This window comes from Psychrobacillus sp. FSL K6-1464, from assembly GCF_038003145.1.
In the GTDB taxonomy this organism is placed as follows: domain Bacteria; phylum Bacillota; class Bacilli; order Bacillales_A; family Planococcaceae; genus Psychrobacillus; species Psychrobacillus psychrotolerans.
In genome coordinates, this window is the sequence record NZ_JBBOOP010000001.1 from 1,786,408 (window position 1) to 1,844,078 (window position 57,671).

The window sequence follows — 57,671 nt, forward strand, 5'->3', positions numbered from 1 at the left end:
TTCGTCGTTTTCTATCGCTAAAACGCCTGAAAATCCAGGTGTTTGCTAAAAACTCAGTAAATATTTATTAGCCTTTGTAAATGTCCATTGATCATTCCAAGGCACATCATTGAATACTTCAATAAATGTTTCCGTACATTTAATTAAATCATTTTTTGCTAGTAGTTTAAATTCCAAGGCAAGTTCTCCTTATTGCTAAATATATAATCTCTAGACCCCAAGCTTCTTGCCCCTCCATTCACTTCAGAAAAGCAAACTTAGGAAAAATATGTCTTTATTGCTATTTTTCCAATGCTCGCCGGGAAAGACATAGGCACTTATGCTTTTGTTTTTTTAGAGGTTATATTCGATAATTCCAAATCCTTCTCTAGAAATACTGACATTAGACCCTTCTATTACTAACCCAGAACTATACAGTATGTTATATTTTTGGTCCCGATCCAGTGCATATTGCTGCTCATCGGAACTAGGATTAAGTAAGACGATAATTGTTTTGGTAGCGTTGTGCTTTTTATACCCAAATATACCATTTGCCTCCGTAGGATGTACGAATGTTATAGAGCCTTCATTGGCAAGTAGTTTTTCTTTAGTTCGTAGTGCTATCAGCGTTTGGATATGATTTTTTAACTTTAGCTGGTGATTATTTTCATCCCAGTCCATACACTCACGACAGCCAGGATCTTGGCCACCTGTAAGGCCTATTTCATCGCCATAATAGATGCATGGAGTTCCCATAAAGGTTAAAAGAATAGTAAATACTTGTTTCGTTATATTAATATTATCATTACATTCTGTAAGAATTCTAGCAGTATCATGGCTACCAACAAGATTAAAAGTGAAATCAAACACAGTTTTCGGGTAACTGTAGTATACCTTACTCATATTCTCTGCAAATTGTTTTGAATTAATGCTGTTTTTTGCCAGAAGATTTAATACATTTGTTTTAAAGGGATAATTCATCACCGCATCAAATTGATCTCCTCTAAGCCATGGCATTGAATCATGCCATATTTCTCCAAGAATATAAACATCCGGTTTTGCTTCTTTAACAGTTTTTCTAAACTCGCGCCAGAAAGGTTGGTCTACTTCGTTTGCAACATCAAGTCTCCAACCGTCAATATCAAATTCATTGATCCAATAGATACCTACTTCCAGTAAGTATTTTTTAACTTCTGGATTAGCAGTATTCAGCTTGGGCATAGAATCTACAAAACCAAAAGCCTCATAGTTTGGCTTTTCTCCTCCTAGAACGGGGAAGCTGTGGATGTGGAACCAATCTTTATAAGGTGAGCTTTCTCCGTTCTTTAGGACATCCTGGAAGGGAGGGAAGTAATAACCGCTATGATTAAATACGGCATCTAGCATTACCTTAATGCCGCGGCTATGGCATTGTGTTATTAGTTCTTTTAATGCATCTGCATCCCCAAATTGAGGATCTATCTCCATATAGTCAATCGTATCGTATTTATGATTGGAGGAGGCTTCGAATACTGGAGTAAAATAAATGCCATTTACCCCTATATCCGTGAGGTGGTCTAAATGTGCTGTTACGCCGGCGAAGTCACCACCAAAGAAGTTATTAACTGCAGGGGGTTCACTGCCCCAAGCTTTTGTGTTTTTGGGATTAATAGAAGGATTTCCGTTGCCAAAACGTTCTGGGAATATTTGATACCAAACAGTGTCTTTTACCCACTGGGGCGCTTGGAACAGTTCATTCTCATGTAAATACGGAAAACAAAAATAATAATCACTGTCAGTTGGTATACTGTCAAAAAAACCTTTTTCTGTATATATTGTTTCCTCCGTTAAAGAAGTTAACTGAAAGCCGTAGCGTAATCGTTTGGTTGCTGCAAATGCTTCAGTTTCCCAATAATCATGTAAACCATCGTTTCCAACTAAGTTCATAGGCATTTTAGAAAATTGCCATTCGCCATTTCTCCAAATATAAGGATCACCAAATATTAACGAAACAGAAGTAACATCATTTTTTTTTGTCTTAAGTCGTAATTGTAGTGTTCGATCATCTAGTAAAAAAGCAAAGCTATCGGTGGGACGGTGAAAAATAGCAGTTTTCTCCATTATACATCTCCTTTAAAACGAATTATTTTACTTCCAAGTAATTTAAATATGGACGCTCAATGTAGTGAGCATAGAAGGAGAAGAAGCGTTACATTAAAAATTTTAATATTTATAATATTTATAAAAAATAGATTGTTTCCTTCTCAAATAAATGTATAATAAAACTATGAGTTGTGCAATCGTTTTCATAGATTCATTACTAATATATTATTCTTTCAATCTTATATATAGACTTATAAGTAATTGAAAGAAATTATTTTTAGCAACTTATGATAGCGCTTTCTTTTGCTGAAATGTGCAAGCGTTTGTCCAACTTAGCGTAGGTTTAAACCAAAAAATAGGAGGGGTACAAATGAAAAAGTCATTAACTTTGTTGTTCATGCTCATTATTACATTGGCATTATTAGTTGCATGTGGACCGAAAAGGGAGGAAACAACTCCCGCGAAAACAGATGAAAAAGAAACAGAAACTGGGGCTGAATCTTCAGAAGAACCAGCAAAACCTGAAACACTTATAGTTTGGGAGGATACAGATAAATCTGTCGCTCTAAAACCTGCTATCGAATCTTTCGAAAAGGAATATGGTATTAAGGTTGAATTTAAAGAATTAGGTATGGCAGATAAAATGCGTGATCAGCTACGTTTAGATGGTCCTTCGGGAACTGGTGCAGACGTAGTTACTTTACCTCATGATCAAATTGGTCAAGTTGTGACAGAAGGGTTGCTTCAGGAAATTGAAGTAAGTGATGAAATCCTTTCTACTTTCAGTGAATCAGCTGTGACTGCACAGAAATATGATGGAAAATTATACGGGTTACCAAAAGCTACAGAGACACCAGTATTTATTTACAATAAGGCTTTAATGGAGGAAGCTCCAGAAACAATGGATGAAGTTTATGCTTTTGCAAATGAATTTACAGATGGTAAAAAGTTTGGATTCTTAGCAAAATGGGATGACTTCTACTTTGCACACGGAGTCTTTGGAGGTATGGGGGGATATGTATTCAAAGAGAATGATGGAGCCCTTGACCGAGATGATGTTGGTTTAAACAATGAAGGCGGTATAGCTGGTGCAGAATATATTCAAAAATGGTATGCAGAAGGTTTATTCCCTAAAGGAATTATAGGGGATAGCGGTGGCTCAGCGAAAGATGGTCTATTCAATGAAGGGAAAGTCGCATCTGTAATGGACGGTCCTTGGGCATTCCAAGGGATGAAAGACGCTGGGATTGATATTGGAGTAGCTGCAATGCCAACCTTACCAAATGGTGAGCATATGAAGACATTTATGGGAGTTAAAGGATGGCATGTATCCGCATTTACAGAACATCCATATTGGTCAACTAAATTAATAGAATGGTTAACAAATGAAGAGAATGCAAAAATTCGTTTTGAATTAACCCAAGAGATTCCACCAGTTACAACATTAATTGAAGATCCGATTATTGCGGACAATGAAGGGGCAAAAGCAGTAGCACTTCAATCCCAATACGCAATACCTATGCCTAATATTCCAGAAATGGCGGAAGTATGGGGACCTGCGGCATCTGCACTTCAAACCCTTGCAACTGGTAAGGCAGAACCAAAAGCTGCAATGGACGATGCAGTTAAAACGATCAAAACAAATATTGAAACTAACCATCCACAATAACTTAGAACAGCATAAGCGCTCGAGCTAGTTCAGCGAGTATTAGCGCAAACTTACTAATTCTCAAACAAGGCAAAGGCATGTTTCCTTTAAGGGGTCATATGCCTTTGCTTCTCTATTATGTATAAGTGTCAATGTTGTAAGGAAATCCATGTGAAAATAGGAGAGTATTCTCTTTCATAGGAAAGAAGGAGGCGACAACTACAATGAACAGTAATGTCACAACCAAACATAGAAAAAATGCTGGGTTACTATCCATCATCCCAGGTTTTGGACAATTTTATAATAAACAGTTTGTCAAAGGAATTATCTTTTTAGTATTAACAGTCGCATTCTTTAGTAGTTTTTCTCAAACGCTAAACTGGGGATTCTGGGGTCTTATTACGCTTGGAGAAATTCCAAAGCTTGATCATTCTATATTCTTATTAATCGATGGAATTATCGCCTTGTTGGTAGCAATCATAGGTCTTGGAATTTATGCTTTCAATATATATGATGCTTACCACAATGGAAAAAAACGAGATGAGGGTTTCCTATTAAATAGCGTGAGGGAGCAGTATCACAATCTTTTGGATAACGGTTTTCCTTATCTAATGATTTCCCCAGGATTTTTATTATTAATCTTCGTAGTTATTTTCCCAATAATCTTTGTAATTCTTCTCTCATTTACAAACTATGATTTATACCATTCACCACCAGCAAAACTGGTAGATTGGGTAGGAATTCAAAACTATATTGATATATTCAAATTAGACCTTTGGAGGTCTACATTCTTTGGTGTATTCGGTTGGACAATTGTTTGGACATTTGGAGCAACCACTTTGCAGGTTGTGATCGGGGTCTTTTTAGCCGTTGTTATCAATCAAAAGGATTTAAAAGGGAAAGCTTTTTTCCGCACAATATTAATCTTGCCGTGGGCAGTACCAGCATTTGTATCGATCCTAATTTTTTCAGGGATGTTCAACGAATCGTTCGGCGTTATTAATACGCAAATACTGAGTATGTTAGGAATTGATGCAATTCCATGGATGACAGAAGAATTATGGACTCGATTTGCACTGATTTTAATACAATCATGGCTTGGTTTCCCATTCATCTTCGCAATGACAACTGGAGTGCTACAATCTATTCCAAATGAGTTATATGAGGCCGCAAATGTAGATGGAGCTTCTATCTTCCAGAAATTCAGAGGTATTACTTTACCAATGGTACTGTATGCAACGGCGCCAATTCTGATCACGCAATATACATTTAACTTTAATAATTTCAATGTCATCTTCCTATTTAACGGTGGTGGTCCGGCTTTACCAGGTCAAAATGCCGGTGGATCAGATATCTTAATCTCTTGGATTTATCAATTGACGATGACTTCTGGACAATATGGGAAAGCAGCTGCAATAACGATGCTACTATCACTTATTGTTATTACGGTAGCGTTATGGCAATTCAAACGAACTAATTCATTCAAAGAGGAGGATATGATGTAATGACTAATAAAACTGAGAAAATAATCAGATTGTCAGTTTCTTATCTTATTCTTCTAGTTGCTGTAGTCATTGTTGTTTACCCTTTACTATGGGTACTGGGATCTTCCTTTAACCCAGGACAAAGTCTATCAGGTTCAACAATGTTTCCAGAAAATCCTACACTTAAGCACTATAAGAGCTTATTTGACATAGAAAACTCTAATTACGTTTTATGGTATTTAAATTCGATGAAGATAAGTTTAATAACGATGGTATTTGCGGTATTAAGTGTCGCTTTTACTGGATATGCTTTTTCACGCTACAGATTTATCGGAAGAAAAAATGGACTTCTTACCTTTTTAGTCCTACAGATGATTCCAAACTTCGCTGCCCTTATTGCTATCTTTGTACTTGCTCAGCGAACTGGACTGCTAGATACGCATGTTGGTTTAATACTTATTTATGTTGGTGGTCAAATACCAATGAATACTTGGTTAATGAAAGGATATTTGGATACGATTCCAAAAGAACTGGATGAATCTGCACGTATGGATGGAGCGGGTCATTTACGCATTTTTTGGCAAATTATCATGCCTTTATCAAAACCAATTTTAGCAGTAGTAGCATTATTTTCATTCATCGCTCCGTTTGGTGATTTCATACTTGCTCGTATTATGTTACGTAGTGAAGAGAAGTTCACAATGGGTGTAGGTCTATACGAACTAGTTTCCAAACAGTTTGGGAATGAGTTTACTACATTTGCAGCGGGGTCTGTTTTAATCGCAATCCCAATTACAATACTTTTCCTATCATTCCAAAAGTATTTTATCTCTGGTTTAACTGCTGGTGGTACGAAGGGTTAATGACTTCAAAGGAAAGAAGTTGCTTAAGATGACCATGACTAAAAGTAGAGTGCTATTCATTTTATTATTTTTTGTAATTGCCGTATCAAATCCGCAGCAATCTCTAGCAAGTGAGGAGAAACGGATGCAGGATGAGGTTATATACATGATTATGGTGGACCGATTTAACAATGGAAATACGAGTAATGACAAAGATGCTAATATTAACGATCCACTTGCTTATCATGGTGGGGATTTTCAAGGAATTACCGACAAGCTAGATTATATAAAAGAAATGGGTTATACAGCAATTTGGTTAACTCCCATATTTCAAAATATGAATAACGGTTATCATGGATACTGGATTAAAGATTTCTATCAAACGAATCCCTATTTTGGTTCCATGGAAGAGTTTAAAACACTTGTAACCGAAGCGCACAAACGCGATATAAAAGTTATTTTAGATTTTGTCGTTAACCATGTTGGACCAAATCATGATTGGCTTAATGATTCTACTAAAAATGATTGGTTTCATGAAAACAAGTCTATTTCTAATTGGAATGATCAAGAAGAAGTTGAAAACGGTTGGTTATATGATTTACCCGATTTAGATCAAGAAAATCCAGAGGTAAGTAAGTACCTAATAGATGCAGCAAAATGGTGGATTCAAGAAACAGATATCGATGGTTACAGACTCGACACAGTTAAACATGTTCCAAAGGAGTTTTGGAAGGACTTCTCTGCTGAACTTAAAACGGTGAAAGAATCATTCTTTCTTATAGGAGAGGTTTGGCATGATAACCCTAATATAGTAGCTGGATATGAGGAAACTGGGATTGATGGTTTCATGGATTTTTCGCAAAATGAAAGTCTCCGTGCAGCTTTTGAAAAACCAAATCAGTCTCTAGGATGGTTATTTTCAAATAATGAGCGAAATAACAAATTGTTTGATCGACCAGAACTGCTAGGACAATTTATAGATAATCATGATATGCAAAGGTTCGCTAATTTAGCAATCCAAAATAATCAAGACCCGGTTACTCAGGTAAAGCTAGCGCTAACTTATATGTATACTGCTCCTGGCATTCCTATCTTCTACTATGGGACAGAAATAGCATTAGACGGAGGAAACGATCCAGACAATCGTCGAATGATGAATTTTGGAGCAGATGAAGAATTGACAACGTTTGTAAAAAAACTCGGTGCTGTTAGACAGCAGCAGTTATCTCTTACAAGGGGAGAAATGAAACTTTTAGTGGATGATGCAGGACTTACTCTTTATAAGAGAACTTACGGGGATGAAACCGTAATAGTAGCCATCAATAATACGTCAGAAGCTAAAAAGATTGCTTTAAATAAGGGTATAGAAAAAGGGAAACAGCTAAAAGGGGTATTAGCTGGTGAATTAGTTAACTCAGGTAATAATGAGGATGGGTACACGTTCAAGTTGGAAAGTGGACAGTCCGAAATATATGAGTTCGTCAATGAAAAGTCAGATAATCGTTTAGTTTTGAGCATTGTGATAGGAATAATAGTAATATTATTAGTTTTTTTGGTCCTTCGCTTCAAACGGACAAAACAATAATTTGTTATTAAATTTAATCCAAAGGTAGTCATAACTTACGAAAGAATGTGCAGCACGAAAGGAGTACTATAGACATGAACGAAAAATGGTGGAAAGAGGCAGTAAGTTATCAGGTGTATCCTAGAAGTTTCATGGATAGCAATGGTGACGGAATAGGTGATTTACGTGGAATCATTACCAAATTAGATTACTTGAAGGACTTAGGAGTAGACGTTATTTGGGTCAGTCCCTTCTATAAGTCACCTAATGCAGATAATGGATATGATATTAGCGATTATCAGGGTATTTCAAAGCAGTATGGCAATATGGATGATTTCGATGAGTTATTAGAAGAAATTCATGCAAGAGGGATGAAACTAATTCTTGATCTAGTAATCAATCATACAAGTGATGAACATCCTTGGTTTATTGAATCTCGTTCTTCTAAAGATAACCCTAAAAGGGATTGGTATATTTGGAAGGATGGTAAGGGTGATCAAGAACCGAATAACTGGGAAAGTATTTTCTCTGGAAGCGCATGGCAGCATGATGAACTTACGAACCAATATTATCTCCATCTGTTTGCCACGAAACAGCCTGACTTAAATTGGGAAAATACAGAGATGCGTCATGAGCTATTTAATATGGTGAATTGGTGGCTCGACAAAGGTATCGATGGTTACCGTGTAGATGCGATCAGTCATATTAAGAAACGTGATGAGTTACCAGATATGCCAAATCCCAATGCTGAAAAATATGTTTCCTCTTTTGATATGCATACGAACCAACCAGGTATTCAAGAGTATTTAAAAGAGTTGAAAGAAGAAACTTTTGCTAAATACGATATTATGACTGTTGGTGAAGCAAATGGAGTAGGAATCGATGAGGCAGACGAGTGGGTTGGAGAAGTAAATGGAAAGTTTAATATGATCTTTCAGTTTGAACATCTCGGACTCTGGAATAAGGACCTAAATAACTCAGTAGATGTTATTGCTTTAAAGCAAGTTCTAACTAAATGGCAAAAAGGATTACACTCAAAAGGATGGAATGCTCTATTCCTTGAAAATCACGATCAGACACGTAGTGTTTCGAGCTGGGGAAATGACAAAGAGTACTGGAATGAAAGTGCCAAAATGCTAGCTGCCTGCTACTTCTTGATGCAAGGAACTCCATTTATCTATCAAGGCCAGGAAATTGGCATGACAAACGTTCAGTTTCCATCTATTCATGACTATGATGATATTGGCATGAAGAATTTTTATGATTTAGAAATAGCGAACGGTAAGTCGCATGAAGAGGTAATGGAGGTTATTTGGCGAAATGGCCGTGATAACTCAAGAACTCCGATGCAGTGGGATAGTACTTTAAATAGCGGATTTTCAGTAGGTGAGCCGTGGATGAAAGTCAATCCGAATTATTTAACGATTAATGTTGCAAATCAATTAGGAGATGAGAATTCTATTTATCATTTCTATAAGAAGATGATTCAAGTAAGGAAAGAAAATCCTCTATTTGTGTATGGAGAATATGATGTGATACAAGAAGAGCATCCCGATGTATACGTCTACTCACGAACAATAGGAGATCAGTTTGCGTTTGTGTTATGTAATTTTAGACAACAAATTACGGAACTTAAGTTAAAACATTTACCGAAACGTAACACAGATCTTATACTATATAATTATGAGAATGCACCGGAGCAGCTATCCGAGACTATAACTCTTAATCCATTTGAAGTAAGAGTATACTTATATAAGTAATATAACCGATGTAAGATTAGCGAAAGAGAGAGAGAGGAATTTCTAATGGCGATTACAATTAAAGATGTGGCGAAGCTGGCTAAAGTTGCTCCTTCGACTGTTTCCCGGGTGATTGCTAATAGTCCCCGGATAAGCGAAGACACGAAGACACGAGTAAGGGACGCGATGGATGAACTTAAATATCATCCGAATTTTATTGCCCGTAGCCTAGCCAGTCAGTCGACTAAAGTGATAGGTCTTGTTTTACCTCACTCATCTGGCGTGTTTTTTCAAAATCCATTCTTTTCAGAGGTTATACAGGGATTAAGCGAAGGTGTACATGATAATCACTATGCATTGCAAATGACCAGTGGTAAAACAGAATTCGATTCTTATGAAGGGGTCGTACAAATGGTTCAAGGTGGCAGAGTAGATGGAATAATCCTTCTGTATTCGATGATTGACGATAAAATTATGGAGTATTTAACTAAAAGGAAATTTCCGTTTGTCGTCATTGGAAAACCTTACGACCTCGTTGATAAGATTACTCATGTGGATAACGACAATTATATGGCTGCAAAAGAGGCTACCGATTATATAATAGGGCTCGGTCATCGTAAAATTGGCTTTATAGGTGGAAGTCCGAGTTTAACAGTTACATTAGATCGTCTAAATGGCTATAAAGAGGCACTTAGGGCATCTGACATGGATATAAATGAGGATTATATTATTCATGGGGACTTTCTTCGTGAAGGTGGGCAGGAAGCTGTAAAAGCACTGCTTAGAAGAACTATTCCACCAACAGCTTTACTTGTAACAGACGATTTAATGGCAGTCGGAGTAGTGAATACACTTACTGAAATGCAAATAGAAATCCCTACTGAAGTTTCTATTGTTAGCTTTAATAATGCGTTGTTTGCTGAGATGTCTAGGCCACCACTTACTTCTATTGATATTAATATAAAAGAACTTGGCTACCAGGCAGCAAGTAATTTAATCCAACTCTTAAAAAATGAAAATGATCCTGTTAAGCGAATTATAATTCCGCATACACTTGTTATCAGGCAGTCATGTGATGTTGCACCGGATGTAGAATAATCCATTTATATACAGTACATATTCAAAAGACAATTTATAATAATATTATGTAAACTAATTATGACTAAAGGCAATATAGGAAGGCTCTTTTTGAAAGCCCCGAATATACTACACTATAAACATACGGACTTAGTGGTATAAAAGGGGGTATATACACCGTGAAGATATCAGAAATTTATAAAAGGTATTTAAAGGGAGAAAAATTTAAGAGCATTAGTGAGTTAAATCTTAGAAGCTTGCCGATAAAACAGGCCGCTGATTTAGTTGGATCTTCGCCAATTATGCAAGAAATAGCAAAAAAACACTCGAAAAGTTTAAAACATAAAAAAAATTACCCGCTTTAAATAAAGTGGGTAATCATTAATTATTTCTTTGATAACATGTCATTCGTTTAACCAATGGCTCTGATTTACTAATGTGTATTGGTTTTACTATATCACCGGTTATAGCTTTAATATTTTTATTTTTTTGTCTTGCGCTAAATCGGCTTAAATTTCTTGTTGCACGTTTTTTAACTTCTTCGGTATTGATCGGAGTATTTACACTTACGATATTTATCAGTCCTTTCTCGATGATACATAATTTTGGTCAAGAGTTTACTACGCTCGTATCCTCATCATTATTTGTTAAGGCGACCATATACTCAATATTTTCTAGGTTTTTACTAATAGTTTTATGGAGCAGTTCAAATAAATATTTGTCTAAAATATCAAATGAATAGGAATAACTTTCTATTACAGTAATGTACTCAGTATGATTATAAGGGAAATACAAAACAAGATAGCTTTTCTTCCATAAATTATCCTCATCGATTTTGTTGTAAACCGCAGATTCCCCAGATTCTTTCGATTCTTCTACTAACACATGCAATTTTTCAGGTGCTGTACCATTGTATATTTTATACGTAAAGACACCATTAATCGGATGATTTTTGTATCCTAGTTGAGTTTCAGCTAGGAAATATTCTAGTACTTCCTTAAAATCTATAGTAGATTGAGATAAAAAATCTAGGGTCCGTCCTGATGCATCATCTCCAGTGAAGTAAGCCATAAGTCTTGCTTTAGTACCGCTGATTTCAACTGTTTCTATAGCAGCCTGTTCAATATTATCTACCTCAAATTCAAGATTTAAGAACTTAAATCTTTTTAAACGCTTAAAAGCAACGGGTATAGTGAGAAATAAAAGCAACCAAATGAAAAGAAGAAAGATTCCCCGAAAAATGATTTGATTAAAATTGGATTCCACAAAGGGCTGGACAATAATCGAAAACGCCGTTCCACTTGCATTTGTTGGGCTAGTATTTTCATTTTGAAGAAAAAAAGCTTTTGGATTTTCATTCAATATATTAAAACCAATCAGTATGGATGCAATAACCATCCACGATATTATAAGCGTAATTCCCGCTGTATAAAAGTATGGAATCAAAAAGTTAAGCCATTGAAAAAATGTCCTCTTTTCTTTGTTTGTATTTAGATGATTTATTTTTCTCACCTCATTGTCTCTATTAATATTAAATTATATGCAATTACATACAAAATAATAATTATATTTCAATAATAATTTAATATGAGACCATTCAGCAAAACGAAAACAGAGATGTAGTTCAATAGGAAATCTTGTTAGAAAAAATTCTGTGGTTTTGTTTGAAGAGAATATGTTATATTACAAACTAGATCTATATTTAGACAGAATATTTAGCGACTTACAAAAAAACACGTGTAAATGTTTACATAATAATATTATGTAAACTAAAAGATGTGAAAAAGGAGGAAATTCATGTTTTCATACGAAATTAATGACCAAACTTGCTTAAAAATGCTCGATTTACGGGACACTGAACATTTGTTCGCATTAACTGTTCAATCGAAGGATACGTTAAGAGAATGGTTACCATTTATTGATTTTACTCGTACTTCTGAAGACACGAAGATGTTCATCCAATCGACTATGAAGCAGTTTAGTGAGAATAACGGCTTTCAAGCGGGTATTTGGTATGACGGCAATCTTGCTGGAGTAATTGGTTTCCATAAAATTGATTGGAATAACAAATCAACGAGTATTGGGTATTGGTTAGGAAATGATTATGTGGGATTAGGGTTAATGACAAAATCAGTAGAGGCTTTTGTGGATTATGCATTAGTAGAATTACAATTAAATCGTGTAGAAATTCGCGCAGCTGTAGAAAACAAAAAAAGTAGGGCTATTCCAGGCAGATTAGGTTTTCAGGAAGAAGGCTGTGTAAGGCAGGCAGAGTGGCTATATGACCATTATGTGGATCATGTGGTTTATGGAATGCTCGCTAGCGATTGGAAAAAGTAAAATATAACCCTGATGTAACTATGTTAACGTTATATCAGGGTTTGAATTATTTGTATATGTAATAATCTTGTGCGTGGACTATTTGAAATCCAATAGATTCATATAAACTTAACGCATGCATATTTTCCGTTTCGACTTCTAAGTGGAGAGAATTACCTTGAGATGCATATTTCTTAACGATAGATTGTAATACTTTTCGTCCAATTCCTTTGCCACGGAAGTGGGGAAGTATACTAAAACCGTATATCCAAGCTTCCTCGTCTTCAACCTTAACTCTTATTTTACCTACAGATTGTTCATGTGTATCGATTATATACACGCTGTTATCCATTTCTAAGTCAACTCGATTTTCTATTTCTAAGGAACTTTCGTCATCTAATCCAAATGATTCAATATTTAACTGAACACGTAAGGGAAGGTCCTTTTGCTCAGCTTTCCGTGAGGTGAATCCAGATACTTCTTCCAGTTCTCTTGGTTCCCATTTCATTTGATGTTCTGAAAAGGAATACACTGCTTTATAGTGTTTCAAAAATGCTTTTGCTTCGTCAGAACCAGCAGGAGCGTTCAACAATATTTTATGAAAGCCCTGTATTTTTGCAACAGCCATAGCTTCTTCAAATAAATTGGAGAAATGATGTTTTCTGCGGTCCGTCGGTTTAACCATTCCGCAAACCTCAACTGTCGTACCAAAAGGATATAAACCTAGAAAAGCTATCAGTACATCGTTGTCATATAGGAAGAAGTCATAATGATTATCCGTACGTGTTTTCAGCATATCCCAATTTAACTTCAGCTGAAGTTTATCATGTAGTTCACATTCTTTTTGCAGTGCCTCGATATCTTCTAATTGTTTAGTAGTTAGCATAAGTGCTCCTTTTGTATCCATAGTATATTCTTGTCGATAGAAGTGCTGTCCAAGGGCAGTGGAAAGCGAAAATCAACTTAATCCAGATATTATTACTACTGTGAAATTAACTCACTTTATTAATATATAACGAATCAGCTTAAAATAATATGTTTTTTCTGAAAAATAAGAACCGTTCATTAGAAAATTATTCTAATGAACGGTTCTTTTATCGATAAATCGTAGCGCATCACTGGGGCAATTTTGAACGACTCTTTTGCCATCTTCTCTAAGTGCTCCGTTTGGATAAATCCATGGCTTATTGTTTACATCAAAAACAGAAGGGAGGTATTTAATGCAGTTTGCAGCATGTGTACATTTTATGGGATGAAAGTATATATCTAATTCATCTCCGTAATATTTTTTATAACCTAGTTTGATTAAATCTTCTTCTGTATCTGCCATCGGGTTACCTCCAATTTGTTTACAATTCGATAATTATAGGAAGTATCATAGGTTTTCTTTTAGTTCGACTATATAATAGCTTTTCTAGAGATTTTTTTATGTTTTGTTTTAGAACACGTTGGTTTTTGTTTGTATCCCTTGTTTTCGAAATAGTAGATCGTACATTTTGGTTCACATCTTTTATAAGCTCTTCGGACTCAGGACCATAGACAAATCCGCGAGAAATTGTATCCGGTCCTGAAATAATCTTGTTATTTGCTTTGCTTAGAGTGGTAACAATTACTAACATCCCATCCTCTGAAAGCAATTTTCGATCTCGTAATATAATTTCCCCGACGTCTCCAATACCAAACCCATCGACAAATACATTTCCAGCTTCTATATTTCTCGTTTGAACAGCTTTTTCATCTACAATGTCCACGACATCCCCGTTTTGAACGATAAATATATTATTTCGTTCCACACCAACAGATTCTGCTAACAGCTGATGGTGATGGAGCATACGATATTCGCCATGAATAGGAATAAAGTATTTTGGTTTCATCAAAGTAAGCATCAGTTTGAGCTCTTCTTGGCAAGCATGACCTGATACATGCATGCCAGTAACATTACCGGAGCCGTATATAACATGAGCACCTAAAGTATATAAGTTGTCTATAATTCTTGTAATACTCTTTTCATTGCCAGGAATAGGTCCAGCTGCGAAAATAATCGTGTCCTCCGGAAGTACCTCTACATTACGGTAGCTTGAACTTGCTAAGCGAGACAAGGCAGCCATCGGTTCTCCTTGGCTCCCTGTGCACAAGATCACAACATTCTCAGGATTCATCGTATTAATTTCGTTTTGATCGATTAGCATGTCTTCAGGAATAGTTAAATACCCTCGTTCCATCGCAACAGCTACTACATTAACCATACTTCTCCCTAATAATGCAATTTTCCTATTGGTCTTAATAGCAGCATTTACTATTGTCTGTACCCTGTGCACATTGGAGGCAAAGGTAGAGATGAAAATCTTCCGTGGTGCATTTCGAAACGCTTCTTCGACTTGTGCAGCAATTTTTTGTTCGGAAGCAGTAAATCCTGGTCTTTCGGCATTCGTACTTTCTGATAGGAGCAGTAACACGCCCTTGTTGCCAAGCTCGGCCATCTTATGAATATCCGGATATTGTTCATCTACAGGCGTTAAATCAAATTTAAAATCTCCTGTATGTACAATTGTTCCTTGTGAAGTATGAAATGCTACACCTAGGCAATCAGGTATGCTGTGACTAACTCGAAAGAAGGATGTCTTAATGGTTCCTAGTCTCAGTTTGGAGTCGGAGTCTATTAAAAATAGTTGTGTATTTCTTAATAACCCATGCTCCTTCAATTTAATTTCGATTAGGCCTACCGTTAAATTGGTTGCATAAATCGGTACATTAAGTTGTTTCAGAAAGTAGGGGATACCACCAATATGATCTTCATGACCATGTGTAATGATTAACCCTCTTACTTTATCCTCATTCTCCAATAAGTAGGAAATATCCTGAATGATTAAATCTATACCTAGCAGGGTTTCATCGGGAAACTTGGAACCACAGTCGATGACCACTATATCGTCATCTGATTGAATGACATACATATTTTTCCCTATTTCATTTACTCCACCTAATGCAAAAATAGATACTTTACTGTTAGTAGTATTCATCCTTATCCTCCATTCAAAAATGCTCTTCTAAGTATTGCCTCTTATCCCACTTTTATAAGGGGTTTTTAAATTTCCTTAAGGCAAAGGGAAGAAGAAGTACATAAATGGAACTGATAAACAAAAAGAATGGTTGGTCGTGAACTAAAGTCACGATCAACCATTCTTTTTTAGCTCTGAACTCCGGAGGTAGGACTCGAACCTACGACCAATCGGTTAACAGCCGATTGCTCTACCACTGAGCTACTACGGAATTATAAATATCTTACAAAACTTATTATGAACAAACTTTGTCTATTATATACAACTAATTTTTTAAAAAAATATAGTTAAATAATTATTATTTAACAATTAATGCAGGGCAGTGAACTCGCTTCATCACTTTATGGCTGACACTTCCTAACACCATTTCTTGTAAAGTGTTTAAACCTCGACTGCCAACAACTACAAGATCAACTTTTTGTTCCTTTGCATATCGAACAATTTCTGGACCAGGGGATCCTTTTAAAAAAGTAACTTTATAATTCACTTGTTCATCCTTTAGTAACTGTTCTACATTGGAAATTTTACGTTTGCGTTCTATCAGCAATGATTCGGCTGATTGGGCATGTAGAATGTCTTGCTTTGATTTGTCAAAATCTGTGACCATCACTACTTCGACTTTAGAATTGGCTGAACACATTGCCAGTTTAATCGCTTCTTTTGCGGCACGAACGGAGTTTTCAGAGCCATCTGTTGCTAAAAGAATGTGTGGATACATAACTAGTCCTCCTTAGTGTGAAGTTGTAATCCCTAAAAGTTTTTGATATAGCAGTTCACTAGCTGGATTCATCCCAATTACTGATACCGATTTTCCTTGTTCTTCTAATTTTGAAACAACTTTAACAATTGCTCCAACGGATGATTCATCCCACAAATGGCTACTCGATAAATCTATTGTAATAGTTTTTGCTGTTGTTTTTTCAATTGTTTGAACAAAATGTTGAGTAGAAGCAAAGAAAAGGGGACCTTCAATAATATATATGCCATCATGTTCCGTTATTTTCACCCTAGAGATCGAAGCAACAAAGAATAAGGCACTTAATATAACACCTACTACCACACCGATAGCTAAGTTATCCGTGTAGACAACGATTGCAACAGTCGCAATCATCACAACTGCATCTGCACGTGGTGCTTTCACAATATATTTAAATGAAGACCAATCAAATGTACCAATACATACCATAATCATTATTCCAACTAACACGGGCATTGGAATATCAATTACTAAATCACCTAAAACTATGATTAAAAAGATTAAGAAAACCCCAGCAACCAATGTAGATAGACGGCCACGTCCGCCAGACTTCACATTAATCATCGATTGACCAATCATCGCACAACCAGCCATACCACCGAAAAATCCTGTGATAAAGTTAGCGATTCCTTGTCCACGTGCTTCCCGGTTTTTATCTGATTTTGTATCCGTCATATCATCAACTATTTGTGAAGTTAACAACGATTCAAGTAAACCAACAATAGCTAGTGCTAAAGAGTAAGGCAGTATTATTTGAAGAGTTTCTAAAGAGAATGGTACGTCCGGTAAGAAAAAGCTTGGTAGACTTTGCGTTATCGTACCTAAATCTCCAATCGTTTTTAATTCAATACCAAATATAAATGATATTGCAGTTAAAATAACGATCGCAATTAGTGGGGCAGGAACCCCTTTTATAAAGCGTGGTACTGTATAGACCATTATTAATGTAACTGCGACAAATACATACGTTAATATGCCTTCCCCTAAAATATGAGGGACCTGTGCCATAAAGATTAAAATAGCCAATGCATTAACAAAGCCAATCATCACTGAATTAGGGATAAAACGCATTAGTTTTGCTATTTTGAAGACCCCTAAGAAAATTTGAATGACTCCAGTCAAAATAGTAGCAGCCAATAAATAATTCAACCCATGATCAGCAACCAAATTAACCATAACAAGTGCCATGGCACCAGTAGCAGCAGAAATCATACCCGGTCTGCCACCGACAAAAGCGATTATGACAGCTATACTAAAGGAAGCGTAAAGACCAACCATAGGGTCCACACCAGCGATAATTGAAAAAGCAATGGCTTCTGGAATAAGTGCAAGTGCGACGACAATCCCTGATAATATGTCGCCTCGAATATTTCCAAACCACTGTTGTTGAATAGTTTGCATATAGGTTCTCCTTCGGATATAGTCAATTTATAATGTCCCAAAAACCTGTGTTTTAGGACAATCTGTCATATCATAACATGTCTTTTCCTAAATAGGAATGCTTTTGGGAAATTGGAGGAGAAAAATGGAATTCGGATACAAAAGACCATTAATAAATGATGAAGATGTTAAGTTACAGCTAGTGGATATAAAACATGCAGAAGTCTATATAGAGCAACATCCCTATATGAAAAAAAGACATGAACTAGAAGACTTAGTCATGCAGCTCTCAAAGGGGGATCAATTGTATGTACAAAATTTCGTAGTGCTTGCGGATTCTCTTACACAATTCCAAGATTTATTGAGAGTATTTGAAAGAGACGAAGTAACCGTCACATTTATCGATGAAAATCTAAATAATACAGATATTTTATCAATGAGGCTCCTAGAGTTATTAGAGTTATTGACGAGTTTACAAACGAAAATTAAACGTCATCAATCCATTTTTGGGGTCCGTGAAGCCCAAAAGCAAGGGAAAATCATTGGCCGACCGAAAAAGTCAGATGATAATTTAAATAGAGCTTTTGCTATGTATGACAGCAAAGCATATACACTGCAGCAAATAAAAGCGGAAACTGGCATTAGTAAATCTACTTTATATCGCTATTTAGACCAGTTTAAATAGAAGGATAGGGGTAAACCTATTATTGAGTCTTAAAATAGTTTAAAAGGCCTTTATGAAAGAAATAGAGCATAATACGAGACAAACTTTGAAAAGGTGTGAAAGATATGTGGAAAATAGTAAATGGAAAGTTAATACAAACTGTCGATGAAACGAGAACTGAATATAAAACACGTATAAGTGCAAGTTTAATAAAAAAGCTCAAAGTAATGGCAAAAGAGTCAAATTCGCATATTGGTTATTTATTAGAAAACGGGTTTGAAAATATATTAAACGAAAGTGCATTAATGTACGACAAGAAAAACAGACCGAAAGATCGCATAGAATTTCGTACAACCTGTGATAAGGAAACACTGGAGAGTTTGCGATTGTTTGCTAAGAGTAATAAGTTAAATTTAAATGATGTAATTGAGGCAAGTGAAAGCTACATAAATATAGAGGATGTAAAAAATGCAAATTGGCGATATAGAATAGAAAAAGAGTAAAGAAGAGACATAAATGAAATTATAAAATAGGGATGTGGTCATAATATATATTATACTAAGTTATGTTTCATTATTGAAGTATACTAGTAATAGTGAGATATCAGAGAAATTTTCACTAATTTTACAGACTAAATTATGTTCATTATAAATCACATCGTATTTAAAATAAATGAATGTAAATACCAGATAAATTAAAGATTAAAAGTATAATCTTTCTCCACTTTTTTTCTTTTTTAAGAATTCTACATAGTAATATCATTGCCATCTTCAATAACTAAAATTTTATTTGCTTTTCCACTTGATCTCTCCCTTTGATATTTATTTATCTAAAATGCTTTTCTTCAGAATAGCATAAAAACTCATTCGCAATTATTATTGCAAATGAGTTTTTATATAGCTTTCATTTATATTGACAATTTAGTTCATTTGCTCCAGATATTCATAAACTGCCATCATTTCTTCTTTGTTCAACTCCCGAATACGTTTGAACAGCAGAAGATCTGCTACAATTCCAAAAGTTAAACTATCATCTATAACGTCTCTAACTTCCCCAGTAAGCCATATATCTGTTGATTTACCTTCGACTGTCACCTGAAGTCCCTCATTATTAATACCAGTGGCATGACAACTCACACAAGGTATCGTTAATTTGTGCACCCCATCATGAAGATTCTCTTCCGTTATTACTTTCTTTCCTTTACAGAATGGACATGGGTGACTTTTTCTGATTTTGTTAACCTGAGTAACAAGTTTTTTGTAACCAAATGCTTCATAAACATACGTTAGTTTTTTATATTTTCCATTCGTGAAATACTTATCAATGATGGTTTCTCTTGTTTCAATGATATTGTCAAAATCACAAATAGTTACCTTATTATTGTTGCTAATGGATTCAATATTGTTTTTGATGCTATTCCAAAATGGCAATACATTTTGCAGTACCATTTCATAACCAGCAAAGCTTGCTAGTTCTAATTCGAGCATTTTAAGTGCAGCTTGAGTTTCTCTAGGTAATAATGATACATCTTCGGCCAAAGACATATCCCCGCCTACAATAGCTTTCAATTTAAGAAGTTCAGGTAACTCCCCTACCGTTTTTAACACTTGTTCAAGTGGCTGTTGTATAATCTCTCGGATATCTGTCTCACCAAATTTAAGTTGTTTATGATGGTTTAACACAGATCCTTTGCACACCGGACATGAAATCATTTGTTTAGATTCTTTCATTTGCTCTTTAATAATCGATTTCGAAATGAACATATACATCCCAATTAGGTAATTAAAGCCTTGCCATGTTCTTTGTGTTTTGGCTGCTTTGTCATAAAAGGACTTATCCCAATACCCATATAAAAAAGTATGCTTTTCTTGTTCAGTCATGTCATTATAGCTTTTGCTAATATCATGACCTAGTTCATTTTTAATCTCTTCAAATAAAAATTCCAATTTTGGATATTGATAATATTTTAATACTTCCATGACATCTGGGTGCAGTAGACCATCCCAGAATGGTACGGTCTTGTCTTGAATAACCACATCCATATCAAATACTTCAATTACCCCACGTCCAGAACAACTCGGACAGTGATTGCCTTGAGAATAAAAGTCAAAGCTCCTCGTATCTTTATTGGTTGGTTGTGCAGCTACAATATGGTTAATTAGACCGCCTATTTCATAGAGAAAACTATATTGACTATACAAATGACGTTCCAAGTCTATTGCAATGACAGGAGCAATTTTGTCAGACTCGTATTCCCCGTATATCAATCGGGCCATAGATGATAAGCTTTTTAAAATTCCGCCCTTATAGATGTTTTCTGCATTTTTAAAATAATTAATCTGGTTTTCTTTCAAGTAATTAATGCCAGTTTGTTGACTGATAGTAGAAGAAATTCGCAATGGAGCAACCCCATTCGTAGTGTTTTGACCACGATAATAATTATCATGGCTAATAACATCAAGATGCTCCACAGGCGCAAGTTGTCTTTTCCCAAAATCCACGATAAAATCAGAGTTCTCTAGCATATAAGCGTTATGCTCAATCATAATGATGGAAATTGATTCATCTTGCAGAATAATTCTAATACTATCAATGAATTGATTTAATATATTTTGTGACAAACCTTTAGATGGCTCATCAAAAATAAAAAGAGTATGTGGATTTCTAGAATTAGCAAACAGCTCAGAAACTAAATGAACACATTGAAACTCACCATTCGATAATGATTGTGTTTTTCTTTCCAACGTTAAATAACCAAGTCCCAGTTTGATCAGTAAACTCAAGCGTTTATGAGCGATATCCCCCTCTGGCAATTCATCGATAATATCCTCAATCGATCGCAGAAAAATACCATCAATATCGTCACTATATTTCGTGAGTTTCCTTTTAATATCAAGAAAAGTTGCCACTGTTGAACGGCTAGTAATTGATTGGTTGCGATTTTGCCCAACCATTACTAGTTTGTCTTTTGGATAGCGCTTTAGAAAATCTTTTGCTATACACTCATTTACTAACGTAGATTTACCACACCCTGACTCTCCTGTAAAAGTGACAACTCTATTTTGAGGAATTTGAATTTTAGTCATTTGAATATTTCGACTGAAAAGTTCATGGAAGTGATAGTTTTCTGTTGGTGTTTCCTCATTTCGTTCACAACTGATTGGGTTTGGGCGTGGGGATTCCTCTACAATTTTACCGCCATATTTTCCACTTCCAGGTCCAAAGAACAATTGCTCTTCCGTTGTGTCTAGCACGGTGTCGGAGTGATCAATGAGCCAAATCTGATTTTTGTAACCCAATTTTTTAATTTGTTCTAGAATTTGCATTAATGTTTGATGATCAAGACCAACGGAGATTTCATCAATAATTATAATGGTATTTTCACTTGCTGCCATGAATTCAGCCAAGTAAAGTCTTGTTAATTCGCCACCTGATAATGTACCCATGATACGATTTATAGTTAAGTAACCGATGTTCATATTGATAATATTCTTAAGGATATGTTGTTTCGCTTCACTAATATGTAAAGCTTCTGCCAATGAGTGAATCGATTCGATACTTAAGTTGTTAATATCCGAAATACTATGTGGCTGATCGAACAATTCCATTCGTTTTTGTAGGACTTCCGTGTTATAACGCTTCCCCCCGCATTTTTTACATTCGATATTTTTCGTTGTACCACGACCTTTACATGCAGGACACCATCCTAACTCATTATTAAATGAAAAAACTTCAGGTGAAAGACTAAATTTTCTAGCAAGAGTATCGCGAATCTCTTTAAACACACCAGTATGTGTACCAATTGTTGAACGCGGATTAGAAGAAATAGCGGACTTTCCGAGAAAAAGTACTAAAGGCATCTCCTCCATTTTGATGGCACTGAAATTGGTCTCCATAATATTAGGGAATAAATACTGATATTCTGCCTTTGGCAAAAGTGAAACTAGACGTTTCTTCGATTCTTCGCCAATTGTTTGGCAAAATGTTGTTTTACCAGAACCGGAAAGACCGGCAATTCCAAACGATTTGTCTACAGGTATTTCTGTTTCTAAATTGTTAATATTATTTGCAATTAATTGATTTATTTTCATATTGTAATATCCATTCCATTCTTTCTATTTAATATTGTCATGTTTGTAGAGCTTGAAACAAAACTGGCCTTTATCTGCATATGTGCCTATTTAATGTTTAAATGTGTCGTCAGGATTCGAATACCAAAGACCGTCAATACTAGATTCCTTAAATCTACCAGCCCCCCTGTTCCTTTTTCCAAGTGTCATCAAAGTCATGCTATATATACAAACCACTCCACATTTTCATCGTAAATACAATACTCTATATGTGATGTAGTATGTGAGAAGTCCAATTATCGGTAGTGCAGCAATAGTAAAAACAGAATATGGCAAAGGGTTATCCAAATATGGAATGACTAACGCAAAAAATGCTAGCACTATGAATGTGGCTATAATGATTACGGAGAATGCTGCTTTGGCCGATTTGGCTGTAATTTCAGCTTCTCTTTCATCGTCATTTAGGTTCATTTCGGGAATAACTATTTCCCTCATAAGAATTCGCCCATTATTCCGTTTCTTCGAAAGATAGTTAGTGTACCAGGAATTTATCAAGGTTAAAATGACAAAAATTAAACCATACACACTAGTATTAATCTCATTTTCCTTATAATATTCGAAACTAATCTCATCATTTAAAAACATATCAGAAAGCTGAGTGTCTTTTACCTGCATAAAAGTGACCAGAGCGAATGAAATAATAAGTAATATACGTAAAACAATGGATATCGACAAGTTTCTCATTATATAACCCCTTTCTTTTTACAAGCATTAAAATACATAAATATACTAAAACAATTAGGACTTGTTCTCCTCTTTGTAGAAAATTTGTTCGATTGGTTCCTTAAATACCTCTGCAATATTCATAGCAAGCAGTAACGAAGGGGTATAACTTCCTTTTTCTAAAGAAACAATGGTTTGTCTAGTTACGCCAGTCTTTTCCGCCAGGTCTCCTTGCGTCAAATTAAATCTCGCCCTTAACTCTTTTACTCGATTTTTTAACAAATGGCTCCCTCTCCTAACATTCTAAAATTATTGTATAGTTGAATTGTCATTTTGTATAGTTTATTTTACTTTATGTTTAATTAACTTTACTTTTTTTATATCTCCATATGTATGGTATAGTTGCACATCGCTATATGAATACCTCTAGCAAACAAATAAAAAAAGACACCAAGATTTTTCTCGATGCCTTTCGTTGGTACTATATTCTACCTGTTTAATGAACTATTCTATTTGCGGATCTTCGTCAATGCTTCTGTATTCCAATAAATCTCCTGGCTGACATTCTAACGCTTTGCAAATAGCTTCTAATGTGGATAATCGCACTGCTTTTGCTTTCCCATTTTTCAATATTGAAAGGTTGGCCATTGTGATTCCAACTCTTTCTGAAAGTTCCGTTACACTCATTTTTCTTTTTGCGAGCATCACGTCAATATTGATAATTATTGCCATATTATTCACCTCAGATTTAGACTATTAAATCATTTTCTTCTTTTATATCTATCGCTTCTTTCAAAAGTCTTTGAAGGACAGCAGCAAAAACGGCAATTACTAAGGATGCAAAAACAGGTACCATCCCGACTATTACTAAACCTGGTGCATCATCCACCTCTGCCATGACAAAAACAAATGGTAAAGCTACAGCATATAAGCCACTTATAATAATCGCATAGGTTTTAATTTTCTTTAGGGCTCTAACAGAAAAGTCCGAAAAAGCTAAGTTTTTATCAATGTAATTTAATAGTTTAAAAGATTGGTACAAAGCAAAGTAAAAAGGGATTGCGGAAATATACATTACTGTTAAAAGTCCGTACACCACATACGCTAATTCCGATCCTTTTTCTATTGCCTCCTTGGCTTCCCCAGCTATTTGGGGCAATAAAAAAATACACATTGCGAGAACGGGGATTCCCATAAGAATAACAGCTAACTTTAGAAAAATTGTTGATCCTCGTTTCATAAAAGTACCTCCTACATTTAATATACATTCATAATAGCATTAAAATTATCGTTTATCAATATATAATTATTAAAATACGTTACAAAATTATTGTAAAATAGATTTTTAGTAATTAAATTCCACTAAGCTACTTATTGTTTATTAAAAGTAAATGTAAAAAGTATAGTTTTCCCTGTTAAAGCCCATTCTATAAAGTAAGTTTAGAAATGGAAGGAGCCTTGTTTCAACATGAAATTTCCCCTACCTTTCAGTAAAAGCAAGCACAACAAAGAGAAAACACCCGTAGAAACAGCTGCTCCGAGAAAAGATATAGGCATGATGACACCGCTGAAGATGGATTTTGTTCAATTGATCAAAGATGCAACTCAGGATCCATCTGATTTAATCGTGAAAGACATTCCACCTAATATTACTCTCATATATATAGACAATTTAGTAAATGATCAAGTGTTAACCGATCATATTATCTCCAATCTCCAAAAAAAATCAGTTGATACGCCAGATACTATAAAGGCTGCACTTTCCATACCAGAGATAAATGCATCCACTCGTTTGGACGTGATCGTAAAATCAATTGTTACTGGTTCAGTGCTTATCCATTTGGAAGGACACTCTCAAGTAATAATGGCTAATATTCCGAAACTGGAATCTCGTAGTTTGTCTACACCTGAAAACGAATCACAAGTAATTGGTGCTCAGGTCGGGTTCAATGAAAGTCTATCTACTAACATTTCCTTAATACGTCGCTATATTGTGAGTCCAGATCTTTGTAATGAAAAGTTCATAGTAGGAAAAAGGACAAATATTTCCGTTGCTCTTCTGTATATTAATGGGATTGCAAATGAACAGATGGTTAACACGTTGCGACAAAGAATTACTGATCTCGATGTTGATTCACTACTCGATAGTGCCGTTTTATCAGAAATGATTGACGACAATTCTATGTCAGCTTTCCCACAAATGCTTCTGACGGAAAGACCAGACCGGTTTTGTGATGGTCTATTAAACGGCAAATTAGGTATAGTGGTGGACGGTAGTTCCATGGCAATTGTGTGCCCACAGTCATTTATAGAATTTTTTCAAAGTCAAGAAGACCAAAACCTTAGATGGCAAATTGCTACATTTTCACGGCTTTTAAGATTTACGGCTATTCTTTTATCAGTATTTTTGACACCTATATATGTAGGGGCATTAACTTTTCATTATGAAGTAATTCCGCAGGCTTTTTTGGTTCCTCTAAGTGAATCGAGAGCACTGGTTCCTTTTCCACCTGTATTCGAGGCATTGTTACTTGAATTTATTATTGAATTGCTTAGAGAGGCTGGAGCGAGATTACCAACAAAAATTGGACAAACTATTGGTATTGTTGGTGGTATTGTAATTGGAACAGCAGCTGTTCAAGCAGGAATCACAAGTAATATTTTACTCATATTTGTTGCTTTAAGCGCTTTGGCTTCTTTTACTACTCCAAGTTATATGATGGGTAATGTTATTAGGCTAATCCGATTTCCTATTATTATACTTGCTGGCTTTTGGGGTTTTTATGGAATTATGCTAGCATTTTGTTTTATCCTCATACATCTTCTGCGCCAAACTAGTCTAGGTGCGCCTTACCTATCGCCATTTTATCCTCTTAGGCTGAAAGGATTGGCAAATAGTATTATCCGATTACCTTACCCCTTAACGTCTAAGAGGCCTGAGGTAGCAAGACCCGTTGATAAAGAAAAATATAAACCTGAACCTATTAAACCTGAAAACAGCTGAACTGAAGGTGAAAAGAATGAATAATACAATTCAACTTAGCCCAAAAGATATGATTAATGCTTATTTGCTGTTTTTTGTCGTTCACAGTACTCAAATTGGCGTTGGTGTACATGGTTTTCAACGTATTGTGTATCAAGATGCCAAACATGATGCATGGATTTCGGTTCTCCTTGCAGGACTTGCCACACATATAGTCGCTTTTTGTATGATTAAGACTTTAGAAATTTATGGCTCTAATGACCTCTACGGAATCCAGCAAGATGTTTATGGAAAATGGATTGGGAATTTTTTGAATGCCATTTATATATTGTATTGTTTTGTAGCATTTTTTTCTGTATTGAGAAATTATATTGAAGTAATTCAAGCATGGATATTTCCTGGAATTAGTACATGGTTTCTTTCGATTACCCTACTATTAATAATAATGTATGCATTTACCGGTGGACTGCGTGTGATGGTTGGTATCTCTTTTTTTAGTGTCATACTCGCTGTCTGGATTATTCCAATGTTAGTGTTTCCCCTAAAGTTCTCAACGATGGATAGTTTATTTCCTATTTTAGAAGTAAATATCATCTCCTTACTTAAAGGAGCACATTCCATGACCTTTACCATTATTGGGTTCGAAATATTAAACATAATTTATCCTTTTATTAAAGATAAGAAAAAAACGAGCAAATATACGCATTTAGCTTTGTTGTCTACCACATTTATTTATCTTTCAATCATGTTGGTATCTATTATGTACTACACGGAAGGCAAGCTCCTTAAAACTGTCTGGGCAACATTAACATTGTTTAGTTTTATCAGTTTTCCTTTTATGGAGCGATTTGAGTTTGTAGCGGTTTGTTTCTGGATGTTAATCATTTTGCCAAATCTTTGTTTATATCTATGGGCTGCATATCGCGGGATGATTCGGTTAGTAAAAGTAAGTAGCATAAAATTCGTTTGGATCTTTTCAATCCTTGCTTTCTTTGGTACTTTGATGGTGCAAACTAGACCACAGATAAATACGATGAACACTTATCTAGGTAAAGCCGCCTTTTATATCGTATTTATTTATCCCGTTTTGTTATACCTGATTACGATGCTAAAGAAGAAATTTACATCACAAAAGGAGCAAAACAATGAAAAACTATAGATTTTATTTCATTATCCTTTTTCTTCCAAGTCTCCTTATTGGGTGTGTGGAGACAAATATATTAGATAGAGTTGGGTTGGTAACCTTAGTTGGCTATGATGTCGGAAAAGAAGAAAGGATGTCCACTACCTCTGCTGTTCGTGAAGTGAATCCAGAATTTCAAAGTAACGTAGAAGTGGTCACAACGGAGAATTCAACTAGCAAGGGCAATCGAGTAAAAACCAACCGAAAATTATCTAAAAAAGTAGTAGTAGGTCAAATGAGAGTTGTCTTATTTGGAGAAGAGTTAGCAAAGGACGATATTCATCGCTATGTTGATGCACACCTGGAAAACCCAACTGTCAGTAATAGTCTTTATATGGCTGTAGCGGAGGGTGAAGTGGCACCTTTGTTGGAATACGAATATCAAAACATTGACGATATTGGACAACATATTTTTAGGCTATTGGAACAAAACATTGATCAAGAAAATATGATTTCCTCTACTCTTCATGAAGTGGGCCGAGATCTTTATTCGGAAGGAGAAGATATATTTATGCCTATCATAAAAAAAGAGGAAGAATTAGTGGAATTATCGGGAATTGCTATTTTTAAGAACGGCAAAATGGTAAGTTCATTACGACCAGAAGATACTTTTTATGTGAAACTAATTGGAGGTAATTATAAATCTGGAACATTTGAAACAATTTTGACAAAAGAGGAAATGCCAGATGATTTGATGAAAAACAAACCTGATGAAATTCCTTTAGCATTCGATGCTATTACTTCTGAGAAAGAGCTGAAATTAATTAACAAAAATACGCCAGAATTTGATTTGAATATCACAATAAAAACGAGACTAACAGAAATTTATCCTGATGTAAATATTGGAGATCCCAAAACTGTCAAGAAACTCGAAGAAGCGATTAGTAAAAACCTGTCAAGAGAGATATCTAGGGTTATTGCATACTGTCAGAGTGTGGAATCAGACATTTTTGCTTTCGGAGATAAGTATCGAAGCTCGGTAAGAAACTCTAAACTAACAAAGGAAAAATGGCATGAATTATACAAAAATATGAAAGTAAATGTTAAAGTAGACCTTACCATACTGAGAAGTGGCGTTTTTGAATGAGTGAGACTTAAAAACCTCATCTTAGTCAAACTTATAAATTAGTATTCCGATTTGTTTGCTGACCTGTCATAACAGACAAGAAATGAAAAAAGAATTTTTCGTAATCTATATCAAATGCTATACGGTGAGTCTTTTCCCCATTATTGTTTGAATACGGCCGAGTATCAGCAATACTTTGACCTCTTGAAGGTCCACCCAGGTCATCTACAATAATAACTGGATAAGATCCAAACATGAAAATCTCTGGATAGATCGTTGCTATTAGGGTGAGAGCATCATGGACGGGGCTCCCTTGTAGGGACGGGTCCCTTTCTTGATAAAAGCGTGTATAGTATTCCATTAATGGTTTGAAAATTTTAGTTTGCCCGAATTGTTCTATATAATCTACCATCTCAGGTGTGACTATTGCCTGTTGTGTGGCATTTAATGGAATAATCGTTACATTATTTGCGTACGTCAGGACAATATTCACAGCCACAGGGTCTCCGTGAAAATTTGCTTCTGCAACAGTTGTGACATTTCCTGGAATCCAAAAAGCCCCACCCATAATATAAAATTCTTTCACATTTGTCATAAGGTCTCTGTAGAGTATGAACATCGTGGCAAGTGAAGTAAGTCGACCGATATTAACAATTATTAATTCATCCTTATAATTCTCAATTATTTGGACTATTTCAAGGAAGTTTTCGATAATTACAGTTTGTTTATCATCCGGAATGATTGGACCGAGTCCATGTTCTCCATGTATTTCTGGATAGAAAGTGGGCTCCTCCCCTGTTAAAGGTACCTCCGCCCCGCGGATAACTGGAATTGCTCCAGGAAAGTCAAATAATTTCATTAAATAATATATATTCGATACAGCATCTTCTCTAGACACATTGCCGTAATCTGCTACGATGCCTACAATTTCTATATCTTTGTTTAAACTTGCATAGATTAATGCTACCGTATCGTCGATGCCAATATCACCGAATAGAAGTACTTTTTTACTCAGGTATGGCCCTCCTTTATTTTTCTTATTTAAGTACCTTATGTTATGTCTAATGGTACTAATGAGTCCCTATTATTTACCAATTTTTCTGGAAACTAAGGAAAGGGCTAGTCTGTTCTTTTCAAATGAGTAACAAATGAAATGGGATACTAAAATTTGTAAACAATAAAAAAAACCACTTAGATGCAATCACTTCTAAGTGGAAGAATAGACCGGTTCCCTTCAAGGGGGATGGCACTTTTGGCAAAAGCAATCCACAGCGATAACTCAAAGGTGGAATGCTTTTTTCGTATGCAATTCTAAGCTGCTATTCAACACCGACTATATTACTTCTACGCTCAAGTAATACGACATCGCGCCAGATTCCATTTAATCTTCCAATTTGTTTTCTCGTACCTACTTCTTCAAAACCGAACTTTTTATGTAAATTTATGCTAGCAATATTTTCAGGAAAGATCATGGATTGGATTGTCCAAATTTGCTGTTGCTCACTAGAGTCAATTATATGTTGAAGCAATTTACTACCAACCCCCATTCCAGCTGCAGTTGAAGCAATATATATACTTACTTCTACAACTCCTGAAAATGCACGCATCGTAGAAATAGAGGTAAATGCTACCCACCCCACTACTACACCATTCTGTTTGGCAACAAATCGGCAATTCGTTAGGTGATCATCATTCCATTCGTCCCATGATGGTGCTTCTGTTCTAAATGTAGCATTCGCAGTTCTAATCCCTTCTATAAATATCTCTCTGACCGAATTCCAATCAGCGAAGGACATTTCAGTTATCACTATATCTTGGTTCATCTGTATTCCCCATTCTCCTATAAATAAAAGCACTTCCAAGATGGATTATACACCGTTGGAAATGCTTTTAAAAGAACCCGATTATACAATTTGAATACTTAGTAATAAGCCCAAATAAGCCGCTATGACGACGAATAGACTCATGATAAAGGAAAATATGGCCGGCATCTTTTTAACGAATGAGAATAGGCTCATTACAAGAAAAAGGACCGCTATACATAGTAGAAGTACTCCGTCTATACTAAATACCAATTGAACAGCTATGTCTGAAAATACAACTCCATCATGAAAGAGTATAAATAACGAAGAAAAACCTTCATTACTTATTGTTTCGTACATATTATGTGGTGGTGATTGTTGACTCATAGCCCCCGTTGCTGCAAAAATTAGGAGAAGTATGAAGAATTCTACTCTTGCCCAAGGACGAGGATCGAAATTCTCCTTTTTAAGTAATCGTTTTTTCATGAGAATACCATTTATACAAGCATACGCAATTAGTGGAATAATAAATAGATGCTTAATCAGTAGGCTTTGTCCATAAGAAACCATCCAAGTATCAGGATATGCCTCTAATGGTGTAGAGAAGCTCATCAACGATAAACCAGTTATTATTATAATACCAAAACAGTACAACGCCATGATATGAAACCACTTTAAAAAGGAAAGCCAGTTCTTCGTATTTTTGGAAAACCAAGCTACTATAAGTAATATCCCTACCCAAATGACAACAGATGCAAAGTGAAGGAAATGCGTGATGAATCCTTTTAAGCTTTCAATAGAGTTTGCATGACTTGACCAGCTTACACCCAAGATAAGTAGAAAAACGAGTATTATCCCTATAATTGAATAGTAAGGTGCTTTCTTTTCGTGAAAGAATTGGATATACACTCCTAAAAACACCGTTATAACGAACATGAATAACCAAGATTTCCCTACCTCGAAGGTCAATAAAATGGACTGTAAAGATTGAAATAATCCATAGTCTTCGGATAAGTAGATGACTAAGCTAATAAGCGGGACAAAAGAAAAGATCGCTATACCTATTACAGCAAATAGTTTTACCTTTCTAGAAACAACAATAGTAGGTATTAAATCATCTGGGAATAAAGCAAGAATATAGCTCCCCATTAATATAGCGAAGCACACATATAGAAGTGCCTCGCTTATAGTGGTTAAGACAAACATCATTTTTTATTTCTCCGAGTCATCCACCAAGCAGCTAGTGCAACGATAATGACTAAGACGATAATAATTCCTACTGTTGAAATAGAGCTTTTCTCTTCTTGTTCTGTTTCCACTGTCGTATCTATTTCTTCCGTATTAGATTCTACTGGTTCTACTTCATCAAGGGGTTCAGTTGTTGGTTCAACTGCTTCAACCTCTTCAGGAGCATCTAAAACAAAATCAATAACCCCCTCTATCGGGTGACCATCTGCTCCAATTATTTTCCAATTGATTTGGTAAGCTCCGTTTGCCAAGCTTTCCGTAACATTCCCAGTTAGTAAATGGTCATTTACAGTAATGTCTGCTACTTCTATTTCTTCATCGGAGGAATTCGTTAGTGTAAAGGAGCTAGTTTCTTCAATTTTTGTTAAAAATGAAAGTGTAATGTCATTTAACTTTTCTGTAACAGTGCTCCCTTGTGCCGGAGTGGAGCTTTCTAAGCCAGTGTGTGCTAGCGCGTTATTACTAAACAAAAGTACACAAGCAATTGTCATCCATAATATTTTTTTCATAATAAGCCTCCAAAATTTTGTGCATAAATATTAATGCCACTATACTTATACCATAAAGCCATGAAGAATGTGTGAAGTTTGTATTTTTCGTAATTTTGAGATATTCTATAAGTGTCAAATATAATATATAGGAGAGATTTTAATGGCAAAATCCGCTGCAAGACGTAAACGAGACCACCTAATACGTAATATAGGCAAAGATGTATCATTAGCTAGAAATGAGGTTAACTTTAGTACCCATGTCCGAATGACTAAATCAAAAAAAGAAAAATTACAGCAACAATATACAAAATATAAAAAGCATTTCACAGAAGGTATAACACCTAATGGAAATGCTTTTTATTATGACTATTTTTAGTTTGAAAAATGAACGCTTAAGCTTTAGTTATCTTCTTTTGGTTGCTTCCAAACGCGAACTAAATCGCCATCTTTTTCTGTATCAATTACAAACGAACCATTTGAATATCTATCGGATGGACGGTATGCATTTACTAGTATCGTTTCCTGACCTTTTTCTGTTTCTATAATCAGTTGGTCATTTTTTTCCACTAATAGTACGTCGAATACACGATGAGGATTCGTTTTTAACTCTCTTAACGTAAGTATACCTCGCTTAGCTCTTACACCAGCTTCGATTTCATTTAAAGCCATCTTTTTAATAGCACCTCTAGTGGTGATTAACAAGATATCTTCTTTGTTTTGTGTAGAAATCGGGTTGACACTAACAACATAATCTTCGTCTTTTAGATTAATCGCTTTAACTCCACCAGTTTTCACACCAGTGATGGGCACTTCGTCTAGAGAGAAGCGAACAGAATAACTAGCATACGTCGTGATTAACACATCGTCAGAAGGAGCAACGAGTTCTGCCATGATTAGTTCATCATTTTTCTTTAAGTTGATCGTCTTGATCGGTCTTGCGTATCGTTGTACAACATAATCGGAAAGTAATGAACGTTTAATTTGTCCATCTTTCGTGGCTGTTAAAACGCTCAAATCCAGGTCGAATGATTCGATTCCCATTACTTTGATAATTCTTTCCTGTGAATCCAGTGGTACAATACTCGAAATATGCTGACCTAGATCTTTCCAACGTATATCCGGCAATTCATGTACTGGTTGGTAAATATAATTCCCTTTAGAAGTAAATATTAGTAGATGATTTTGCATATTGATAGGTGCTTTATACAGTAAATAATCCGAATCCTTAATCGCAAAATCCTGTCCATTGGAGGCTGTGTAGGAACGTGTACTTGTCCGTTTAATATAGCCGTCCTTCGTTACAGTTACATATACTTCCTCGCTAGGAATAAGAACATCTAACGTTACCTTAATCTCTTCAATCTCATCTTCTAATACTGATTTGCGGGGCTCTGCAAATTGTTTTCTCACTGCTAAAAGTTCTTTTTTAATCACTTTTAATAGTGCAGTTTCCTTTGCCAATATATTCTCTAACTCTTTTACTAATTTATTGAGTGTTTCTTCTTCATTTTGAAGCTCCGTAATATCTGTATTAGTTAAACGATATAGTTGCAACGAAACAATTGCTTCTGCTTGTGCTTCGGAAAATTCAAACAAAGAAATTAAATTGTTTTTAGCATCCCTTTTATCTTTTGAAGCTCTGATTGCTTTGATCACTTCATCAAGAATAGAGAGAGCTTTCATAAGGCCGGCTACTATATGTAATCGATCTTGTGCTTTTTTCAAATCAAAAATCGTTCTTCGAGTGACAACTTCTTTCTGATGGCCAATGTACGAATCTAAAAGTAATGGAAGAGTCATCATCGTCGGTCTACGATTATGAATAGCAATCATATTAAAATTATAAGCCACTTGTAGATCCGTGTTTTTTAATAAATATTGTAGAATACCATGAGCATCTACTTCTTTTTTCATTTCAATGACAATACGTAGACCTGTACGGTCAGATTCGTCTCGAACTTCTGCAATTCCTTCAAGACGTCGATCATGTCTTTGTTCATCAATTTTCTTGACTAGATTTGCTTTGTTCACTTCAAAAGGAATCTCGGTAATGACAATTTGTTGCTTTCCACCTTTTATCGTTTCAATTTCCGTCTTGGAACGAATGATAATTTTTCCTTTACCGGTTTCATACGCTTTTTTTATACCTTCTACACCTTGAATAATCCCACCAGTCGGGAAATCAGGACCTTTGATAACGGTCATTAACTCGTCCACAGTGGCAGCTGGATTTTCCATTCTCATCAGTACGGCATCTAGTGCTTCATGGAGTGCATGAGGTGGGATATCAGTGGCATAGCCTGCTGAAATACCTGTAGATCCATTGACGATTAAATTTGGAAATCTAGCTGGTAATACTACTGGCTCTGAATCTGAATCATCAAAGTTTGGAATATAGTCTACTGTGTTTTTATTGATATCGCGTAGAAGTTCATGGGAAATAGCAGAAAGTCGAGCTTCTGTATAACGCATTGCAGCTGGCGGATCTCCGTCCACCGAACCGTTGTTACCATGCATTTCAACGGTCATATGGCGCAGCTTCCAATCTTGACTCATACGCACCATTGCCTCATAAACGGAACTATCTCCATGCGGATGATAGTTACCAATTACATTACCAACAGTTTTAGCTGATTTTCGGAATGGTTTATCGTTTGTATTGCCTTCTTGGAACATGGCAAATAGGATACGGCGTTGAACTGGTTTAAGACCATCTCTAGCATCAGGTAGTGCACGATCTTGGATGATGTATTTGCTATAACGACCAAACCGATCACCGATCACCTCTTCTAATGGCAAATTTTGATAACGTTCGGTTTGTGTCATGCTAAGTCATCCTCCGTGTGTAATCTGTCGTTTTCTAATATATTTGAGTCCTCTTCTAAGCCGAAGTTTACGTTGGCTTCTATCCATTTACGACGTGGTTCTACTTTGTCTCCCATAAGTGTGGTCACATGTCTTTCTGCACGTGCACCATCTTCTATAGTCACTCTAATAAGTGTTCTAGTTTCAGGATTCATCGTAGTATCCCATAATTGGTCAGCATTCATTTCCCCAAGACCTTTATAGCGTTGGAGTATGTACCCTTTTCCAATTCGTCCGGAAGCAGCTTCTAATTCCTTTTCTGTCCATGCATATTCAGAAACTTCTTTTTTTCCTACACCTTTATAAATTTTATAAAGCGGAGGTAAAGCGATATATATATTACCATTTTCAATTAAAGGTTTCATATAGCGATAGAAGAATGTTAATAGTAGTACTTGAATATGTGCACCGTCCGTATCAGCATCCGTCATGATAACGATTTTGTCGTATGCAATATCCGCTATTTGGAATTCTGCTCCTACCCCACCACCAATAGCATGAATAATCGTTGCAATTTCAACATTTTTCATAATATCCGCGAGGTTTGCTTTTTCTGTATTTATAACTTTACCACGTAGTGGAAGGATTGCTTGGAACGTGCGATCTCTACCTTGTTTAGCAGATCCTCCTGCTGAATCTCCTTCGACTAAATATAGTTCATTTCTCGCAGCATTTCTCGATTGAGCTGGAGTTAGCTTCCCAGATAACAATTCAGATGGTTTACGTTTTTTCCCGTTACGAGCATCTTCACGAGCTTTTCTCGCGGCTTCACGAGCTTGCTGCGCACGAAGTGCTTTTCTTATTAGAGAAGAAGCTAACTCTGAGTTTTCTTCTAAAGTATATTGCAATTTCTCAGAAATAACCGAATCTACAGCGCTTCTAGCCTCGCTTGTACCCAGTTTTCCTTTCGTTTGTCCTTCGAATTGTAATATATTCTCTGGAATTCGAATAGAAATAATGGCAGATATACCTTCTCTAATATCGGAGCCTTCTAAGTTTTTGGCTTTTTCTTTTAAAAGATTGGTTTTACGAGCATATTCGTTAAAGACACGCGTTAAAGCTGCTTTAGCGCCCGTTTCATGCGTACCACCATCACGTGTACGAACGTTATTTACGAAAGACAGAATCGTTTCCGAATATCCGTCGTTAAACTGAAAAGCAAATTCAACTTCAATTTCATCTTGTATGCCTTCCATGTAAAACACAGGGTGCAAGACGTCTTTTTCCTCATTAAGATAAGAAACGAATGCTTCTATACCTGTTTCATAGAAGAATATGTCGTGTGCTTCTGTCCGCTCATCTTTTAATTCAATTTTTAATCCTTTTAACAGAAAGGCTGATTCTCTCAATCTCTCACATAAAGTTTCGTAATTGTATTTAACTACGGAGAAGATAGATTCATCCGGTAAAAAACGAACAGACGTCCCGGTTTCTTTTGTTGTTCCAATTTGTTTTAACGATTGAACAACTTTTCCGCCATCTTCAAATCTCTGGTGGAATTTTTTGCCGTCGCGATGAATTTCCACATCCACATAGCTAGATAGCGCATTTACAACCGATGCACCTACACCATGAAGACCACCACTTGTTTTATAACCACCTTGTCCAAATTTACCACCAGCATGTAAAACAGTAAAAATAACTTCGGCAGTTGGTATTCCTGTTTTATGTGTACCAGTAGGCATCCCCCGACCAAAATCACGGACAGTAATACTTTGATCCGCATGAATAGTCACGAGGATATGATTACCAAAACCGGCAAGGCTTTCATCTACTGCATTATCTACGATTTCATATACTAAATGATGCAAACCTCTTGCATCTGTTGAACCAATATACATACCCGGTCTTTTACGAACGGCTTCTAAGCCTTCTAAGACCTGAATATCATCATCACTATAACTATTTACTGCTCCAACTTTACTCAAATACTTTCCCTCCAAAACAAAACATCTGTTCTTTACTCTTCCTTTAGCCTACAAATGGATACTCATTATGTCAATTTTTTCAGTAGTTAATGCCAGAATTTAATTGTAAGGAAAGATGTATTAGATTGCAAACTCCCTTTTAAAGCATTCTAGATATTGTTACTGTATTCCTTCTTGACTTAAAGAAATGGAGAATAAAAAACTGGAGTTAGCACATCGGCTACTCCATTTGCTCCTCTTTTGACAAAGTGAAACTTCCATTGATTATAACCTAATAATACTAGTAAAACGGATTTTATGTAAGTTTAGTTCTTTTATCTTCTCAATTGTATCACGACTAAATAAAATATTTGAAAAACCTTTCTCTCAAGAGCATTGAATACTTATAAATATACATGGTACACTTAAAAAAGATAAATATAATTTTAGATTCATAACAAAGGAGTATACTATGATCATAATTCTTTTACTCTTACTCGCTTATCTAATAGGTTCACTTCCCTCTGGACTATGGGTTGGAAAACTATTCTATAATATCGATATACGAGAGCATGGTAGTGGAAATTTAGGCGGTACAAACACATTTAGAACACTAGGAAAAAAAGCGGGCTTAGTTGTTACGATTTTGGATATTCTAAAAGGGACTGCAGCAACTCTGCTAGGTTCTTTGGCTATATTCGAAACGGTAAATGTTCATCCGTTAATCCTAGGTGTTATAGCAGTAGTAGGTCATATGTTCCCGATCTTTGCAGGATTTAAAGGTGGAAAAGCAGTAGCAACTTCTGGTGGGCTATTGCTAGGGTATAATTGGCCAATCTTTGTCATATTAGTAATAGGATTTTTTATCATTTTAAAAATGACAAAAATGGTATCTCTCACTTCCATGATTTTAGCGATAATTGCTGTAGTGTACAGTGTCATTTATTACTTTACGGTAGATAAGGACTGGCCACTTGTAGTAATTGTCCTATTGCTGGCAACATTCATATTTTATCGTCACCGTACAAATATTAAACGCATTAAAGCTGGTACCGAACCAAAAGTGTCTTGGATCTAATCTGATGAAAGTATGGTGGTACGTATGAAAATACTTATTTCTTCCGATGCAATGCATTGGTTTCACAAGGAAATGGAAGCTGTAAAAGGCGATAACATTCGCTTTTTTGCACGTTACGGAGGATCAAGTCCTATTCATGAAGGCTTTTCTTTAGGGGTTACGAAGGACACACCATTCGAGCCTGCTGTAACCTATAAAAAAGAGGATATCTTGTTTTTTATAGAAGAAACGGATGAATGGTATTTTGATGGACATGATTTGTACGTAGAGCTAGATTCTACTAGGGATGAATTATCCTATGTATACAAAAAAGCGTAATCCACTTAGGATGCGCTTTTTTTATTTGGAGAATTATTTAGTATTTTGTATAATCTGCATTCTATCGGGGATGATAAGCTTGATATTTAAAGACTACTTAGGGAGTTGATATAAATGACAGACCAAAATAAAAGAGCTAAGTCAGACAAAAAAGATCCTTCTACCTTCACTTCTTATGGGGACCCTATCAATGATACGCATCCTTCTCTAAATGATCAGCATACTAAAGCCACTTCTCCTATTGCAAAGAGTACTCAAAATGTGAGCAGCGGAAGGATTAATCCGGACACCAAAAAAGATGATACTTCTGCATATGGTGATCCTATAATAGATAACTCCACTTCCCCCTCGGATGAGGATAATCTAGCCAATTCCACAATTGCTAAATCGACTCAAACTAAAAACGGATTTACTTATTTAGAGTAATCCAATTATCTATATTTTTCTCTTCTTTCCAGCAACAAATAGTCCTTTGACTTGGTAATAGAGATAGTGTTGTTAATAGCAAACTTTTCTAATTGGGTTGTTACATCATTGGGGGTAAACTGTACAATTCTTATATTAAATCCTTTATGCAGTTTAAGTGTTGCTCCTTTAGTCGCCCACCCATAGCGTTTAAAGACAACTTTATTTATATCGGTTGGAGACAAATTCCTTTGAAAAACTGTAAAACGAAAAATTATGGTCTGATAATTCAAGTTATCTTGGTTAATAATGAATTCAGTCTTTATAAAGAAGCTAATAACACCAAAAAGCAGGAGAAAAATGGACCAGAATATAGATACTCCAGATTCACCAATACTTAAGAAAAAAAAGAACATTCCATAGGCTAAAACCAGAAATATTGGGCTTTTTGCTGTTACTAACTTGTAAACCATTTATTACTCCTCCCCCTAATATCCAGACTTTTCATTTAATTATAACTGAATTACAAATAAAAACAGCTAGAGATTTCAATAATCTCTAGCTGTTTTTACGAATTTCTATTAAATCTCTCTAACTGCTCCAACAATCCCTCTTTTACCATGATATCCATCTCGTGTTTACCAAATAAATCAAAGTGAGGAAAAGCTTCTTTATAGTCGATCCATTCGGCCTTTAAGCCGTATTTCTTACCCCATTCAATTAGCCTGGGCACATCACTGCAGCCGACTTTGGTGACCGTGTTACAACCAGGAAATCGTTCATCAATCCAATAATGCGTTAAGAAAGCTATATTCCCCTCCAGGACATCTCGTTTCCATTCATTTAACTCATGACGTTTAATACCAAATGCCATTAAGCATTCTCCTTGGCTATTTCTACATATTTTGCATCCCATGCCGCATGAACTCGTTTCAGAGATACGGGTCGGAAGTTGTCTTTCTTCACTATTACATGCTCAGATGTTGCGTTTGAAGCAACTGTACCGTCTTCATGTATAATTTCATAACCATAGGTTGTTCGTAGCTTACTATGTTTTTCAATCCAGGTTCTAATCACTACAGTCTCCCCGTACTTCACAGGAGTTTTATAGTTTACATTCACATTTGTTACCGGCGAAAGGTATCCATCTTGCTCTAGTCCCGCATAGGAGAATCCTAAGTCTTTGATTAGTTGGGTTCTTCCTATTTCTAACCAAATAACATAATTCGCATGATATACTACACCCATTTGATCGGTTTCAGCATATCGTACTTCAATTTCTTTTTCACTTAAAAACATTTAAAGTCACCTCAGTGGTAATTATACTAAATAGCTGATAAAAATACTGTTACGCACTACTTTGTAGATAAAAATCATTACTTTCCTAATTTAATTGTATCTAATATTTTTGCTAAATCATTAATTGGCAAGAGGTCATCTGCTGTATAAAACTTATTAAATTCGATTTCTGTAATTTCTGTACCAAGCACATATTCCCCTATGACTAACTCAAGCAAATCAAAAGTTACTTGGTAATAATCATCATTTTCTTCCTCAAACCCTTTAATATATAACTTTAAATAGAACGCTGTATATTCCTGATCATATGTATAGTTGAAAAAGACATCATCACGAGTGAGCATAATATCATTTACTGTTGTTCCATCTTCCCCATCATTTCGTTGCTCAAATGCGATGATTGTAAACTTTTCCATTGTGGGAGCAGCATCTACTAGCCGAATTACATCAGGAAAGTTTTTTCCAATAGATGAAGCTTTAATAGTAAATTCTCTTTTCCCATTGATCAATGCGACAGGGGTAGAAAAAGTTAGTTGATTGTTTACTTTATTTATTAATCTATATAAATCTCCGTATATTTTCTCTATGTCATCCTCCCTTAAATTATAAAGTTTTTTCTCATGATCGATAAAGTACTGCCAAAACTTCTCAATTGGATCTTTCTTTTTAAACAAATTACCAAACATTCATAACCCCTCCTTCAGTTCTTTAAGTATAAACTAAATTTCTTACCTTGTTTAATGTGTAAAAGCACAATCGGTTGTAAGGTATTGCGTTAGATGTGAGATGAAGAATTCCCTATAAAAAGAAAAAGAGACTATATCCTAAGAAGGAATAGTCTCTTTTAAGGTAATTCTTATGCTTCTAACATTTTGTTACGTAATACCATTTGTAGGATACCACCATGACGGTAGTAGTCTACTTCTACTTCTGAATCGAAACGAGCAAGTACGTTGAATACTTTTTCAGTTCCGTCTTCAGCTTTAGCTGTAACTTGTAAAATATCACGAGGTTTAACACCTTCTGCAATATTAATACTGATTTCTTCTTTACCAGTTAAGCCTAATGACTCAACGTTTTCTCCTGGTAAGAAGTTAAGTGGTAATACACCCATCATAACTAGGTTAGAACGGTGAATACGCTCAAAGCTTTCTGTAATAACAGCTTTAATGCCTAATAGGTTTGTTCCTTTAGCAGCCCAGTCACGAGAAGATCCCATACCGTAATCTTTTCCACCAAGAACTACTAAACCAGTATTCGTTTCTTGATACTTCATAGCTGCATCATAGATAGGCATAATTTCGCCTGTTGGCCAGTAAGTTGTATATCCACCTTCTGTACCTGGAGCTACTTGGTTACGAATACGTATGTTTGCAAATGTACCACGCATCATTACTTCATGGTTACCACGACGTGAACCGTATGAGTTAAAGTCGCGTATTTCAACCCCATTTTCGCGCAAGTATTTACCTGCTGGAGTATCTTTACCAATTGCACCAGCTGGTGAAATATGGTCTGTTGTAATCGAATCCCCAAATTTAGCTACTACGCGCATTTTATCTAGTGATTGGATAGCACCAGGCTCTTTAGATAATCCTTGGAAGAATGGTGGGTTTTGAATGTATGTTGACTTGTCATTAAATGAATATAAAGATTCAGTTGACGTTTCAATAGCATTCCAAGCTTCGTTCTCATCAAATACACGTGCATATTCTTTTTGGAATAATTCACGAGTAACAACCGTTGAAAGTACTTCATTTACTTCTTCTGTTGACGGCCAGATATCAGCAAAGAATACTTCGTTGCCATCTTTGTCCGTACCGAATGAATCTTTTTCAAGGTCGATATCTACAGTTCCAGCAAGTGCATAAGCTACTACCAATGGTGGTGAAGCTAAATAGTTTGCTTTCACAAGTGGATGTACACGACCTTCAAAGTTACGGTTACCAGAAAGAACAGACGTTACGAAAAGATCTTCGTCAATAATTGCTTTTTCAATTTCAGGTAATAATGGTCCTGAGTTACCGATACAAGTTGTACAACCGTATCCAACTGTATTGAATCCGATTTTGTCAAGGAACACGTTTAGACCAGAATCCTCTAAATAACCAGTAACTACTTTAGATCCTGGAGCTAGAGAAGTTTTAACGTAAGCTGGAACTGTAAGTCCTTTTTCTACTGCTTTTTTAGCAACTAAACCAGCAGCTAACATTACATATGGGTTAGATGTATTTGTACAAGAAGTGATTGCAGCAATTGCTACAGCCCCTGTTGGAATTTCTACATCACCTTCTGCAAATTTAGCAGTAGCTGTTTTGTCAAATTCTTTTTCAGATAGACCGAAACCTTGTGTGCCTTGTGGAGCAACAACTGACTCACGGTAACGAACTTTCATATCTGTAAGTGGAATTAAATCTTGTGGACGTTTTGGTCCAGAAAGGTTTGCTACGATATCTCCAAGATCGATCTCTACAACGTCTGTATAAACAGGTTCTAGAGTTGGATCAAAGAACATATCATTTGCTTTTAAGTAAGCTTCTACTACAGCAATATGCTCTTCATCACGTCCCGTTAGACGTAAATAGTTGATAGATTCTTCATCAATTGCAAAGTAACCACATGTAGCACCATATTCAGGAGCCATGTTCGCAATTGTTGCACGGTCAGCTAAAGGTAATTTAGATACACCTGGTCCGAAGAACTCAACAAATTTACCTACAACACCTTTTTGACGTAATACTTGCGTCACTTTAAGTGCTAAATCAGTTGCAGTAGTTCCGTTTGGAAGGTCTCCAACTAATTTAACGCCGATTACTTCGGGAATTGGGAAGTATGAAGGTTGACCAAGCATTCCTGCTTCCGCTTCAATACCACCTACACCCCATCCAAGTACGCCAAGACCATTGATCATTGTTGTATGGGAGTCAGTACCTACTACTGAATCTGGGAAGGTTTCCAAAGTGCCATCAGTACCTTCGTTAACATGTACGATTGGTGCTAGGTACTCTAAGTTAACTTGGTGAACGATACCAGTTGCTGGAGGTACAGCACGGAAATTATCATATGAAGTTTGAGCCCATTTCAAGAAGTTGTAACGCTCTGCATTACGCTCAAATTCAAGATCCATATTAGCTTGTAAAGCTGATGCAGTACCGTATTTATCTACTTGTACCGAGTGATCGATTACAAGATCTACTGGAATAGCAGGGTTGATTTTGTCTGGATTTCCACCCATTTCATTCATCGCTGAACGAAGTGATGCTAAATCTACAACTACTGGTACTCCTGTGAAATCTTGAAGTACAACGCGTGAAGGTTTAAAAGGTACTTCTGCTTCTGTATTAGCATCTTTACCCCATTTTGCTAATTGGTTTACATGATCTTCTTTAATAACATAGCCATCATATTGACGTAAAACAGATTCTAATAATACTTTGATTGAATAAGGAAGGCGTGAAACTTTTGCGATGCCAGCTTCTTCTAGTGCTGCTAAACGATAGTAGTTATACTCTTTACCATTTAGAGAAAACGAAGTACGGCTATTGTGTAAATTACTTTTTGCCATTTGTATTCCTCCTAAGATCTATTGAAAAGTGTTTGTTAAGTGACTTTTCTCCACTACTAATCATACAAGAATATACTTGATAAGTAAATTAGATTAAAATTATTATAAGTCATAACTATTATTAATGACCTTTTATTTTTTCAATAGTCTTTTCTAATTGCTTTGCATGTCTTTTTTCATGTAAACCCGTAAATTCAAACCACTGTATGAGTGGAACTTGTCCAAAAATAGGGTGTTTTAATGATTTTTCTTCTAATACAGTAGAATTGTTCGATTTATAGAGAGCTAGTAGTTCCATTCTCACTTGATGTAGCTGCGATTTCATTTCTTCTGTCCTTTTATAGTCACTGGACGGAACTGTATAAGATGGAGCCTTCACTTTTACTATTCTTAATGTAGATAGCTTTATTGGTTTTTTCTTTGCTTTAGGGCTTGTCGGGTTTGCAAGCTCTTGTTGTATGCCTGTAATGATGGTTTGTTCCATTTTCACTAAATGATCGACGATTTCTTTAGGAGACCATGAGTCTTTATCCGGTTTTTCGTTAAATTGCTCGTTTGTTAGTGAATCGATTTGTTTGAATAAGTTCTTTCTAATTTCATTAATTTTTTCTATAAACATATAATTCCTCCACTCCCTGCGTTGTACTTTCTTTATACCCATTATAAGTGACAAACAAGCAACAATCGTCCGTTATTTTCTTTTTCCTTAAAATATGCGACAATACACTATTGAAAGGAAGTTTAAATAATGATTGAAATGAAAACCAAGAAAACAATGAATCCAATGAATGATCCATGGGAAGCATATCGAGACATGGAGCAGTTTGGAAAGCTAACTTTAAGTAATATTGAATTTACGACAACTACTTTATGTAATATGCGCTGTGCCCATTGCGCAGTAGGATATACATTACAAACGAAAGATCCCGAAGCAATTCCAATAGAACTAATCCTCCAACGTTTAGAAGAAATCCCCCACTTAAAAACGATAAGCATCACTGGTGGAGAACCTATGCTGTCTAAAAAGTCCATTAATAATTATGTCCTTCCTCTATTAAAGTATGCTCATAGTAGAGGTGTTCGTACGCAGATGAATTCAAATCTTACGCTGGAGCCTGAACGTTACTTAATGATTGCGCCTTTCTTAGATGTATTACATATTTCTCATAACTGGGGAACCGTAGATGAATTTGTCGAAACTGGATTTGCCATGATGGAGAGAAAACCTTCCTATGAACAGCGAGCTAAACTTTTTCAACGAATGATTGACAATAGTCGTATGCTTTCAGAAGCGGGAGTGATGGTTTCAGCAGAAACGATGTTGAACAAAAAAACTCTTCCCTATCTAGAGCATATACATAAACAAGTAGTAGAAGAGATGAAATGTGCACGGCACGAAATACATCCTATGTACCCATCCGACTTCGCCAGTGCGTTAACTACCTTAACTTTAGAAGAAACGCATGAAGCAATTGAACAGATTTTAGATTTCCGTGATGACAATGTGTGGATGTTATTTGGAACCTTACCATTTTATCCATGTAGCCAAAATGATAAAAGTATTCAGCTTTTAGAGAGACTGCGTCATTCAAAAAATGTTTCCACTAGAAATGATCCTGATGGTCGTTCCCGTTTGAATGTAAGCATATTTACTGGCGAGGTGATTGTCACTGATTTTGGAGACGCACCAGCTTTAGGGAATATTCAAACGGATACGCTTCCTGATATTTTTGAGAAATGGCTTGCTTCGCCTCTTTCTAAATCACTCAATTGCCATTGTCCAGCTGTAAAATGCTTAGGGCCAAATATTTTAGTGAAGAATATGTATTATAAAGATGAACAGTTTATGAGTGGATCTGTTAAATAAGAAAATGCCTTGCATGTTTTTCAACATGCAAGGCATTTTTTGATAAATTTAGTTCATACTACTATAGAGTACATTGTAAAGGGCAGCTGCAAACTGCCCTTTACATAAGTTTAATGGATGAAGAAAAAGTCAATGGTTAAGTTTAAAATTATGATTGTATGGAGAATTGCAATGACTACTCCTTGCTTGTTTAATCTTTTGTTTAATCGAATATCCATGATCTCCACTCCTTTTTTACATTATAATGCAAAATCCTTTAGAACGCAAAACATTTTGAAAATTTGAATTACTTTTTTTAAGGACTTAATTTGTAAAAATGTTGAATTTGTAAAAGCGTTACATGCATCTGGATATCTTGATATCACTGACTTTTAAGGCACTTCTAACATCCATATGCAGTATTATAAATAAAAATAATAAACTTAGGTTTATTAGTTGTGTAGGATGGATATATAAAGAGTGTGAAGCAATAATACATTCATAAGGAGATGGAAAAGATGGGATTCATTTTATACTTAATAATCGGTGGTATCATCGGTTGGTTAGCAGGACTTATTTTAGGTAAAGATATACCAGGAGGAATTATTGGTAACATCATCGCAGGTATCATTGGTGCATGGATCGGTGGATTAATATTCCCTGACATGGGTCCAGTTATCTGGGATATGGCAATTATTCCAGCATTAATCGGTGCAATTATTTTAGTACTGATCTTAAGCTTTATTTTAAAAGCTATGCGTAAAGCGTAATAATTAAAAAAAGGAAGTACTCAATTGAGTACTTCCTTTTTTACTGCGAAGAATATGCTGCTGCTTGTAGATCTTTTACTTGACTCTCGTACAAATGATAGAAGTGAAGTACGTCTTCCACATATTTCTCGCTGTGATTATAGTTGAAAACGGCTTTTTCTATCTCCCCATCCGCCGCCCCACTTGCTGCGAGATAATTGGCAGCACTAAATATAGCATCCTCTAGATCATATGGATCTGCTTTCCCATCGTTATTAGCATCTACCCCGTACCCACCGTATTGTTCGATAATCGCTGGACTAATTTTATCTTTTTCCGGGATATCCCCCTTGCCTAGTCCCCCACAGCTTGGATGTGACCAACCAACAAACGTACATGGCATAAATTGCAAATGCCCTTCAGCGCCGGCTGGAGAAAGTAACGGATCCATTGTAGAAAATCTAGTTTCAATCCGATGATGAGCGGCTAATAAAGTCCATGGCACCCCATAATTGTCTTCTGCTTTTTTATACAATTCAATATATTCGGTAGGCACATCCAATTTTGCAGTGCTACTATTAATAATTTCCGCCCATTCTTGTACCACAGGTATTTTCACCAATTGTTGCCAACCTATAATTGCTAGTATATAGATAGTTATCGTAATAGGAAGAAGTAATACGATCATCCAACCCTTTGTTTTATAAGATATTCCCTTTTGTTTCTTCATCTATTTATTCACCTATTCTACTTATATTGCTGTAAAAGACTACTCTAACCATTTTAAAATTAACATTACTATAAAGAGCACATTCATCCAGTATTCCCAACTAACTGATTATTATATAGATTATAACAATAGCACAATATCCCTACAAACAATAGTAAAAATGCGAAGTTTGTCGATATATACAAATAAGAGATTCTTTTGTAGTATGACAATACGGAGGTGAAAAATATGTGGAAAGACTTCAAAGAGTTTGCTTTTAAAGGAAATGTACTAGATTTAGCAATTGCTGTTGTTATTGGAGCAGCATTTGGTAAGATCGTAACATCATTAGTAGAACATATAATTATGCCTACTATTGGTTTATTACTTCCTAGTGGTAAGTTTTCTTCTTTACATTATAAAGAAATTTTATACGGGAATTTCATACAATCCGTTTTTGATTTTATCGTTATTGCTTTTGCTATTTTCATGTTTATTCGATTAATATCTAAATTTAAACGTAAAGAAGATGCTGTAGCTATTACAGAAGAAGCTCCTCCCGTTGACTCGAAAGAGGTATTGTTGGAAGAGATTAGAGATTTGTTAAAAAAGCAAAATAATGCCTAAATAAAAATCAGCCTCTCCATTTGGAAAGGCTGATTTTTATTTTCCATCTTCAATTAATGTTTCCACATCAATGACAATTTCTTCTTTTGGCACTTCTGTATTGCCACTATAATTTTTTACGACTATCCCGTTTTGGTCGACTAAATAGAAAGAAGTTCCATGAATAACTTGGTTTGTATTCGGATCATCTCGAACTAAGGTCTTAAAAGAATCTGCTGCAAAGCCACTAATATGCTCTTGCGTATAGCCAGTTAAAAGTTCCCATTTACTTTCATCTATTACATCATAATTTGCGATATATTCTTGGAGCTTTTCGGGTGTATCCACTTCTGGGTCCACACTAAATGCTACAATTTTGTAATCCTCAATACCCTTTTCACTCAACATCGCTTGAATATCGCTCATATTGTATGTCATTGGAGGACATACAGTTTCACAATCTGTGAAAATAAATGTGGATAACCAGACTGTGCCTTTTAAATCCTCTAAAGAAACAGTTTCCCCACGCTGATTATCATAATCGAACTCGGAAACTTCCCAGTTAGTCTGTGCTTCAAAATTGCCGCTGCTACCGCAGCCAACAAGAACAATTGCCGAAATACATAATAATATAAATAACTTCTTCATTCCTGAGACCTCGCTTTTCTCTTCATACCCTCATCTTAACGAAACAATTTTATACCTTCAACTACATTGTCTTATTTATTCCAACATTTCTGTGAATAAATGCACTAATTTAATGATAACAGGACGTTATTAATCTCCTCTAGTTTTGTTTCTACTCTATGCATCAAATAAAATGATACAAAGATGGGAAAGCCAACATCTTGAATTACACTTAGCCACTGCTCCATATTATTCACACCCATCCATTTTATTCTTTTAAAAAGACTCTCCATTTCTGGAGAGTCTTCAAAAGTTAAATAATTTCGGTTACTGTTCGGTCCACAATCTTGGCACTTTTAATAACCGCCAAAGGAGAACCATCCGATTGAAAAGCATTACTTGAAATAATTGTTTCCATACCTGTTTGCATTTCTGCTTCTGTTAGATTACTTCTCGGTTCATCTACTGTTAATGTAACATTTTTTCCGCGCGCTGTTTCGAACTGTAGTTGTAGTGTTTTACTCATTTTCTCCAGTCTCCTCTCTCATTATTAGATTACCTGCATAGTTTCTACTTTCTCAGCTCCGATGTATGGTCTTTCGGAAAAGGAACTAAGTGTTAATGCAACAGTATCCAGTTGGTCTGCTGTTACATTTGCTCGAACATTACGATAGGTTTTTGACTTTAAAATCATCTTACCTTCTTCAGTTATTCCTCCTTCAAAAATGAGTCTTAATACTGCATGTTTATACTCTAGGTTTGCCATGTCTATCCCCTCCTTTCAATTAGTAGATAGAACTTTTTTAACAGAAAGGATACATGGAGGATGAAATATTTTACGGAACAACTTATACTGAGTATTAGAGAATGAGGTGAATAGTTTGCTAGAAGGTTGGTTTTTATGGTTTATTCTTTTTTGGGTTGTCCTATTAGTGGTACTTATGGGAATTGGCGGCTTCTTTATGTTCCGCAAGTTTGGTAAGTCACTGCCTAAGCAAGATGGGAAATCAGATTTGGATTGGGAAGAATATTATGTAGATCAAACAATCCATCTTTGGAATGATGAGCAAAAGCATCTGCTCAACGAATTAGTTACACCAGTTCCAGATCTATTCAGACCTGTTGCGAAACAAAAAATAGCAGGGAAAATAGGACAGTTGGCTTTAGAAGAAAAAGCTAAATCCATTACGCAAGAGTTATTAATACGCGGATATATCATTGCAACTCCAAAGAGAGATCATAAATTTCTACGTAAAAAGCTTGCCGAGATGGATATTGATGTAACTCCTTATAACAAGTACTTTGAATTGTCTAAAGACAAGCCTACGCAATCAATCCAGAGATAACAAACCTGTAAGTGTTCTTATTGTATAGATATTACTCATATCATTAAATTAGTAGAGAAGAATACGCTCTCAATTAAGGTAGTAATAACCTAGTAAAGTTAGAGCACAAGAAAAGAAACTATTTTGAACAGTATTGTTCAAGATAGTTTCTTTTTATTAACAATAGGTTAAGGACCATTTCTTTGAGCGCTATTTCCCCACCTCCTCCTGGAGGTTCAGTACGTGTTGTAGATTCAAGGAATTTTCCTGTGTCTGAATTGATTTCAGCAGCACTTGTAGAAATTTTGCCAGGAGCTATAAGGGAAATGCATTGGTACCCAAACTCTGACACAGTGGATGGCATTAACTCCTAAAAACATCGTGGAAAGTAATTTAAACATAGGGGAAGAGGTTATGAACTCTCTTCGAAAACAAAAGTGGGAAGTAGTAAGGTTTTCAGGCTATGAGTATAAAGATGATTAAGTAGTTCTTAACATCGAATCCTTCTTTGATATAGAGGGGACTCTAGCTTTATATTCTATATACTCAAAAAAGCGAGCATTCCTAAATTACAGGGTGCTCACTTTTTCGGTTTGATTTTGTATTTTTTTAAATTGCAGGTACATGGCAAGTCTCCATGGAACAATCATACCAAAAGCTAATATCCAAAACATACCACTAAGAGCGCCAATTTCAATAGTTGAGCTTAATAATACTTTACTAATGATGCGTACGATCAACAAGCCAAACAAAATGAATATAAATGCTTTGGATTGTTTTAAATATATTTCTCCGTCTCTACTTTCAAATTTCGATGTCCAAATTAGAAAAATGGAGAAAAGTAATCCTGCCGCAATTGCTTCCAAAAACTCCATTAAGTTAACACGGAAATAAGGAAACACGAACATCAATGCACCAGTGGACATGAACATTGGCGGTAATAATATCTTTTTCACGCTTGCTGGTTGTTTAGCAGATTTTGCACGAACAGTTGTAACAAGAATTCCCATGCCAATGGCTACTACGGTGGAAGCAATAAGCATCATATTTGGAGATATTTTATCTAACATTTGTAATTCCCCATATCTTTTAGTTGTTTAAAGTGATTCATCCATCAGGGGTACTTCGCTTAACAAGGACGGATGTGTAGACCATAAGGGTTTACACAGGCAGTTCTCCCCTGACTCTCGATATGTGTTCTCTTTTTGTCGGGGTATTACAGCCTGATAAACCGGCATGATGTTACTATATATCCGAAGTAACATTATGTAACACATTCACAATTCGATCTGGATCGAAAGGTTTCGTAATGAAGTCTTTTGCTCCAAGTTCCAAAGCATCAACGATTAGTTTTTGTTGCCCTAACGCGGTTACCATTACTATTTTGGCTGCAGGAAATTCCGCAATAATTTCTTTTACAGCTTCTATACCATTCATACCAGGCATTGTGACATCCATCGTTACGACATCTGGCAGAAGCTGCTTATACAGATTTACAGCTTCCTCTCCATTAGCTGCTTCGCCAACAACCTCAAACTGATGATTTTCTAGCATTCTCTTAATCGTTGTGCGCATAAATACCGCATCATCTACTACTAATACTGTTGGCATTGCATAATTCCTCCTGTTAAAATCCAGTGAAGTCTCCAAAAATTGGACTTAATATACGAATAATATACGTTAATCCATCAAAAAATAAAATCAATCCAAGTGCAATCATAATATAACCGCCAACTTTAACGATTAAATTACTATTTTTACGTATCCAGTTAAGTCGCGTTACAAAGAATGACAATACGAAAAATGGAATTGCGAACCCAAATACATAAGCAAGCATATACCACATACCAGCATCAGGATTGGATCCTGCCATTACGATAACGGCAGCTAATATGGGTCCAGTACATGGTGTCCATCCTGCAGCAAATGCCATTCCGATTAAAATAGTACCTATATAACCAGCCGGACGATTTTTAAATTGAACTTTTTTTTCTTTCATTAAAAACTCTGGCTTAAATACGCCTACAATGATTAATCCGAAGATAACAATGAATATTGCTCCAATTTGACGAAGTAAATCATCATATTGGATGAAAAATGTACCTACCAGAGATGTTGCAAACCCTATCGCAACAAAGATGATAGAAAAACCTAGTAAGAAGAATAACGTATGAAGCATTCCTCTTTTTTGCATTAATTTTTTATCTGTTTTTATTTCTTCTAATGACATTCCTGTAATGTATGATAAAAATGCAGGATACAATGGTAGCGTACAAGGAGATATGAAGCTTAAAAACCCTGCACCAAATGCCAATAGAAGGTTTACGTCTGTACTCACGGCAGTCAACCTTTCCGATTTACTGTACCTATCGTATCAAATTTCCTCCTATTTGACCTCATAATTGCTTGTGACAGCTTTTTGACTCTTTTAAACAGAGAAGCTACAGTTCCTTCATAGTGATGAAAATCCATATATAAAATATGCTTTTAAAGATTAGATTATAAGACTTTTTAAGTTTAGCAAATATTCCACCTTTTCGAAAGGCAGGAAAAGTAAATAATTCATAATAAGGAAAAATGAGAAAAAAACTCAGTCATTAAAAGCCACCTCATTTCAATTTTTAAATGAGGTGGCTAATTTTTATATTTAAATGATGTATTCTATAGAGTTATTGTAATTGAATAATATGGTCATTAACAAATGCTTTTATGAAAAATAATTCATTATTATTAGGGTCCCTTTTATTTTCTGCCTTAAAACACTCTAAAGCATCTTCTAGTGAGGACGATTTTACAACTTGACTTGATCTTGTTAACTCTCTCCAATATATATCCATTTCAGTAGAATCACAGATCGATTCATGACCAAGTAAAAACATTTCAGCATTATATTTTTGAATATCTTTAATCATTGGTAATAACAATGATTGCTTGAAATGAAATAAAGAATTTGTCGTTGTACCATATGCACAATCACCTAAAAAAACAACTTTTTCATCAGGGATGTAAATGACCGTAGAGTCCTCCGAATGAGTACTTTTAATTTTTTCAAGTATGCAAACTTTATTACCCAAATCAATAGTTAATGTTCTTTCAAAGATTACATCTGGAGATTTTAGCTTAAAACTATTCCTGTTTGGCATATCAGTTTGTATAATATTCATACACATAGCACTCATTTGATTAGTATTCACATAGCTCTTGAGAGAACGATCGTCATAGGAAAAACTTTGCCATTCTTTTATGATTTCGTTTGTTTGACTATTAACAATAACAGTTGCATCAAATTCATTCATTCCTAGAAAGTGATCCCAATGTGCATGGGTAATAGCAACATATTTAACTGGTGGTACATTTAGCTTCTCGATTTCTAGTAAAAAGTCTTTAGCATGCTGAGGTGAATTACCTGAATCGATGATTAAACTATAACTATCACCACATACCAATCCTAATGTTGGTCTTTCGTTATTATCTTGATTAGATAAATAATAAATAGTATTACTTAATTTATTTAACATGTTATGTCTCCTCTATTCTAGATATTAATTCCATGAAAGAGAAAATCTACACGTTTATACTAAGGTTAATAAAACATTTTAAGATTTTCTCATTTTATTTTTTTACCATTGGACCTGTACCTCCTTTTACACTACGGAAAATTATAACACAATAAAAACTGTTCTTTATGAAAATTCTGAAATTATTAGTGTGAATTGTTTTTTAGTTCTATGTTCGACCGTAATTTACAATAAAATTGACAATGTATTACTGGAAAGATTGTGGAATCAAAAGATGGAAATGTAGGAATTGTTACAGGTGTTAATAAGAAAACGATTAATATTACTTATACTAGTCACCGTTCTGTTCAAGGTCCCCCAGAGCTTTTCAAAACTACCGACATTCCATTTGAACAAGCTAGAAGTAAACGCAAAAAATCTAATATAGTAACCGACTTTTGGTATACGGTTTATAGAGGGTATTTCAAAAATAAAGGAGAAGTTCATGAGGTTGTCATCGGTAAAATTATAAGGGGTAATGTAATTTGACAAAAACAGCTTGATGATTAATAAATCACAAGCTGTTTTTTTATTTATGTGTATAAATTTGCAAAATATGTAGAGGGCAGGTCCCTAACTAATGCAAACACTTCTATTTTAATGAGTGGTCAACTAACCGTATCGAGCTTCTTTCAATTCTCTTAGCAATAATCCAAGCAATCAAAGCCCCACTTAGACTAGAGGCAAAAAATGCTGGAACAAAAAACAATGCGCCGAATTCTGTTCCCATAAAAACTTTTGCGTAGGGAACTGCAACTAAAGATGCTAACAATCCTGTGCCAACAATTTCACCAACTACCGCCATTCCTACTCTACCTGTGATTTTATACAGAACACCTGCAAGCAGGGCTCCAATGATTCCACCAGGAATAGCTAGAAGTGAACCTGTACCTGTGAAAATCCGTATGACTGCAGTCATCAGTGCAACACCAACGGCTCCTATAGGTCCCAAAAAAACTGCAGACAACACATTTATTACGTGTTGAATAGGATACGCTTTTGCTATGCCAGCAGGAAACCAAATAAATGCAGACCCTAATACTCCTATGGACACAAACATCGCCATTAGCACCAACTTTTGTGATTTCATCGTGCCCGCCTCTCTATTTTAAGCGGAGGTGAAAGTCTTGATATCACTTCTCTTCGATCACTCGTTTTACAAATACAAGAAATAACCGCTACGCCTGTCGCACCTGCTTCCCAGACAACATGAACATTTGACGGTTCAATTCCGCCTATACCTATAACTGGAATGTTAGGAAAGCACTCATGGAGTTCCCGAATAAGGGAAGTGGAAGCACCCACCTCATGTTCAGCATCTGGCTTTGTAAGAGTAGGGAACACCGATCCTACTCCTAAATAATCTGCACCTGAGCGAATAGCATCTTCCGCTTCGTGCATGGTATGTACTGAGCGACCAAGAACCATCCCTTTGCTTGTGATGACTTCTTTCACCCCTTCCTTCCAATCTCCTTGCCCGAGGTGGATTCCGTCAGCTTGGACGGATAGTGCAAGTTCAACATCATCATTCACAATAAATGGTACACCATAGATTTTACATAGTCTTTTACACGCTTGAGCAAATGCAACTAATTCGCTACCAACTAGTGCACCTTTCCCTTTTTCGCGTAATTGGAAGTGCGTGATTCCTGCCTGTAATGCGTCCTCTAGAACCGTCAACGGTTCCTCATCCTTCACATTAGCTGTCCCCATTATGAAATAAATCGATGGTTTCTTGAACACTAATAATCCTCTCCTTTATGCCTTTTTTTCTATAGGCTCCGTGGTTAGTAGGACCATGCCCTTGTCCGAATGAGATAACGTTTTCGATTGCAGATTGAATGTATCTTTTGGAGGTCATCAATGCTTCATCAATATTATTTCTCTTACCCAATTCAGCTGTGAGGACTGCACTGAAGGTACAGCCTGTTCCGTGCGTATTTTTTGTATCGATTCGCTTTGAACTGAAACGGATACATACGCCTTTTTCGTCAACATATACGTCTTCTGCATATTCGTCCTTTTTATGACCACCCTTGATAAGCACCGATTTGACACCCATCGATAAAATTCTTTCTGCAGCCTTTAAAATATCTATATCTTTTTCAATTTTTAATCCTGTTAGATGCTCAGCTTCTGGTATGTTTGGTGTGACGATACGTGCTAAAGGGAAGAGTTTCGTTTTCAAGGTATCAATCGCTTCCTCCTCTAACAAGATATGTCCACTTGTTGAAACCATCACGGGATCGACGACGATATTTTTCCACCTGTACTCTGATATTGCATTCGCGACAAGAACGATTGTATCTGTGTTAAAGAGCATCCCAGTTTTAACTGCTGAAATGAAGAAATCCTCTCCAACAGATTGGAGCTGTTGATGGACAGCTTTTGCTTCTACGGGATAGACACCTTGCACCCCGCAAGTGTTTTGAGCAGTGATTGCTGTAATAACACTCGTTCCAAATACATCTCGTTCTTGAAAAGATTTTATATCTGCTTGTATCCCGGCTCCTCCACCTGAGTCAGAACCTGCAATCGTTAAAACACATGGCATTGAATCAGACATCGTATCTCCATCCTCTTGCACTTAATCGATCAAGAAAAGCTTGTTGAAATGCCCCGGAATATTCTGTTTTCTCTGCAGCCTCTTCTCCTGACGCTCCATATTCGTACAAAGCACTACTCAAAAGTTCTACATGGTTTTTAGATGTCAAGGCAAGGTGAGCTCCTAAAATACTACTCAGTAAGCAGCCTGTTCCAGTTACTGTTGTCATTCGAACGTGCCCTGCTCTTACTGTCTTCAAACAACTTCCATCCGTCACAATGTCTTCTTCTCCTGTCACAACTACTATGCACTCTTTTTGTCTAGCTAAAGCCATAGCCTCTTCTTTTCGATCAAGTTGTCCGTTCCCTGAATCTACTCCCTTGGAAGCCCATTCTTTTTTCATAAGTGACGCCAGTTCACCAGTATTACATCGTATTAAATTTATTTTGACTTCATCTAGAAGTCTATCCACCGCTTGAAGACGATATCGAGTAGCTCCCACTCCGACGGGGTCAAGCACTACAGGGATTCCTATTTGATTTGCAACTCTTCCAGCCACTAGCATACTGCTGTACGTTCGTTCATTTATAGTGCCAATATTCAATGAGAGAACATTGGAGAGTGTGACTAGTTCTTCCACTTCTCTTTCTTCATCTCCCATAATCGGTGATGCTCCAATAGCAAGCAATCCATTGGCTTGAAAATTCGCCACGACTTTGTTTGTCATACAATGTACGATTGGTGATTGTTCACGTATAGATACATTCATCAACAACTTCCCCTTCCACATCCCAAGATTGTCTTTCTCAATCTTGATGCCGTAAATAGTGATTCCTGGTGGATCATGGACCAACTTAACTAATTCCTATTGGTAACCCCAAATGCTCACGGAGGGTATGCCCCTCATATTGCTTTCTGAAAATATCCCTTTTTTGCATTTCAGGAACAATGAGTTCAACAAAGTCCTCTAAACTACCAGGCAATGTAGGAGGCATAAGATTAAATCCGTCTGCTACACCCGCCTCAATCCAAACCACCATCTGATCCACAATTTTCTCAGGAGTACCAATCAGCGTGAAATGTCCGCCACCTGCATTAAGGTATCCTAAGAGTTCTTTTACTGTAGGTTGAGTATCTTTAATAATTTCTAATATTGTTTCGTATCGTCCAACCGGACCCATAAATTCTTCTGCCGGAGGTAATGGAGGTACTTTTAGTTCAATGTCCCATTTAGAACAATCTTGCTGGAGAAAGAAGCTCAACTGTTTTAAAGCCGTTTCTACAGGTAATTTCTCATCTAACGCTGATTTTTTGGTAAGCGCTTCTTCATGAGTACGCCCTACATAAGTGACTAAGCCTGGGAATACTTTAATATGTCGATTACAGTCTTCGTATTGCTTAACCTGTTCATCCAACTTCTTGCGGTACTTTTTCGCTTGGTTTAAGTTCCATGACACTGAATAGACGGCATCTGCATATTTCACAGCTAATGCAATCCCTTGTTTAGATGCCCCTGCTTGCATGGCTACTGGTTTGCCTTGAGGGCTTTTTGGCGTCGTGGATGGGCCCATCACTTTAAAATAGGTCCCATTGTGGTCAACAGGTTGTATATTAACAGGATTGATTAACTGTTTTTCTGCTCGATTATATAGAATCTCCTTGCTGTCCCATGATAGAAATAGTTTATTCATTAAAGCAGCAAATTCTTCGGCCTTTTCATACCGTTTATCATGAGAAGGCAGTTCCGGCATACTATGATTTAATGCTTCCTCGTCCCTCATTGAGGTAACGAGATTCCACCCGACACGTCCGTTTGTAATGTGATCTAGGCTTAACAGTTGTCGCGAAGCAGTGTAAGGATTCGAAAAGGTACTTGAGATTGTTGAAACTAATCCCACATAATTTGTCACTTGAGAAATAGCAGTTAAATTGACCACTGGATCTAACCAAAATGCTGGCATTTCATTTGGGTCGTTGGCAGGGAATGATTGATTGTCGGCAAAGAACACCGCATCAAAGCAACCCGTTTCAGCTAACTGTGCTAAGGATTGGTAATAAGAAATGTTCCCGATGCATTCAATGCTTGAATCAGGCATTAACCAAGCAGCCT

The 57,671-nt window shown here is 35.9% G+C and carries 61 protein-coding genes, 1 tRNA gene and 1 pseudogene (2 of these 63 only partly in view); 23 read left to right on the top strand and 40 right to left on the bottom strand.

Features of this window, described 5'->3' with window-relative positions; genetic code table 11:
• Together MKX39_RS08755 and MKX39_RS08760 are read right to left on the bottom strand one after the other, a co-directional pair.
• Positions 1–15, bottom strand: partial view of a GNAT family N-acetyltransferase gene (locus MKX39_RS08755; RefSeq protein WP_340771379.1) — the beginning only. The gene continues 267 nt to the left of window position 1, outside the view; the window shows 15 of its 282 coding nt (coding positions 1–15); its start codon is at positions 13–15; its stop codon lies beyond the left edge, outside the window.
• Positions 16–333: 318 nt separating this feature from the next.
• Positions 334–2,079, bottom strand: coding sequence for a glycoside hydrolase family 13 protein (locus tag MKX39_RS08760; RefSeq protein ID WP_340769178.1), 1,746 nt, complete (start codon positions 2,077–2,079; stop codon positions 334–336).
• A 352-nt stretch (positions 2,080–2,431) separates the two neighbouring features.
• Between MKX39_RS08760 and MKX39_RS08765 the strand changes: the two genes are divergently transcribed.
• The 7 genes from MKX39_RS08765 to MKX39_RS08795 all read left to right on the top strand — a co-directional run bounded on the left by MKX39_RS08765 (position 2,432) and on the right by MKX39_RS08795 (position 10,780).
• Complete coding sequence (locus MKX39_RS08765; protein ID WP_340769181.1) at positions 2,432–3,730, top strand: extracellular solute-binding protein; 1,299 nt, start codon at positions 2,432–2,434, stop codon at positions 3,728–3,730.
• Positions 3,731–3,933: 203 nt separating this feature from the next.
• Entirely contained in the window at positions 3,934–5,214 is a 1,281-nt protein-coding gene (locus tag MKX39_RS08770) for a carbohydrate ABC transporter permease (RefSeq protein WP_340769183.1), read from the top strand.
• A complete protein-coding gene (locus tag MKX39_RS08775; protein WP_093534246.1) occupies positions 5,214–6,056 on the top strand; it encodes a sugar ABC transporter permease in 843 nt (280 codons plus the stop codon). Before MKX39_RS08770 ends, MKX39_RS08775 begins: the two co-directional genes overlap by 1 nt.
• A 34-nt stretch (positions 6,057–6,090) precedes the next feature.
• A complete protein-coding gene (locus MKX39_RS08780; RefSeq protein ID WP_340771382.1) occupies positions 6,091–7,620 on the top strand; it encodes an alpha-amylase family glycosyl hydrolase in 1,530 nt (509 codons plus the stop codon).
• A 74-nt stretch (positions 7,621–7,694) separates the two neighbouring features.
• Positions 7,695–9,359, top strand: a complete 1,665-nt coding sequence (locus MKX39_RS08785) for a glycoside hydrolase family 13 protein (protein ID WP_340769185.1) — start codon at positions 7,695–7,697, stop codon at positions 9,357–9,359.
• A gap of 45 nt (positions 9,360–9,404) precedes the next feature.
• Positions 9,405–10,436 carry a LacI family DNA-binding transcriptional regulator gene (locus MKX39_RS08790; RefSeq protein WP_340769188.1) on the top strand — a complete coding sequence of 344 codons (1,032 nt, stop codon included), beginning with the start codon at positions 9,405–9,407 and terminating at the stop codon, positions 10,434–10,436.
• Between the two features lie 158 nt (positions 10,437–10,594).
• Positions 10,595–10,780, top strand: a complete 186-nt coding sequence (locus MKX39_RS08795) for a hypothetical protein (protein WP_093534240.1) — start codon at positions 10,595–10,597, stop codon at positions 10,778–10,780.
• Positions 10,781–11,024: 244 nt separating this feature from the next.
• Here the strand turns inward: MKX39_RS08795 and MKX39_RS08800 are convergent, their stop codons facing one another.
• The gene (locus MKX39_RS08800) at positions 11,025–11,927 is read right to left on the bottom strand and encodes a hypothetical protein (RefSeq protein ID WP_340769190.1); all 903 of its coding nucleotides are present in this window, start codon (positions 11,925–11,927) and stop codon (positions 11,025–11,027) included.
• Between the two features lie 285 nt (positions 11,928–12,212).
• On the opposite strand from MKX39_RS08800, the gene MKX39_RS08805 reads away from it, so the two are divergent.
• Complete coding sequence (locus tag MKX39_RS08805) at positions 12,213–12,755, top strand: GNAT family N-acetyltransferase (RefSeq protein WP_340769192.1); 543 nt, start codon at positions 12,213–12,215, stop codon at positions 12,753–12,755.
• 46 nt (positions 12,756–12,801) lie between these two features.
• Here MKX39_RS08805 and MKX39_RS08810 read toward each other — a convergent pair whose 3' ends face one another.
• The 6 genes from MKX39_RS08810 to MKX39_RS08835 form a co-directional block, all read right to left on the bottom strand.
• Positions 12,802–13,620, bottom strand: a complete 819-nt coding sequence (locus tag MKX39_RS08810; protein WP_340769194.1) for a GNAT family N-acetyltransferase — start codon at positions 13,618–13,620, stop codon at positions 12,802–12,804.
• A 192-nt stretch (positions 13,621–13,812) separates the two neighbouring features.
• Complete coding sequence (locus tag MKX39_RS08815) at positions 13,813–14,064, bottom strand: (4Fe-4S)-binding protein (protein WP_093534234.1); 252 nt, start codon at positions 14,062–14,064, stop codon at positions 13,813–13,815.
• Between the two features lie 19 nt (positions 14,065–14,083).
• The gene (locus MKX39_RS08820; RefSeq protein ID WP_093534232.1) at positions 14,084–15,754 is read right to left on the bottom strand and encodes a ribonuclease J; all 1,671 of its coding nucleotides are present in this window, start codon (positions 15,752–15,754) and stop codon (positions 14,084–14,086) included.
• 178 nt (positions 15,755–15,932) lie between these two features.
• Positions 15,933–16,004 (bottom strand) — tRNA-Asn (locus tag MKX39_RS08825).
• 87 nt (positions 16,005–16,091) lie between these two features.
• Positions 16,092–16,511, bottom strand: a complete 420-nt coding sequence (locus tag MKX39_RS08830; RefSeq protein WP_340769197.1) for a universal stress protein — start codon at positions 16,509–16,511, stop codon at positions 16,092–16,094.
• 12 nt (positions 16,512–16,523) lie between these two features.
• Complete coding sequence (locus MKX39_RS08835; RefSeq protein WP_340769199.1) at positions 16,524–17,951, bottom strand: SulP family inorganic anion transporter; 1,428 nt, start codon at positions 17,949–17,951, stop codon at positions 16,524–16,526.
• Positions 17,952–18,075: 124 nt separating this feature from the next.
• Here MKX39_RS08835 and MKX39_RS08840 point away from each other — a divergent pair, with 124 nt between their 5' ends.
• Both MKX39_RS08840 and MKX39_RS08845 read left to right on the top strand, forming a co-directional pair.
• Entirely contained in the window at positions 18,076–18,615 is a 540-nt protein-coding gene (locus tag MKX39_RS08840) for a helix-turn-helix domain-containing protein (protein WP_340769201.1), read from the top strand.
• A 104-nt stretch (positions 18,616–18,719) separates the two neighbouring features.
• Positions 18,720–19,097 (top strand): rRNA methyltransferase, encoded by a 378-nt coding sequence (locus MKX39_RS08845; protein ID WP_093534224.1) that lies wholly within the window; start codon positions 18,720–18,722, stop codon positions 19,095–19,097.
• A gap of 417 nt (positions 19,098–19,514) precedes the next feature.
• Here MKX39_RS08845 and MKX39_RS08850 read toward each other — a convergent pair whose 3' ends face one another.
• The 5 genes from MKX39_RS08850 to MKX39_RS08870 form a co-directional block, all read right to left on the bottom strand.
• Positions 19,515–22,685: an ATP-binding cassette domain-containing protein gene (locus tag MKX39_RS08850; RefSeq protein ID WP_340769202.1), complete on the bottom strand. Its 3,171-nt coding sequence runs from the start codon at positions 22,683–22,685 to the stop codon at positions 19,515–19,517.
• Positions 22,686–22,910: 225 nt separating this feature from the next.
• The gene (locus MKX39_RS08855; protein ID WP_340769203.1) at positions 22,911–23,408 is read right to left on the bottom strand and encodes a hypothetical protein; all 498 of its coding nucleotides are present in this window, start codon (positions 23,406–23,408) and stop codon (positions 22,911–22,913) included.
• A 54-nt stretch (positions 23,409–23,462) separates the two neighbouring features.
• On the bottom strand, positions 23,463–23,669 hold the full coding sequence (locus MKX39_RS08860; protein ID WP_093534220.1) for a helix-turn-helix transcriptional regulator: 207 nt from the start codon (positions 23,667–23,669) through the stop codon (positions 23,463–23,465).
• A gap of 222 nt (positions 23,670–23,891) precedes the next feature.
• On the bottom strand, positions 23,892–24,119 hold the full coding sequence (locus MKX39_RS08865; protein WP_340769204.1) for a helix-turn-helix domain-containing protein: 228 nt from the start codon (positions 24,117–24,119) through the stop codon (positions 23,892–23,894).
• Between the two features lie 16 nt (positions 24,120–24,135).
• Positions 24,136–24,627, bottom strand: coding sequence for a DUF2975 domain-containing protein (locus tag MKX39_RS08870; protein WP_340769205.1), 492 nt, complete (start codon positions 24,625–24,627; stop codon positions 24,136–24,138).
• 228 nt (positions 24,628–24,855) lie between these two features.
• Here MKX39_RS08870 and MKX39_RS08875 point away from each other — a divergent pair, with 228 nt between their 5' ends.
• From MKX39_RS08875 to MKX39_RS08885, 3 genes are read left to right on the top strand one after another with little or no spacing between them, the layout of a single operon-like run.
• Positions 24,856–26,391: a spore germination protein gene (locus tag MKX39_RS08875; protein WP_340769207.1), complete on the top strand. Its 1,536-nt coding sequence runs from the start codon at positions 24,856–24,858 to the stop codon at positions 26,389–26,391.
• Between the two features lie 16 nt (positions 26,392–26,407).
• A complete protein-coding gene (locus tag MKX39_RS08880; protein ID WP_340769209.1) occupies positions 26,408–27,529 on the top strand; it encodes a GerAB/ArcD/ProY family transporter in 1,122 nt (373 codons plus the stop codon).
• Positions 27,516–28,640 (top strand): Ger(x)C family spore germination protein, encoded by a 1,125-nt coding sequence (locus MKX39_RS08885; protein WP_340769210.1) that lies wholly within the window; start codon positions 27,516–27,518, stop codon positions 28,638–28,640. Before MKX39_RS08880 ends, MKX39_RS08885 begins: the two co-directional genes overlap by 14 nt.
• A 31-nt stretch (positions 28,641–28,671) precedes the next feature.
• On the opposite strand, the gene MKX39_RS08890 is transcribed toward MKX39_RS08885, so the two are convergent.
• From MKX39_RS08890 to MKX39_RS08905, 4 genes are all read right to left on the bottom strand, one after another.
• Entirely contained in the window at positions 28,672–29,634 is a 963-nt protein-coding gene (locus tag MKX39_RS08890) for a nucleoside hydrolase (RefSeq protein WP_340771384.1), read from the bottom strand.
• 304 nt (positions 29,635–29,938) lie between these two features.
• On the bottom strand, positions 29,939–30,442 hold the full coding sequence (locus MKX39_RS08895; RefSeq protein WP_340769212.1) for a GNAT family N-acetyltransferase: 504 nt from the start codon (positions 30,440–30,442) through the stop codon (positions 29,939–29,941).
• A gap of 81 nt (positions 30,443–30,523) precedes the next feature.
• Positions 30,524–31,630 carry a copper resistance D family protein gene (locus MKX39_RS08900; RefSeq protein ID WP_340769214.1) on the bottom strand — a complete coding sequence of 369 codons (1,107 nt, stop codon included), beginning with the start codon at positions 31,628–31,630 and terminating at the stop codon, positions 30,524–30,526.
• Positions 31,627–32,178 (bottom strand): copper resistance CopC family protein, encoded by a 552-nt coding sequence (locus tag MKX39_RS08905; protein ID WP_340769216.1) that lies wholly within the window; start codon positions 32,176–32,178, stop codon positions 31,627–31,629. The genes MKX39_RS08900 and MKX39_RS08905 overlap by 4 nt, the downstream gene beginning before the upstream one ends.
• A gap of 142 nt (positions 32,179–32,320) precedes the next feature.
• On the opposite strand from MKX39_RS08905, the gene MKX39_RS08910 reads away from it, so the two are divergent.
• Positions 32,321–32,536: a hypothetical protein gene (locus tag MKX39_RS08910; RefSeq protein ID WP_340769218.1), complete on the top strand. Its 216-nt coding sequence runs from the start codon at positions 32,321–32,323 to the stop codon at positions 32,534–32,536.
• A gap of 23 nt (positions 32,537–32,559) precedes the next feature.
• On the opposite strand, the gene parC is transcribed toward MKX39_RS08910, so the two are convergent.
• Positions 32,560–34,986: a DNA topoisomerase IV subunit A gene (gene parC, locus MKX39_RS08915; RefSeq protein WP_093534200.1), complete on the bottom strand. Its 2,427-nt coding sequence runs from the start codon at positions 34,984–34,986 to the stop codon at positions 32,560–32,562.
• Positions 34,983–36,953, bottom strand: coding sequence for a DNA topoisomerase IV subunit B (gene parE, locus MKX39_RS08920; RefSeq protein ID WP_093534198.1), 1,971 nt, complete (start codon positions 36,951–36,953; stop codon positions 34,983–34,985). Before parE ends, parC begins: the two co-directional genes overlap by 4 nt.
• A gap of 451 nt (positions 36,954–37,404) precedes the next feature.
• Here parE and plsY point away from each other — a divergent pair, with 451 nt between their 5' ends.
• From plsY to MKX39_RS08935, 3 genes are all read left to right on the top strand, one after another.
• Positions 37,405–38,010: a glycerol-3-phosphate 1-O-acyltransferase PlsY gene (plsY, locus tag MKX39_RS08925; RefSeq protein ID WP_093534196.1), complete on the top strand. Its 606-nt coding sequence runs from the start codon at positions 37,405–37,407 to the stop codon at positions 38,008–38,010.
• A 24-nt stretch (positions 38,011–38,034) separates the two neighbouring features.
• Positions 38,035–38,328 (top strand): HesB/YadR/YfhF family protein, encoded by a 294-nt coding sequence (locus MKX39_RS08930; RefSeq protein ID WP_340769221.1) that lies wholly within the window; start codon positions 38,035–38,037, stop codon positions 38,326–38,328.
• A gap of 114 nt (positions 38,329–38,442) precedes the next feature.
• Entirely contained in the window at positions 38,443–38,754 is a 312-nt protein-coding gene (locus MKX39_RS08935; RefSeq protein ID WP_340769223.1) for a hypothetical protein, read from the top strand.
• A 5-nt stretch (positions 38,755–38,759) separates the two neighbouring features.
• Here MKX39_RS08935 and MKX39_RS08940 read toward each other — a convergent pair whose 3' ends face one another.
• The 6 genes from MKX39_RS08940 to MKX39_RS08965 form a co-directional block, all read right to left on the bottom strand.
• The gene (locus MKX39_RS08940; protein ID WP_340769225.1) at positions 38,760–39,206 is read right to left on the bottom strand and encodes a hypothetical protein; all 447 of its coding nucleotides are present in this window, start codon (positions 39,204–39,206) and stop codon (positions 38,760–38,762) included.
• A gap of 95 nt (positions 39,207–39,301) precedes the next feature.
• The gene (locus MKX39_RS08945; protein WP_093534188.1) at positions 39,302–39,607 is read right to left on the bottom strand and encodes a hypothetical protein; all 306 of its coding nucleotides are present in this window, start codon (positions 39,605–39,607) and stop codon (positions 39,302–39,304) included.
• Positions 39,607–40,032, bottom strand: coding sequence for an acyl-CoA thioesterase (locus tag MKX39_RS08950; protein WP_093534186.1), 426 nt, complete (start codon positions 40,030–40,032; stop codon positions 39,607–39,609). The genes MKX39_RS08945 and MKX39_RS08950 overlap by 1 nt, the downstream gene beginning before the upstream one ends.
• Positions 40,033–40,109: 77 nt before the next feature.
• Complete coding sequence (locus tag MKX39_RS08955; RefSeq protein WP_340769228.1) at positions 40,110–40,718, bottom strand: hypothetical protein; 609 nt, start codon at positions 40,716–40,718, stop codon at positions 40,110–40,112.
• Between the two features lie 170 nt (positions 40,719–40,888).
• The gene (gene acnA, locus MKX39_RS08960) at positions 40,889–43,597 is read right to left on the bottom strand and encodes an aconitate hydratase AcnA (RefSeq protein WP_093534182.1); all 2,709 of its coding nucleotides are present in this window, start codon (positions 43,595–43,597) and stop codon (positions 40,889–40,891) included.
• 121 nt (positions 43,598–43,718) lie between these two features.
• Positions 43,719–44,216 carry a DinB family protein gene (locus MKX39_RS08965; RefSeq protein ID WP_340769229.1) on the bottom strand — a complete coding sequence of 166 codons (498 nt, stop codon included), beginning with the start codon at positions 44,214–44,216 and terminating at the stop codon, positions 43,719–43,721.
• 129 nt (positions 44,217–44,345) lie between these two features.
• On the opposite strand from MKX39_RS08965, the gene yfkAB reads away from it, so the two are divergent.
• Complete coding sequence (gene yfkAB, locus MKX39_RS08970; protein ID WP_419958444.1) at positions 44,346–45,464, top strand: radical SAM/CxCxxxxC motif protein YfkAB; 1,119 nt, start codon at positions 44,346–44,348, stop codon at positions 45,462–45,464.
• A 497-nt stretch (positions 45,465–45,961) separates the two neighbouring features.
• Positions 45,962–46,213 carry a GlsB/YeaQ/YmgE family stress response membrane protein gene (locus tag MKX39_RS08975; protein WP_093534178.1) on the top strand — a complete coding sequence of 84 codons (252 nt, stop codon included), beginning with the start codon at positions 45,962–45,964 and terminating at the stop codon, positions 46,211–46,213.
• Between the two features lie 40 nt (positions 46,214–46,253).
• Here the strand turns inward: MKX39_RS08975 and MKX39_RS08980 are convergent, their stop codons facing one another.
• Entirely contained in the window at positions 46,254–46,922 is a 669-nt protein-coding gene (locus MKX39_RS08980) for a lytic transglycosylase domain-containing protein (RefSeq protein ID WP_340762309.1), read from the bottom strand.
• Between the two features lie 228 nt (positions 46,923–47,150).
• On the opposite strand from MKX39_RS08980, the gene mscL reads away from it, so the two are divergent.
• The gene (gene mscL, locus MKX39_RS08985) at positions 47,151–47,528 is read left to right on the top strand and encodes a large conductance mechanosensitive channel protein MscL (RefSeq protein WP_093534174.1); all 378 of its coding nucleotides are present in this window, start codon (positions 47,151–47,153) and stop codon (positions 47,526–47,528) included.
• 36 nt (positions 47,529–47,564) lie between these two features.
• Here the strand turns inward: mscL and MKX39_RS08990 are convergent, their stop codons facing one another.
• The 4 genes from MKX39_RS08990 to MKX39_RS09005 form a co-directional block, all read right to left on the bottom strand.
• Positions 47,565–48,155 carry an SCO family protein gene (locus MKX39_RS08990; protein ID WP_340769230.1) on the bottom strand — a complete coding sequence of 197 codons (591 nt, stop codon included), beginning with the start codon at positions 48,153–48,155 and terminating at the stop codon, positions 47,565–47,567.
• Positions 48,156–48,259: 104 nt separating this feature from the next.
• Positions 48,260–48,382: a YvrJ family protein gene (locus MKX39_RS08995; RefSeq protein ID WP_340769231.1), complete on the bottom strand. Its 123-nt coding sequence runs from the start codon at positions 48,380–48,382 to the stop codon at positions 48,260–48,262.
• Positions 48,383–48,447: 65 nt separating this feature from the next.
• Complete coding sequence (locus MKX39_RS09000; protein ID WP_093534170.1) at positions 48,448–48,660, bottom strand: DUF2922 domain-containing protein; 213 nt, start codon at positions 48,658–48,660, stop codon at positions 48,448–48,450.
• Positions 48,661–48,684: 24 nt separating this feature from the next.
• The gene (locus MKX39_RS09005; RefSeq protein WP_093534168.1) at positions 48,685–48,900 is read right to left on the bottom strand and encodes a DUF1659 domain-containing protein; all 216 of its coding nucleotides are present in this window, start codon (positions 48,898–48,900) and stop codon (positions 48,685–48,687) included.
• A gap of 115 nt (positions 48,901–49,015) precedes the next feature.
• Between MKX39_RS09005 and MKX39_RS09010 the strand changes: the two genes are divergently transcribed.
• Complete coding sequence (locus MKX39_RS09010) at positions 49,016–49,480, top strand: DUF2621 family protein (RefSeq protein ID WP_340769232.1); 465 nt, start codon at positions 49,016–49,018, stop codon at positions 49,478–49,480.
• Between the two features lie 206 nt (positions 49,481–49,686).
• Positions 49,687–49,942: pseudogene (locus tag MKX39_RS09015) on the top strand (cupin domain-containing protein); the annotation flags it as partial.
• An 86-nt stretch (positions 49,943–50,028) separates the two neighbouring features.
• On the opposite strand, the gene MKX39_RS09020 reads toward MKX39_RS09015, so the two are convergent.
• The 4 genes from MKX39_RS09020 to MKX39_RS09035 form a co-directional block, all read right to left on the bottom strand.
• Entirely contained in the window at positions 50,029–50,529 is a 501-nt protein-coding gene (locus MKX39_RS09020; RefSeq protein WP_340769233.1) for a CcdC family protein, read from the bottom strand.
• Positions 50,530–50,704: 175 nt separating this feature from the next.
• Complete coding sequence (locus MKX39_RS09025) at positions 50,705–51,070, bottom strand: response regulator (protein WP_093534162.1); 366 nt, start codon at positions 51,068–51,070, stop codon at positions 50,705–50,707.
• Positions 51,071–51,086: 16 nt separating this feature from the next.
• A complete protein-coding gene (locus tag MKX39_RS09030; protein WP_340769235.1) occupies positions 51,087–51,797 on the bottom strand; it encodes a cytochrome c biogenesis CcdA family protein in 711 nt (236 codons plus the stop codon).
• 331 nt (positions 51,798–52,128) lie between these two features.
• Entirely contained in the window at positions 52,129–52,977 is an 849-nt protein-coding gene (locus MKX39_RS09035; RefSeq protein ID WP_340769237.1) for an MBL fold metallo-hydrolase, read from the bottom strand.
• A gap of 261 nt (positions 52,978–53,238) precedes the next feature.
• Here MKX39_RS09035 and MKX39_RS09040 point away from each other — a divergent pair, with 261 nt between their 5' ends.
• Positions 53,239–53,505: a hypothetical protein gene (locus MKX39_RS09040; protein WP_340769239.1), complete on the top strand. Its 267-nt coding sequence runs from the start codon at positions 53,239–53,241 to the stop codon at positions 53,503–53,505.
• A gap of 103 nt (positions 53,506–53,608) precedes the next feature.
• Here the strand turns inward: MKX39_RS09040 and thiW are convergent, their stop codons facing one another.
• The 5 genes from thiW to MKX39_RS09065 form a co-directional block, all read right to left on the bottom strand.
• Entirely contained in the window at positions 53,609–54,106 is a 498-nt protein-coding gene (thiW, locus tag MKX39_RS09045) for an energy coupling factor transporter S component ThiW (RefSeq protein WP_340769240.1), read from the bottom strand.
• On the bottom strand, positions 54,103–54,759 hold the full coding sequence (thiE, locus tag MKX39_RS09050) for a thiamine phosphate synthase (protein WP_340769243.1): 657 nt from the start codon (positions 54,757–54,759) through the stop codon (positions 54,103–54,105). Before thiE ends, thiW begins: the two co-directional genes overlap by 4 nt.
• Complete coding sequence (gene thiD / locus MKX39_RS09055; protein ID WP_340769246.1) at positions 54,716–55,582, bottom strand: bifunctional hydroxymethylpyrimidine kinase/phosphomethylpyrimidine kinase; 867 nt, start codon at positions 55,580–55,582, stop codon at positions 54,716–54,718. Before thiD ends, thiE begins: the two co-directional genes overlap by 44 nt.
• Positions 55,575–56,330 carry a hydroxyethylthiazole kinase gene (gene thiM, locus MKX39_RS09060; protein WP_340769247.1) on the bottom strand — a complete coding sequence of 252 codons (756 nt, stop codon included), beginning with the start codon at positions 56,328–56,330 and terminating at the stop codon, positions 55,575–55,577. Before thiM ends, thiD begins: the two co-directional genes overlap by 8 nt.
• 85 nt (positions 56,331–56,415) lie before the next feature.
• On the bottom strand, positions 56,416–57,671 hold the 3' portion of the coding sequence (locus MKX39_RS09065) for an NtaA/DmoA family FMN-dependent monooxygenase (protein ID WP_340769249.1). It continues 64 nt past the right edge of the window; the window shows 1,256 of its 1,320 coding nt (coding positions 65–1,320); its start codon lies beyond the right edge, outside the window — the gene reads right to left on this strand; the stop codon is at positions 56,416–56,418.

Excerpts from the sequence above, each read along its gene's own strand:
- MKX39_RS08760 (WP_340769178.1), bottom strand. The coding sequence starts at position 2,079 with ATGGAGAAAACTGCTATTTTTCACCGTCCCACCGATAGCTTTGCTTTT.
- MKX39_RS08765 (WP_340769181.1), top strand. The coding sequence starts at position 2,432 with ATGAAAAAGTCATTAACTTTGTTGTTCATGCTCATTATTACATTGGCA.
- MKX39_RS08770 (WP_340769183.1), top strand. The coding sequence starts at position 3,934 with ATGAACAGTAATGTCACAACCAAACATAGAAAAAATGCTGGGTTACTA.
- MKX39_RS08775 (WP_093534246.1), top strand. The coding sequence starts at position 5,214 with ATGACTAATAAAACTGAGAAAATAATCAGATTGTCAGTTTCTTATCTT.
- MKX39_RS08780 (WP_340771382.1), top strand. The coding sequence starts at position 6,091 with ATGACTAAAAGTAGAGTGCTATTCATTTTATTATTTTTTGTAATTGCC.
- MKX39_RS08785 (WP_340769185.1), top strand. The coding sequence starts at position 7,695 with ATGAACGAAAAATGGTGGAAAGAGGCAGTAAGTTATCAGGTGTATCCT.
- MKX39_RS08790 (WP_340769188.1), top strand. The coding sequence starts at position 9,405 with ATGGCGATTACAATTAAAGATGTGGCGAAGCTGGCTAAAGTTGCTCCT.
- MKX39_RS08805 (WP_340769192.1), top strand. The coding sequence starts at position 12,213 with ATGTTTTCATACGAAATTAATGACCAAACTTGCTTAAAAATGCTCGAT.
- MKX39_RS08810 (WP_340769194.1), bottom strand. The coding sequence starts at position 13,620 with ATGCTAACTACTAAACAATTAGAAGATATCGAGGCACTGCAAAAAGAA.
- MKX39_RS08815 (WP_093534234.1), bottom strand. The coding sequence starts at position 14,064 with ATGGCAGATACAGAAGAAGATTTAATCAAACTAGGTTATAAAAAATAT.
- MKX39_RS08820 (WP_093534232.1), bottom strand. The coding sequence starts at position 15,754 with ATGAATACTACTAACAGTAAAGTATCTATTTTTGCATTAGGTGGAGTA.
- MKX39_RS08830 (WP_340769197.1), bottom strand. The coding sequence starts at position 16,511 with ATGTATCCACACATTCTTTTAGCAACAGATGGCTCTGAAAACTCCGTT.
- MKX39_RS08835 (WP_340769199.1), bottom strand. The coding sequence starts at position 17,951 with ATGCAAACTATTCAACAACAGTGGTTTGGAAATATTCGAGGCGACATA.
- MKX39_RS08840 (WP_340769201.1), top strand. The coding sequence starts at position 18,076 with ATGGAATTCGGATACAAAAGACCATTAATAAATGATGAAGATGTTAAG.
- MKX39_RS08845 (WP_093534224.1), top strand. The coding sequence starts at position 18,720 with ATGTGGAAAATAGTAAATGGAAAGTTAATACAAACTGTCGATGAAACG.
- MKX39_RS08850 (WP_340769202.1), bottom strand. The coding sequence starts at position 22,685 with ATGAAAATAAATCAATTAATTGCAAATAATATTAACAATTTAGAAACA.
- MKX39_RS08855 (WP_340769203.1), bottom strand. The coding sequence starts at position 23,408 with ATGAGAAACTTGTCGATATCCATTGTTTTACGTATATTACTTATTATT.
- MKX39_RS08865 (WP_340769204.1), bottom strand. The coding sequence starts at position 24,119 with ATGGCAATAATTATCAATATTGACGTGATGCTCGCAAAAAGAAAAATG.
- MKX39_RS08870 (WP_340769205.1), bottom strand. The coding sequence starts at position 24,627 with ATGAAACGAGGATCAACAATTTTTCTAAAGTTAGCTGTTATTCTTATG.
- MKX39_RS08875 (WP_340769207.1), top strand. The coding sequence starts at position 24,856 with ATGAAATTTCCCCTACCTTTCAGTAAAAGCAAGCACAACAAAGAGAAA.
- MKX39_RS08880 (WP_340769209.1), top strand. The coding sequence starts at position 26,408 with ATGAATAATACAATTCAACTTAGCCCAAAAGATATGATTAATGCTTAT.
- MKX39_RS08885 (WP_340769210.1), top strand. The coding sequence starts at position 27,516 with ATGAAAAACTATAGATTTTATTTCATTATCCTTTTTCTTCCAAGTCTC.
- MKX39_RS08895 (WP_340769212.1), bottom strand. The coding sequence starts at position 30,442 with ATGAACCAAGATATAGTGATAACTGAAATGTCCTTCGCTGATTGGAAT.
- MKX39_RS08900 (WP_340769214.1), bottom strand. The coding sequence starts at position 31,630 with ATGATGTTTGTCTTAACCACTATAAGCGAGGCACTTCTATATGTGTGC.
- MKX39_RS08905 (WP_340769216.1), bottom strand. The coding sequence starts at position 32,178 with ATGAAAAAAATATTATGGATGACAATTGCTTGTGTACTTTTGTTTAGT.
- MKX39_RS08910 (WP_340769218.1), top strand. The coding sequence starts at position 32,321 with ATGGCAAAATCCGCTGCAAGACGTAAACGAGACCACCTAATACGTAAT.
- parC (WP_093534200.1), bottom strand. The coding sequence starts at position 34,986 with ATGACACAAACCGAACGTTATCAAAATTTGCCATTAGAAGAGGTGATC.
- plsY (WP_093534196.1), top strand. The coding sequence starts at position 37,405 with ATGATCATAATTCTTTTACTCTTACTCGCTTATCTAATAGGTTCACTT.
- MKX39_RS08930 (WP_340769221.1), top strand. The coding sequence starts at position 38,035 with ATGAAAATACTTATTTCTTCCGATGCAATGCATTGGTTTCACAAGGAA.
- MKX39_RS08935 (WP_340769223.1), top strand. The coding sequence starts at position 38,443 with ATGACAGACCAAAATAAAAGAGCTAAGTCAGACAAAAAAGATCCTTCT.
- MKX39_RS08940 (WP_340769225.1), bottom strand. The coding sequence starts at position 39,206 with ATGGTTTACAAGTTAGTAACAGCAAAAAGCCCAATATTTCTGGTTTTA.
- MKX39_RS08945 (WP_093534188.1), bottom strand. The coding sequence starts at position 39,607 with ATGGCATTTGGTATTAAACGTCATGAGTTAAATGAATGGAAACGAGAT.
- MKX39_RS08950 (WP_093534186.1), bottom strand. The coding sequence starts at position 40,032 with ATGTTTTTAAGTGAAAAAGAAATTGAAGTACGATATGCTGAAACCGAT.
- MKX39_RS08955 (WP_340769228.1), bottom strand. The coding sequence starts at position 40,718 with ATGTTTGGTAATTTGTTTAAAAAGAAAGATCCAATTGAGAAGTTTTGG.
- acnA (WP_093534182.1), bottom strand. The coding sequence starts at position 43,597 with ATGGCAAAAAGTAATTTACACAATAGCCGTACTTCGTTTTCTCTAAAT.
- MKX39_RS08965 (WP_340769229.1), bottom strand. The coding sequence starts at position 44,216 with ATGTTTATAGAAAAAATTAATGAAATTAGAAAGAACTTATTCAAACAA.
- yfkAB (WP_419958444.1), top strand. The coding sequence starts at position 44,346 with ATGATTGAAATGAAAACCAAGAAAACAATGAATCCAATGAATGATCCA.
- MKX39_RS08975 (WP_093534178.1), top strand. The coding sequence starts at position 45,962 with ATGGGATTCATTTTATACTTAATAATCGGTGGTATCATCGGTTGGTTA.
- MKX39_RS08980 (WP_340762309.1), bottom strand. The coding sequence starts at position 46,922 with ATGAAGAAACAAAAGGGAATATCTTATAAAACAAAGGGTTGGATGATC.
- mscL (WP_093534174.1), top strand. The coding sequence starts at position 47,151 with ATGTGGAAAGACTTCAAAGAGTTTGCTTTTAAAGGAAATGTACTAGAT.
- MKX39_RS08990 (WP_340769230.1), bottom strand. The coding sequence starts at position 48,155 with ATGAAGAAGTTATTTATATTATTATGTATTTCGGCAATTGTTCTTGTT.
- MKX39_RS08995 (WP_340769231.1), bottom strand. The coding sequence starts at position 48,382 with ATGGAGCAGTGGCTAAGTGTAATTCAAGATGTTGGCTTTCCCATCTTT.
- MKX39_RS09000 (WP_093534170.1), bottom strand. The coding sequence starts at position 48,660 with ATGAGTAAAACACTACAACTACAGTTCGAAACAGCGCGCGGAAAAAAT.
- MKX39_RS09005 (WP_093534168.1), bottom strand. The coding sequence starts at position 48,900 with ATGGCAAACCTAGAGTATAAACATGCAGTATTAAGACTCATTTTTGAA.
- MKX39_RS09020 (WP_340769233.1), bottom strand. The coding sequence starts at position 50,529 with ATGTTAGATAAAATATCTCCAAATATGATGCTTATTGCTTCCACCGTA.
- MKX39_RS09025 (WP_093534162.1), bottom strand. The coding sequence starts at position 51,070 with ATGCCAACAGTATTAGTAGTAGATGATGCGGTATTTATGCGCACAACG.
- MKX39_RS09035 (WP_340769237.1), bottom strand. The coding sequence starts at position 52,977 with ATGTTAAATAAATTAAGTAATACTATTTATTATTTATCTAATCAAGAT.
- thiW (WP_340769240.1), bottom strand. The coding sequence starts at position 54,106 with ATGAAATCACAAAAGTTGGTGCTAATGGCGATGTTTGTGTCCATAGGA.
- thiD (WP_340769246.1), bottom strand. The coding sequence starts at position 55,582 with ATGTCTGATTCAATGCCATGTGTTTTAACGATTGCAGGTTCTGACTCA.
- thiM (WP_340769247.1), bottom strand. The coding sequence starts at position 56,330 with ATGAATGTATCTATACGTGAACAATCACCAATCGTACATTGTATGACA.